Annotated in this window: 58 protein-coding genes and 5 pseudogenes (1 of these 63 only partly in view); 30 read left to right on the top strand and 33 right to left on the bottom strand. The window is 64.9% G+C overall.

Features of this window, described 5'->3' with window-relative positions:
• The first annotated feature begins 84 nt into the window (after window positions 1-84).
• Both AWB78_RS07320 and AWB78_RS07315 read left to right on the top strand, forming a co-directional pair.
• Window positions 85-570 (top strand): 2,4'-dihydroxyacetophenone dioxygenase family protein, encoded by a 486-nt coding sequence (locus AWB78_RS07320; RefSeq protein ID WP_062603993.1) that lies wholly within the window; start codon window positions 85-87, stop codon window positions 568-570.
• Window positions 571-658: 88 nt separating this feature from the next.
• Window positions 659-1,510, top strand: coding sequence for a 3-hydroxybutyryl-CoA dehydrogenase (locus tag AWB78_RS07315; protein WP_062603708.1), 852 nt, complete (start codon window positions 659-661; stop codon window positions 1,508-1,510).
• On the opposite strand, the gene AWB78_RS07310 is transcribed toward AWB78_RS07315, so the two are convergent.
• Together AWB78_RS07310 and AWB78_RS07305 are read right to left on the bottom strand one after the other, a co-directional pair.
• Window positions 1,507-2,466, bottom strand: a complete 960-nt coding sequence (locus AWB78_RS07310; protein WP_062603991.1) for a glutathione S-transferase family protein — start codon at window positions 2,464-2,466, stop codon at window positions 1,507-1,509. The two genes, AWB78_RS07315 and AWB78_RS07310, sit on opposite strands and share 4 nt — an antisense overlap.
• A gap of 56 nt (window positions 2,467-2,522) precedes the next feature.
• Window positions 2,523-3,494 carry an alpha/beta fold hydrolase gene (locus AWB78_RS07305; RefSeq protein WP_062603706.1) on the bottom strand — a complete coding sequence of 324 codons (972 nt, stop codon included), beginning with the start codon at window positions 3,492-3,494 and terminating at the stop codon, window positions 2,523-2,525.
• 107 nt (window positions 3,495-3,601) lie between these two features.
• On the opposite strand from AWB78_RS07305, the gene AWB78_RS07300 reads away from it, so the two are divergent.
• The 7 genes and pseudogenes from AWB78_RS07300 (at window position 3,602) to AWB78_RS07270 (ending at window position 9,274) form a co-directional block, all read left to right on the top strand.
• On the top strand, window positions 3,602-4,516 hold the full coding sequence (locus AWB78_RS07300; protein WP_062603989.1) for a LysR family transcriptional regulator: 915 nt from the start codon (window positions 3,602-3,604) through the stop codon (window positions 4,514-4,516).
• 108 nt (window positions 4,517-4,624) lie between these two features.
• Window positions 4,625-4,957: a YXWGXW repeat-containing protein gene (locus AWB78_RS07295; protein ID WP_062603705.1), complete on the top strand. Its 333-nt coding sequence runs from the start codon at window positions 4,625-4,627 to the stop codon at window positions 4,955-4,957.
• A 214-nt stretch (window positions 4,958-5,171) separates the two neighbouring features.
• A pseudogene (locus AWB78_RS07290) lies at window positions 5,172-5,738 on the top strand (RNA polymerase sigma factor); the annotation flags it as partial.
• Complete coding sequence (locus AWB78_RS07285; protein WP_062603699.1) at window positions 5,735-6,169, top strand: hypothetical protein; 435 nt, start codon at window positions 5,735-5,737, stop codon at window positions 6,167-6,169. The pseudogene AWB78_RS07290 and the gene AWB78_RS07285, both read left to right, overlap by 4 nt.
• Window positions 6,166-6,639 carry a periplasmic heavy metal sensor gene (locus AWB78_RS07280; protein ID WP_062603696.1) on the top strand — a complete coding sequence of 158 codons (474 nt, stop codon included), beginning with the start codon at window positions 6,166-6,168 and terminating at the stop codon, window positions 6,637-6,639. The genes AWB78_RS07285 and AWB78_RS07280 overlap by 4 nt, the downstream gene beginning before the upstream one ends.
• A gap of 64 nt (window positions 6,640-6,703) precedes the next feature.
• The gene (locus AWB78_RS07275; protein ID WP_062603692.1) at window positions 6,704-8,122 is read left to right on the top strand and encodes a DUF1800 domain-containing protein; all 1,419 of its coding nucleotides are present in this window, start codon (window positions 6,704-6,706) and stop codon (window positions 8,120-8,122) included.
• Between the two features lie 3 nt (window positions 8,123-8,125).
• Window positions 8,126-9,274, top strand: coding sequence for a DUF1501 domain-containing protein (locus AWB78_RS07270; protein WP_062603690.1), 1,149 nt, complete (start codon window positions 8,126-8,128; stop codon window positions 9,272-9,274).
• A 4-nt stretch (window positions 9,275-9,278) separates the two neighbouring features.
• On the opposite strand, the gene AWB78_RS07265 is transcribed toward AWB78_RS07270, so the two are convergent.
• From AWB78_RS07265 to AWB78_RS48230, 3 genes and pseudogenes are all read right to left on the bottom strand, one after another.
• A complete protein-coding gene (locus AWB78_RS07265; protein ID WP_332460079.1) occupies window positions 9,279-9,578 on the bottom strand; it encodes an ankyrin repeat domain-containing protein in 300 nt (99 codons plus the stop codon).
• A gap of 34 nt (window positions 9,579-9,612) precedes the next feature.
• The gene (locus AWB78_RS07260; RefSeq protein WP_062603688.1) at window positions 9,613-10,221 is read right to left on the bottom strand and encodes a c-type cytochrome; all 609 of its coding nucleotides are present in this window, start codon (window positions 10,219-10,221) and stop codon (window positions 9,613-9,615) included.
• A gap of 4 nt (window positions 10,222-10,225) precedes the next feature.
• Window positions 10,226-10,411, bottom strand: a pseudogene (locus tag AWB78_RS48230) (quinonprotein alcohol dehydrogenase); the annotation flags it as partial.
• A 381-nt stretch (window positions 10,412-10,792) separates the two neighbouring features.
• Between AWB78_RS48230 and ydiK the strand changes: the two are divergent.
• Window positions 10,793-11,965, top strand: a complete 1,173-nt coding sequence (gene ydiK, locus AWB78_RS07255) for an AI-2E family transporter YdiK (protein ID WP_074173406.1) — start codon at window positions 10,793-10,795, stop codon at window positions 11,963-11,965.
• 190 nt (window positions 11,966-12,155) lie between these two features.
• The gene (locus AWB78_RS07250; protein ID WP_062603684.1) at window positions 12,156-12,695 is read left to right on the top strand and encodes a DUF6572 domain-containing protein; all 540 of its coding nucleotides are present in this window, start codon (window positions 12,156-12,158) and stop codon (window positions 12,693-12,695) included.
• An 86-nt stretch (window positions 12,696-12,781) separates the two neighbouring features.
• Here AWB78_RS07250 and AWB78_RS07245 read toward each other — a convergent pair whose 3' ends face one another.
• The 5 genes from AWB78_RS07245 to AWB78_RS07225 form a co-directional block, all read right to left on the bottom strand.
• A complete protein-coding gene (locus AWB78_RS07245; protein WP_062603986.1) occupies window positions 12,782-13,492 on the bottom strand; it encodes a hypothetical protein in 711 nt (236 codons plus the stop codon).
• Between the two features lie 109 nt (window positions 13,493-13,601).
• On the bottom strand, window positions 13,602-14,720 hold the full coding sequence (locus AWB78_RS07240; protein ID WP_062603984.1) for an enoyl-CoA hydratase/isomerase family protein: 1,119 nt from the start codon (window positions 14,718-14,720) through the stop codon (window positions 13,602-13,604).
• A complete protein-coding gene (locus AWB78_RS07235; protein WP_062603681.1) occupies window positions 14,717-15,487 on the bottom strand; it encodes an enoyl-CoA hydratase in 771 nt (256 codons plus the stop codon). Before AWB78_RS07235 ends, AWB78_RS07240 begins: the two co-directional genes overlap by 4 nt.
• 15 nt (window positions 15,488-15,502) lie before the next feature.
• Window positions 15,503-17,209: an AMP-binding protein gene (locus tag AWB78_RS07230; protein WP_062603680.1), complete on the bottom strand. Its 1,707-nt coding sequence runs from the start codon at window positions 17,207-17,209 to the stop codon at window positions 15,503-15,505.
• A 29-nt stretch (window positions 17,210-17,238) separates the two neighbouring features.
• A complete protein-coding gene (locus tag AWB78_RS07225) occupies window positions 17,239-18,372 on the bottom strand; it encodes an acyl-CoA dehydrogenase family protein (protein WP_062603981.1) in 1,134 nt (377 codons plus the stop codon).
• Window positions 18,373-18,546: 174 nt separating this feature from the next.
• Here AWB78_RS07225 and AWB78_RS07220 point away from each other — a divergent pair, with 174 nt between their 5' ends.
• Together AWB78_RS07220 and AWB78_RS47575 are read left to right on the top strand one after the other, a co-directional pair.
• Window positions 18,547-19,569 (top strand): AraC family transcriptional regulator, encoded by a 1,023-nt coding sequence (locus tag AWB78_RS07220; protein ID WP_062603678.1) that lies wholly within the window; start codon window positions 18,547-18,549, stop codon window positions 19,567-19,569.
• A 63-nt stretch (window positions 19,570-19,632) separates the two neighbouring features.
• On the top strand, window positions 19,633-19,800 hold the full coding sequence (locus AWB78_RS47575) for a hypothetical protein (protein ID WP_198399233.1): 168 nt from the start codon (window positions 19,633-19,635) through the stop codon (window positions 19,798-19,800).
• 7 nt (window positions 19,801-19,807) lie between these two features.
• On the opposite strand, the gene AWB78_RS07215 is transcribed toward AWB78_RS47575, so the two are convergent.
• On the bottom strand, window positions 19,808-20,479 hold the full coding sequence (locus AWB78_RS07215) for a hypothetical protein (RefSeq protein ID WP_062603979.1): 672 nt from the start codon (window positions 20,477-20,479) through the stop codon (window positions 19,808-19,810).
• Between the two features lie 249 nt (window positions 20,480-20,728).
• A complete protein-coding gene (locus AWB78_RS07210; RefSeq protein WP_062603676.1) occupies window positions 20,729-22,024 on the bottom strand; it encodes an MFS family transporter in 1,296 nt (431 codons plus the stop codon).
• 384 nt (window positions 22,025-22,408) lie between these two features.
• Between AWB78_RS07210 and AWB78_RS07205 the strand changes: the two genes are divergently transcribed.
• The gene (locus tag AWB78_RS07205) at window positions 22,409-23,431 is read left to right on the top strand and encodes a DUF2891 domain-containing protein (protein ID WP_062603674.1); all 1,023 of its coding nucleotides are present in this window, start codon (window positions 22,409-22,411) and stop codon (window positions 23,429-23,431) included.
• Window positions 23,432-23,437: 6 nt separating this feature from the next.
• Here AWB78_RS07205 and AWB78_RS07200 read toward each other — a convergent pair whose 3' ends face one another.
• Window positions 23,438-23,758 (bottom strand): YnfA family protein, encoded by a 321-nt coding sequence (locus AWB78_RS07200; RefSeq protein WP_062603977.1) that lies wholly within the window; start codon window positions 23,756-23,758, stop codon window positions 23,438-23,440.
• Window positions 23,759-23,920: 162 nt separating this feature from the next.
• Between AWB78_RS07200 and AWB78_RS07195 the strand changes: the two genes are divergently transcribed.
• Window positions 23,921-25,213 (top strand): MATE family efflux transporter, encoded by a 1,293-nt coding sequence (locus AWB78_RS07195; protein WP_232477637.1) that lies wholly within the window; start codon window positions 23,921-23,923, stop codon window positions 25,211-25,213.
• A 1-nt stretch (window position 25,214) separates the two neighbouring features.
• Here the strand turns inward: AWB78_RS07195 and AWB78_RS07190 are convergent, their stop codons facing one another.
• Window positions 25,215-26,222: an alpha/beta fold hydrolase gene (locus AWB78_RS07190; RefSeq protein ID WP_232477630.1), complete on the bottom strand. Its 1,008-nt coding sequence runs from the start codon at window positions 26,220-26,222 to the stop codon at window positions 25,215-25,217.
• Window positions 26,223-26,459: 237 nt separating this feature from the next.
• On the opposite strand from AWB78_RS07190, the gene AWB78_RS07185 reads away from it, so the two are divergent.
• From AWB78_RS07185 to AWB78_RS07175, 3 genes are read left to right on the top strand one after another with little or no spacing between them, the layout of a single operon-like run.
• Window positions 26,460-27,218: a DNA/RNA non-specific endonuclease gene (locus AWB78_RS07185; RefSeq protein WP_062603669.1), complete on the top strand. Its 759-nt coding sequence runs from the start codon at window positions 26,460-26,462 to the stop codon at window positions 27,216-27,218.
• Window positions 27,211-27,471, top strand: coding sequence for a hypothetical protein (locus AWB78_RS07180; RefSeq protein ID WP_062603667.1), 261 nt, complete (start codon window positions 27,211-27,213; stop codon window positions 27,469-27,471). Before AWB78_RS07185 ends, AWB78_RS07180 begins: the two co-directional genes overlap by 8 nt.
• 53 nt (window positions 27,472-27,524) lie before the next feature.
• Entirely contained in the window at window positions 27,525-28,040 is a 516-nt protein-coding gene (locus AWB78_RS07175) for a methylated-DNA--[protein]-cysteine S-methyltransferase (RefSeq protein ID WP_062603664.1), read from the top strand.
• A gap of 91 nt (window positions 28,041-28,131) precedes the next feature.
• Here the strand turns inward: AWB78_RS07175 and AWB78_RS07170 are convergent, their stop codons facing one another.
• The 3 genes from AWB78_RS07170 to AWB78_RS46360 all read right to left on the bottom strand — a co-directional run bounded on the left by AWB78_RS07170 (window position 28,132) and on the right by AWB78_RS46360 (window position 29,986).
• Complete coding sequence (locus AWB78_RS07170; protein ID WP_063958952.1) at window positions 28,132-28,836, bottom strand: OmpA family protein; 705 nt, start codon at window positions 28,834-28,836, stop codon at window positions 28,132-28,134.
• A gap of 212 nt (window positions 28,837-29,048) precedes the next feature.
• Window positions 29,049-29,690: a DUF2968 domain-containing protein gene (locus tag AWB78_RS07165; RefSeq protein WP_062603660.1), complete on the bottom strand. Its 642-nt coding sequence runs from the start codon at window positions 29,688-29,690 to the stop codon at window positions 29,049-29,051.
• 116 nt (window positions 29,691-29,806) lie between these two features.
• On the bottom strand, window positions 29,807-29,986 hold the full coding sequence (locus AWB78_RS46360; RefSeq protein ID WP_157697433.1) for a hypothetical protein: 180 nt from the start codon (window positions 29,984-29,986) through the stop codon (window positions 29,807-29,809).
• Between the two features lie 497 nt (window positions 29,987-30,483).
• Here AWB78_RS46360 and AWB78_RS07155 point away from each other — a divergent pair, with 497 nt between their 5' ends.
• The 3 genes from AWB78_RS07155 to AWB78_RS07145 all read left to right on the top strand — a co-directional run bounded on the left by AWB78_RS07155 (window position 30,484) and on the right by AWB78_RS07145 (window position 32,698).
• Complete coding sequence (locus AWB78_RS07155; protein ID WP_062603655.1) at window positions 30,484-31,995, top strand: ATPase domain-containing protein; 1,512 nt, start codon at window positions 30,484-30,486, stop codon at window positions 31,993-31,995.
• Window positions 31,992-32,348, top strand: a complete 357-nt coding sequence (locus tag AWB78_RS07150) for a response regulator (protein WP_062603653.1) — start codon at window positions 31,992-31,994, stop codon at window positions 32,346-32,348. Before AWB78_RS07155 ends, AWB78_RS07150 begins: the two co-directional genes overlap by 4 nt.
• 95 nt (window positions 32,349-32,443) lie before the next feature.
• Window positions 32,444-32,698, top strand: coding sequence for a CsbD family protein (locus tag AWB78_RS07145; protein ID WP_062603650.1), 255 nt, complete (start codon window positions 32,444-32,446; stop codon window positions 32,696-32,698).
• 70 nt (window positions 32,699-32,768) lie between these two features.
• On the opposite strand, the gene AWB78_RS07140 is transcribed toward AWB78_RS07145, so the two are convergent.
• The 5 genes from AWB78_RS07140 to AWB78_RS46355 form a co-directional block, all read right to left on the bottom strand.
• Window positions 32,769-33,467: a hypothetical protein gene (locus tag AWB78_RS07140; protein WP_062603648.1), complete on the bottom strand. Its 699-nt coding sequence runs from the start codon at window positions 33,465-33,467 to the stop codon at window positions 32,769-32,771.
• Window positions 33,464-34,252: a fumarylacetoacetate hydrolase family protein gene (locus AWB78_RS07135; RefSeq protein ID WP_062603646.1), complete on the bottom strand. Its 789-nt coding sequence runs from the start codon at window positions 34,250-34,252 to the stop codon at window positions 33,464-33,466. Before AWB78_RS07135 ends, AWB78_RS07140 begins: the two co-directional genes overlap by 4 nt.
• A gap of 85 nt (window positions 34,253-34,337) precedes the next feature.
• Window positions 34,338-36,545, bottom strand: coding sequence for an acetate--CoA ligase family protein (locus AWB78_RS07130; RefSeq protein WP_232477629.1), 2,208 nt, complete (start codon window positions 36,543-36,545; stop codon window positions 34,338-34,340).
• A gap of 97 nt (window positions 36,546-36,642) precedes the next feature.
• On the bottom strand, window positions 36,643-37,905 hold the full coding sequence (frc, locus tag AWB78_RS07125; protein ID WP_062603645.1) for a formyl-CoA transferase: 1,263 nt from the start codon (window positions 37,903-37,905) through the stop codon (window positions 36,643-36,645).
• Between the two features lie 44 nt (window positions 37,906-37,949).
• The gene (locus AWB78_RS46355; protein ID WP_157697432.1) at window positions 37,950-38,120 is read right to left on the bottom strand and encodes a hypothetical protein; all 171 of its coding nucleotides are present in this window, start codon (window positions 38,118-38,120) and stop codon (window positions 37,950-37,952) included.
• A gap of 279 nt (window positions 38,121-38,399) precedes the next feature.
• Between AWB78_RS46355 and sucC the strand changes: the two genes are divergently transcribed.
• The 4 genes from sucC to AWB78_RS07105 all read left to right on the top strand — a co-directional run bounded on the left by sucC (window position 38,400) and on the right by AWB78_RS07105 (window position 41,315).
• Entirely contained in the window at window positions 38,400-39,599 is a 1,200-nt protein-coding gene (gene sucC, locus AWB78_RS07120) for an ADP-forming succinate--CoA ligase subunit beta (protein ID WP_062603643.1), read from the top strand.
• Window positions 39,600-39,612: 13 nt separating this feature from the next.
• Window positions 39,613-40,488 carry a succinate--CoA ligase subunit alpha gene (gene sucD / locus AWB78_RS07115; protein ID WP_062603641.1) on the top strand — a complete coding sequence of 292 codons (876 nt, stop codon included), beginning with the start codon at window positions 39,613-39,615 and terminating at the stop codon, window positions 40,486-40,488.
• 109 nt (window positions 40,489-40,597) lie between these two features.
• On the top strand, window positions 40,598-40,945 hold the full coding sequence (locus tag AWB78_RS07110; protein WP_062603640.1) for a hypothetical protein: 348 nt from the start codon (window positions 40,598-40,600) through the stop codon (window positions 40,943-40,945).
• 4 nt (window positions 40,946-40,949) lie between these two features.
• Window positions 40,950-41,315, top strand: coding sequence for a hypothetical protein (locus AWB78_RS07105; RefSeq protein ID WP_062603638.1), 366 nt, complete (start codon window positions 40,950-40,952; stop codon window positions 41,313-41,315).
• 59 nt (window positions 41,316-41,374) lie between these two features.
• Here the strand turns inward: AWB78_RS07105 and AWB78_RS07100 are convergent, their stop codons facing one another.
• From AWB78_RS07100 to AWB78_RS48225, 6 genes are all read right to left on the bottom strand, one after another.
• Window positions 41,375-42,118, bottom strand: a complete 744-nt coding sequence (locus AWB78_RS07100) for a GntR family transcriptional regulator (RefSeq protein ID WP_062603636.1) — start codon at window positions 42,116-42,118, stop codon at window positions 41,375-41,377.
• Window positions 42,108-42,329 (bottom strand): hypothetical protein, encoded by a 222-nt coding sequence (locus tag AWB78_RS46350; RefSeq protein ID WP_062603634.1) that lies wholly within the window; start codon window positions 42,327-42,329, stop codon window positions 42,108-42,110. The genes AWB78_RS07100 and AWB78_RS46350 overlap by 11 nt, the downstream gene beginning before the upstream one ends.
• A 114-nt stretch (window positions 42,330-42,443) precedes the next feature.
• Window positions 42,444-43,457: a 2-dehydropantoate 2-reductase gene (locus AWB78_RS07090; RefSeq protein WP_062603633.1), complete on the bottom strand. Its 1,014-nt coding sequence runs from the start codon at window positions 43,455-43,457 to the stop codon at window positions 42,444-42,446.
• A 163-nt stretch (window positions 43,458-43,620) separates the two neighbouring features.
• Window positions 43,621-44,577: a LysR family transcriptional regulator gene (locus AWB78_RS07085; RefSeq protein ID WP_062603630.1), complete on the bottom strand. Its 957-nt coding sequence runs from the start codon at window positions 44,575-44,577 to the stop codon at window positions 43,621-43,623.
• 11 nt (window positions 44,578-44,588) lie between these two features.
• Window positions 44,589-45,938, bottom strand: coding sequence for an oxalate/formate MFS antiporter (gene oxlT, locus AWB78_RS07080; RefSeq protein WP_062603629.1), 1,350 nt, complete (start codon window positions 45,936-45,938; stop codon window positions 44,589-44,591).
• A 446-nt stretch (window positions 45,939-46,384) separates the two neighbouring features.
• Entirely contained in the window at window positions 46,385-46,552 is a 168-nt protein-coding gene (locus tag AWB78_RS48225) for a hypothetical protein (RefSeq protein ID WP_232477641.1), read from the bottom strand.
• On the opposite strand from AWB78_RS48225, the gene AWB78_RS07075 reads away from it, so the two are divergent.
• Complete coding sequence (locus AWB78_RS07075) at window positions 46,472-47,362, top strand: LysR family transcriptional regulator (protein WP_232477636.1); 891 nt, start codon at window positions 46,472-46,474, stop codon at window positions 47,360-47,362. The two genes, AWB78_RS48225 and AWB78_RS07075, sit on opposite strands and share 81 nt — an antisense overlap.
• Before the next feature lie 97 nt (window positions 47,363-47,459).
• On the top strand, window positions 47,460-47,798 hold the full coding sequence (locus AWB78_RS07070) for a hypothetical protein (protein ID WP_062603627.1): 339 nt from the start codon (window positions 47,460-47,462) through the stop codon (window positions 47,796-47,798).
• A 93-nt stretch (window positions 47,799-47,891) separates the two neighbouring features.
• On the opposite strand, the gene AWB78_RS07065 is transcribed toward AWB78_RS07070, so the two are convergent.
• On the bottom strand, window positions 47,892-49,343 hold the full coding sequence (locus AWB78_RS07065) for an aldehyde dehydrogenase family protein (protein ID WP_062603625.1): 1,452 nt from the start codon (window positions 49,341-49,343) through the stop codon (window positions 47,892-47,894).
• 194 nt (window positions 49,344-49,537) lie between these two features.
• Window positions 49,538-50,050, bottom strand: coding sequence for an OmpA family protein (locus tag AWB78_RS07060; RefSeq protein WP_062603623.1), 513 nt, complete (start codon window positions 50,048-50,050; stop codon window positions 49,538-49,540).
• 695 nt (window positions 50,051-50,745) lie between these two features.
• Between AWB78_RS07060 and AWB78_RS07055 the strand changes: the two genes are divergently transcribed.
• Window positions 50,746-51,690 (top strand): M23 family metallopeptidase, encoded by a 945-nt coding sequence (locus AWB78_RS07055; protein ID WP_062603621.1) that lies wholly within the window; start codon window positions 50,746-50,748, stop codon window positions 51,688-51,690.
• On the opposite strand, the gene AWB78_RS46345 is transcribed toward AWB78_RS07055, so the two are convergent.
• Entirely contained in the window at window positions 51,664-52,275 is a 612-nt protein-coding gene (locus AWB78_RS46345) for a hypothetical protein (protein WP_157697431.1), read from the bottom strand. The genes AWB78_RS07055 and AWB78_RS46345 overlap by 27 nt on opposite strands.
• Entirely contained in the window at window positions 52,262-52,474 is a 213-nt protein-coding gene (locus tag AWB78_RS07040) for a hypothetical protein (RefSeq protein WP_062603615.1), read from the bottom strand. Before AWB78_RS07040 ends, AWB78_RS46345 begins: the two co-directional genes overlap by 14 nt.
• Before the next feature lie 36 nt (window positions 52,475-52,510).
• Between AWB78_RS07040 and AWB78_RS45185 the strand changes: the two are divergent.
• Window positions 52,511-53,487: pseudogene (locus AWB78_RS45185) on the top strand (transposase); the annotation flags it as partial.
• Here the strand turns inward: AWB78_RS45185 and AWB78_RS43310 are convergent.
• Window positions 53,484-53,843 (bottom strand): annotated as a pseudogene (locus tag AWB78_RS43310) (type VI secretion system protein); the annotation flags it as partial. The pseudogenes AWB78_RS45185 and AWB78_RS43310 overlap by 4 nt on opposite strands.
• Window positions 53,844-53,887: 44 nt before the next feature.
• Here AWB78_RS43310 and AWB78_RS07020 point away from each other — a divergent pair.
• Window positions 53,888-54,098, top strand: a pseudogene (locus tag AWB78_RS07020) (tyrosine-type recombinase/integrase) (its annotated part continues 230 nt past the right edge of the window); the annotation flags it as partial.

Below are 54,098 nucleotides of genomic sequence, written 5' to 3'. Positions count from 1 at the left end.
GGGTCGTCCATTCGGCCGATGTTCGGCACGCGCCGCGCTGCCTACAATGGACTGCGGAAATACCAGGACAAGGGAGCCGACATCATGCTGTTCGAACAGATCCACACCACCTGCCTCAACGACGCGGACCTGCCGTGGGTGCCGTTCACGCCGTACAGCGAGCGCGTGCTCGTCAAGTACTTCAAGCTCGATCCGATTCGCGGCGAGGTCATCGCGCTGATGAAAGCACCGGCCAAAGGACAGATGCCGCGGCATCGTCATACGGGCACGGTGATCGTCTATACGGTTCAGGGGCGCTGGAAGTATCGCGAGCACGAGTGGATCGCGGAACCGGGGAGCATCGTGTACGAGACGGCCGGATCGAGCCACACGCCCGAGGCGCTGCCATCGGATTCGGACGGCGCGGACATCGTCACGCTCAACATCATCCAGGGCGAACTGCTCTTCGTGAACGACAGCGGGCAGGTGCTCGCCGCCGAGAACTGGAAGAGCGGCCTGGACCGATACGTTGCGTTTTGTCATGCAAACGGCATCGTGCCAAAAGATCTGACGGCCTTCTCCGCTGGTTAGAATCGATGCCTGAACGCGCCTCGCGCGCTTTCGACCATTTCCGGTTTGCCGGCCGCTCGCGCCGGCGCAGATCAAGGAGGAGCAGAGCATGAATATTCAGACCGTCGGCATCGTCGGCGCGGGAACCATGGGCAACGGCATCGCGCAGGTCGCGGCCGTCGCGGGCTTCAAGGTCGTGCTGATCGACGTCACCGACGCCGCGCTCGCGAAGGGCATCAAAACGCTGACCGGCAGCCTCGAGCGCCTCGTGTCGAAGGACAAGCTCGCGGCGTCCGCGCGCGACGCGGCGCTCACGCGCATCGAGACCTCGACCGATTACGCACGCCTCACCGCAGCCGACATCGTGATCGAAGCCGCGACGGAAAATGCCGAGCTCAAGAACCGCATCCTGAAGCAGATCGAGGAAGCCGCGCGTCCCGATGCCATCATCGCGTCGAATACGTCGTCGATCTCGATCACCGCGCTCGCCGCGCAGCTCGCGACGCCTGCGCGCTTCATCGGCATGCACTTCTTCAATCCGGTGCCGCTGCTGCAGCTCGTCGAAGTGATTCGCGGCGTGCAGACGAGCGATGAAACCGCCACCGCCGTGCGCGCGCTCACCGAGAAGCTCGACAAATCCCCCATCGGCGTGCGCAATTCGCCGGGCTTCGTCGTCAACCGCATTCTCGTGCCGATGATCAACGAAGCGTTCTACGTGCTCTATGAAGGCGTGGCGAGCGCCGAGGAAATCGACGCGGGCATGAGGCTCGGCGCGAATCATCCGATCGGCCCGCTCGCGCTCGCGGACCTGATCGGCCTCGACGTGTGCCTCTCGGTGATGGACGTGTTCCTCAAGGACTTCGGCGATTCGAAGTACCGCGCGTGCCCGCTGATGCGCGAGCTCGTCTCGGCGGGACGTCTCGGGCGCAAGACGAAGCACGGCGTCTACAAGTACGACTAAGCCGCGTCGAAGCCGAGCACCGGTCCGGCGGGCACGATGCCCGTCGGATTGATCGTGCGATGGCTTTGGTAGTAGTGCCCCTTGATGTGCTGAAAATTCACCGTCGCGGCGATGCCCGGCATGCGGTAGATCTCGCGCGCGAACCGCGAGAGATTCGGATAATCCGCGATGCGCCGCAGGTTGCACTTGAAGTGGCCCACATACACGGCGTCGAAGCGCACGAGTGTCGTGAAGAGGCGGATGTCGGCTTCGGTGAAGCGCTCGCCCGTCAGGTATCGGCGCATGCTCAGGCGCTCTTCGAGAAAGTCGAGCGTCTCGAAGAGCGGCATCACCGCTTCCTCGTACGCAGCTTGCGTTGTCGCGAAGCCGGCCTTGTACACGCCGTTGTTGAGCGTGTCGTAAATGCGCGCGTTGAGCGCGTCGATCTCTTCGCGCAGCTCGCGCGGATAGTAATCGCCGGGCTTCGCGCCGATGCCGTCGAACGCCGCATTCAGCATTCGAATGATTTCCGACGACTCGTTGTTGACGATCGTCCCGCGCTGTTTATCCCAAAGGATCGGCACGGTCACGCGGCCGGTGTAATGCGGATCGGCGGCGGTGTAGACCTGATGCAGGAAGTGCGCGCCGTTGATCCTGTCGGGCACGACGCCCGGCGCCGGATCGAAGGTCCAGCCGTTCTCCAGCATCAGCCAGTTCACGACGGATACGTCGATCATCGCTTCCAGCCCCTTCAGCGCGTGCATGATGAGCGTGCGGTGCGCCCACGGGCAAGCGAGGCTCACATACAGGTGATACCGCCCTGCCTCGGCCTTGAAGCCGCCCTCTCCGCTCGGACCCGGCGCGCCGTCCGCCGTCACCCAGTTGCGATAGGCGGCGTCCTTGCGCACGAAGCGCCCGCCGGTGGACGCGGTGTCGTACCACTGGTCCTGCCATTTTCCGTCGACGAGAAGTCCCATTTCCATTTCCTCCCTGATTGCCACGGCGCAATACGCGCGCCATGGCATCGCCATGATCAGTTCGTTGAAGGTGCGTCGATGAAACGCACCAGTTGCGCCATCGTCGCATCCGGCGCTTCTTCCATCAGCCAGTGTCCGGCGCCCGGCATCACGACGCCCTGCACGTTGGTCGCGACGAGCTTCGCCTGGTCGATCAGGAACGTGCCCGACGCGCGCTCGCCGGTCAGGACGAGCATCGGCATCGTGAGCGGCGTTTTCGCGAAGGCGGCGAAATCGTCCGCGTCTTGCGGAAACGCGTGGAAGTACTCGAAGCCCGCGCGCATGCGGCCGCTGCGCGCGTATTGCGCCGAATAATAGCGGCGATCGGCTTCGCTCACCGAATGCGCGGCATCGGCGGCGAAATCGTTCCAGAAGTGCTCGAAATACACGCGCTCGCGGCCGCGCACCAGTTGTTCCGGCGTGTCGCCGTAAAAGTTGAAATGCCATTTGTCGCGCAGCAGCCAGACTTTTTGCCAGTCGCCGACGCCGGGCAGAAAGGCGTCCATCAGCACGATGCTTTCGACTTCGTCGGGATACTGCGCGGCGTACGCGTACGCCACCATCAGCCCGATGTCGTGCCCGACGAGCTTCACCTTGCGATAACCCAACGCGCGAACCATCGCGTGAATGTCTTGCGCGAGCGTTTTCTTGTCGTAGCCGGAGGCCGGCATCGCCGAGCCGCCCGCGCCCGGCAGATCGGGCGCCAGCACGATGCGCTCGCCCGCGAGACGCGTCATCAGCGGCTGCCACATGTGGCTCGTTTCCGTGTAGCCGTGCAGCAGAACGACGGGCGTCGCGTCGCCGCGTCCCGCTTGCAGATAGTGCAGCTCGACGCCGTTCGCGTCGATCGTGCGTGACTGGATCGCGCTCGCGGCAGCAGCCGCCTGCGGTGCGCGCGGCGCGTCGGCGCCATGCGCGGCCGGTTGCAGCGCGGCGGCTGCGAGAAGCGCGCCGGCCGCGCGGCGGATCGTGTGCAGGAAGGTTTTCATCGTTCAGCTCCATCGAAGATTCGGTTTGTCCGATGGCTTCGATGTTGACCCCGCGCCCCGCTTTTGCCGTACGATCCGGACGATGCACTCGTTCGATGGAGTCGAACATGTTGTCAGAGGAAGAACTCTCGCTGCTCGACGCGATCCGCGAAACCGGCAGTCTGTCGCGCGCGGCGGCGCGGCTCGGCAAGGCGCCGTCGACCGTGTCGCATGCCGCGCGGCAACTGGAAACGCGCTTCGACGCGCTGCTCTTCGACCGGCGCCGCTACCGCCTGCAACTCACGCCCGCCGGTCATCTGCTCGCCGATGAAGCATCGCGCCTGATGCTCGACGTGTCGCGGCTCGCGCAGCGCGTGAAGCAGATCGCGAGCGGCTGGGAAGACCGCTTGTGGATCGTCTGCGACGAGATCCTCGAATTCGAGACGCTGCTGCCCGTCGTGCAGGCATTCGATGCGCTCGAATCCGGCGTCGCGCTGCGGATTACGCACGAAGTGCTGGGCGGCACTTGGGAAGCGCTGCGCGACGGCCGCGCGGACCTGATCGTCGGCGCGACCAACGAGCCGCCCGCGATTCCCGGCCTGCGCTGGTTCGAGCTCGGCGTCATGCAATGGACCTTCGCGCTGTCGCCGCGCCATCCGCTCGCGAGGATCGACGGGCCGCTGCGGCGCGAGCAGATCGCGGCGCATCGCGCGGTCGTCGTCGCGGATTCGTCGCGCTCGGCGGGGCGCGCGTACGGCGTGCTCGGCGGGCAGGCCGCGTTCGCGGTGCCGACCATGCGCGCGAAAATCCTCGCGCAGCGGCAAGGGCTCGGCACGGGCTGGGTGCCGCGGCATCGCGTGGAAACGCTGCTCGCGCGCGGCGAGCTCGTCGAAAAGGAAACCGCCGATCCGCGCGAGCCGAACGTGCTGTATGTCGCGTGGCGCGGCGATCACGAAGGCCGCGCGCTGAAATGGTGGATCGAGCAGTTGCGGCAACCGCGTCTCGCGAAGCGTCTCGTCGATGGCATCGATGTGTTCGCCTGACGTATCGGCGTAAAACATCGTTACAACTTCCGCGCGCATCAGGCGACGGGATTGCCGCCCTCGCTCCGTTCAAGTTTTCGTCGCAACCCTGAATCGACGAGAACCATCATGAGAAAAACACGCACGCCGCTGCGCGCGGCGCTTTCCGCAGCCGTTCTTGCGCCTGTGATCGCCCTTTCCTTTGCCGCCCTGCACAGCGGCCCGGCCGACGCGCAGACGGTCATCATCGCGCCTTCCGCGCCGCCGCCGCTGCGCGCCGAGCCGCCTCCGCCGCCGCGCGCGGGCTACGCGTGGGACCCCGGCCACTGGCGCTGGGCGCATGGCGGCTACGTCTGGGCGCCGGGCCACTGGCGGCCGGTGCGCGCGGGCTATCGCTGGGTTCCGGGGCACTGGGTCGCGCACGGGCCGAACTGGCGCTGGGTCGAAGGCCACTGGGCGTGAGGTCGAGCGTCCCGACACAACCGAAACGAGGTGGCCCATCATGCTGAAGACACTGCTCGCCGCCGCGCTCGTCGCGCTGACGCTCGCGGGTTGCGTCGTCTATCCGGCGCATCCTGCCTACTATCGCGGGCCGGTCGTCGTTTACTGAGGATGCGGACGGCAGCGGCATTCCGCCCGTCCGCGAGCAAGCAGTCCGACATGCGCCACGAGACCCGAAATCACATTGAACGAAGAAGAAGATCCGGACACCGCGCTCATTGCCCGCGTCGGCAATCGGGAACCGGGAGCCATCCGCGAGATCGTCGCGAGAAAGCTGCCGCGCGTCGTCGCGCTCGCGGCGCGCATGCTGGGCGATCGTGACGAGGCCGACGACGTGGCGCAGGAAGCGTTTCTGCGCATCTGGAAGATCGCGCCGAAGTGGCGTGCCGGAAGCGCCCGTTTCGATACGTGGCTGCATCGCGTGACGCTCAATCTGTGTTACGACCGCCTGCGCCGTCATCGGGAGACGACCGTGTCCGACGCGCTTCCCGAGCAGGCCGATCCCGCTCCGCAGCCCGGCGAACGCCTCGACACGGCGCACGCGAACGAGCGCATCGCGCAGGCGCTCGCGAAGCTGCCCGCGCGCCAGCGGGAGGCGCTCGTGCTGCAGTACTACCAGGAATTGCCGAACGCGGACGCGGCGGCCTTGATGGGCGTGAGCGTCGAAGCGCTCGAAAGCCTGCTCGCCCGCGCGCGCCGCAATCTCAGAGCCGCACTCGACGCGCCGGAGGAACATCGATGACACCCGAACGATTCCGCCACATCACCGAGGCATACGGCGCGTCGCCGGAACGCTGGCCCGCGCACGAACGCGACGCGGCGCTGGCGTTCGTCGCCGCCGGCGATCCGCAAGCACTCGCCGCGCTCGCCGAAGCCCGCGCGCTCGACGCCATGCTCGACGCGCACGCGGTCGCCGTGCCCAGCCCCGAGCTTGCGCGCCGCATCGTCGAGTCCGCGCCGGCGCGGCCCGCGCGCACGTTATGGCGGCGTCCGCGCATCTGGTTCTCGGGCGCGGGCTTCATCGGCGCGGGTGCGGCGGGCGTCGCGGCGGGCGCGCTGCTGGTCTCGCTGCTCGCGCCCGCGTCGAACGACGGCGCGCACGGCGGCTGGTTCGAGCAATCCTATTCGGGCACGGCCTTCGGCGGCGCCCCTTCCGACTGGAGCGATCAATGAATCCATGCACGCTGAAGACGCTCGCGGCGGTGTCGCTCGTGCTGAACGTGTTTCTGATCGGGTCGATCGCGGGCGGCGCATATCGGCTGTTCGCGCATCAGCGCACGGAAGCCGCGCAGCCACGCGGCATCCGCTTCGCCGCTTCCGATCTCTCCGCCGAGCGCCAGCAACAGCTACGCGACGCGTTGCGCAAGACGCGCCGCGAAAGCCTGCCGCTGATCCGCGATGCGCGCGACGGACGCATCGATATCGCGCACATCCTTGCCGCGCGCGACTTCGATCGCCGTGCGCTCGACGCCGCGCTGACCCGCACGCGCGACGCGGATATCGCGCTGCGCTCACGCATCGAGGGCACGGTCGCGGATTTCGCATCGACGCTCACGCCCGACGAACGGCTGAAGCTCGTCGGCGCGATGGAACGCTACGGCCCGCTGCGCGCCGTGCCGCCCGGCGAGCGGCCGCAGCAGTGACCTCGCGCGACGGATTTCCCGCGCACGTCCGTTTAACCCGCATCGAAAGCGTCTGGAGCAAGTCATGGCAATCGCGCCGCAACGCTCGCCCGCCGCCATCGCGGTGAATCGCTTCGGCCTCGGCGCGCGCCCCGGCGAGCCGCTGCCCGCCGATCCGCGCGGCTGGCTCGCGGAACAGGCCGATCCGCGCACGAGCACCTATCAGCCGATGCCGCCCGCGCTCGGCAGCCAGCCATCGGGCACCGCGCTCGCCGCGCGATTCGCCGAACGCCAGCGCGCGCTGCGCGACGCGAGCACCGCCGACAAACCCGACGTGCGCAAGCACTACGCCGAGCAGATCCGCGACGTCTACCGCGATGCCGTCGATGCACGCGTGACGAGTGCGCTCACGACGAACACGCCTTTCATCGAACGCCTCGTGCATTTCTGGGCGAATCACTTCGCGGTGTCGATCGAAAAGCCGCCCGTCGCGATGCTCGCCGGATCGTTCGAAAACGAGGCGATCCGCCCGCATGTGCTCGGCCGCTTCGAAGACATGCTGGTCGCGGCGGAACGGGATCCGGCGATGCAGATCTTTCTCGATCAGCCGCGCTCCGTCGGACCGGACAGCCCCGCCGCCGCGCGCGCGGCGATGCGCGATCCCGACAACAGGCGCGGCCTCAACGAAAACCTCGCGCGCGAGATCATGGAGTTGCACACGCTCGGCGTGCGCAGCGGCTACACGCAAGCCGACGTGACCGAATTCGCGCGCGCGCTCACCGGCTGGAGCCTCGGCGCGATGAACGCGAACGCGGGCAAGAACCCCGACGATCCCGCGCCGCCCGGCCAGTACGTGTTCCGTGCGCGCCTGCACGAGCCGGGCGCGCGCACGGTGATGGGCAGGCAATACGCGCAGACGGGCGATGAGCAGCCGCTCGCCGTGCTCCACGATCTGGCCAGCTCACGCGCGACGGCGCATCACATCGCGGAGAAACTCGCGCGCCACTTCGTCGCGGACACGCCGCCGCCCGCGCTCGTCGAGCGGCTTGCGAGCGCGTTCAGCGATAGCGGCGGCGATCTGCCCTCGGTGTATCGCGCGCTGATCGAAGCGCCCGAAGCGTGGCCGGGCGCGCCCGCCAAATTCAAGACGCCGTGGGACTGGACCATCTCGTCCTTGCGCGGATTGGGCCGCACCGGCTTGCAAGGCGCGCGCGCAGCGCCGCTCCTCACGCAACTGGGGCAGCAGGTCTGGCGCCCCGGCTCGCCCGCCGGTTACGACGATGTCGCCGCGAGCTGGGCCGCGCCCGATGCGCTCGTGCGCCGCGTCGAGCTTGCACAACGTTTTGCCGCGCGCACGGGCGATACGCTCGATGCCCGCGCGCTCGGCCCGCAACTGCTGGCGGGCGCGCTGTCCGAGCCGACCGCCAGCGCCGTCGCGCGGGCGGAAAGCGCGCAGACCGCGCTCGCGCTGCTGCTCGTTTCGCCCGATTTTCTGAGGAGATGAACCATGCCGACGCGTCGCCAATTCCTGTGGTGCGCGGGCGCGAGCGCCGGCGCGATGCTCGTCGCGCCGCATCTCGTTTTCGCCTCCGCCGAAACCGAGCGCCGCTTCGTCTTCGTGATCCAGCGCGGGGCGGCGGACGGGCTGAACATCGTCGTGCCATATGGCGATCCTGCGTACGCAACATTGCGCGGCCCGCTCGCGATCGATGCATCGACGGCGACGAAGCTCGACGGCCTCTTCGCGCTGCATCCGTCGATGAAACAGGTCGCGCACATGTATGCCGACAGGGAGGCGCTGTTCGTGCATGCGGTCGCGTCGCCCTATCGCGAGCGCTCGCACTTCGACGGCCAGAACGTGCTCGAAACCGGCGGCGCCGCGCCGTATCGGCTGAAGGACGGCTGGATGAACCGCCTCGTGTCGATGCTGCCCGCGCCGCGCGCCGATGCCGTCGCGTTCGCGCCGACCGTGCCGCTCGCGCTGCGCGGCCGCGCGGAAGTCACGTCGTATGCGCCGTCGTCCTTGCCGCAGGCGCCCGACGATCTCCTCACGCGCGTCTCGCAGCTCTATGCGGGCGACGCGCAGCTTCATCCGCTCTGGGATGCCGCGATGCAGGCGCGCGGCCTCGCCGCCGATGCGGGCGCGCGTCAGGACCCGGCGAGCCTCGGCAGGCTCGCCGCGAGCTTTCTCGGCACGCCCGATGGCCCGCGGATCGCGATGATCGAAACCGGCGGCTGGGACACGCACAGCGCGCAGAATCCGCGCCTCGCCGCGCAACTGAAGGCGCTCGACACGATGCTCGCGTCGCTGCGCGACGGGCTCGGCGAGCACTGGGCGAACACGACGGTGCTGGTAGCGACCGAGTTCGGCCGCACGGCGGCGGCGAACGGCACGGGCGGCACGGACCACGGCACGGCGTCGGCGGCGATGATCGTCGGCGGCGCGGTGGCGGGCGCTCGCGTGCTCGCGGACTGGCCGGGACTCGCGACTGCGTCGCTGTATCAGGCGCGCGATCTGAAGCCGACGATCGGGCTCGATGCCGTCATCGCGAGCGCGGCGGGCGAGTGCTTCGGCATCGATCCCGAGCGCGTCGGCGCGACGCTTTTTCCCGATTCAGGCGGCCAACGGTTTGGACAACGAATCCTGAAATCCTGAAGCATCAGCCGTTCGACGGCAACGCCGCGAAGTCGTCGTTGCCGTCGAACGCGGCGGCCGTCAGCGGCGTGATGCCCTGCACGTCTGCCTGGCTCACGTTCGCGCCGTGATCGATCAGCATGCGCGCCATCGGCGTCAGGCCCTTCCTGCACGCGCTAATGAGCGGCGTGTCGCCGATGCGGTTGCGGGAATGGATCGCCGCGCCTTCATCGAGCAAACGTGTGACGGCGGCCCGATCGCCCTCGCGCACGGCCGAAAACAGGCGCTCGTTGAGCGCGTAGGCGATCGCGCAGGAACACATCATCGACAGAGCGAACGATGGCCGCCTACATGGAGCGTCATTGCAGATTCGCGATGTAGTTCGCCAGATTCTCGATGTCCGCGTCCGTGAGATTCTTCGACACGCTCGTCATGTTGCCCGCGTCGTTGGTGCGCTTCTTGTCGCGGAAGTCCTGCAGTTGCTTGACGATGTACGGATACTGCTGCCCGGCCACGCGCGGAATCTCGTTCTGGCCCGAGAAGCCGACGAGGTGGCACGTCGCGCAGAGAATCGCCTCGGACTTCTTCCTGCCCGCCTCGACCTTCACCGCGTCCGCCTTGAAATCGGTCGGAACGGGCTTTTGCGCGGCGAAGTAATCGGCGAGATCGCGCATGTCACGGGGCGTGAGGTTCGCGGCCATCGGCGACATGCGCGGATCGCTGCGGCGGCCCGCCTTGAAATCGCGCAATTGCAGATCGAGATAGCGGGACGTCTGCCCCGCGAGCGACGGATACTCGCCCGTCATCGAGTTGCCCGCGAGGCCATGACACGTCGTGCATACGGCCGCCTTCGCGGCACCGGCCTTCACGTCGGCGCGCGAAAGCGACGGCAGCGACAGCAGCACGCACACGACGATCCACAGTGCGTACACGAGCCAGACACGCAGCCGCTTCGAACGGGTCACCATCTCGAGGCAGCGCGAACACGCGCACGCTGTTGCCGCGCTTGAAGTCGGGTTGCGTATTGGCGCCCGCCGCAATCGCGATGTGCGGCTCTCCGTTCACCATGTACGACACCGCCGGCGCATCGACATCCGCGCCGCACTGGAACGCCCGGCGCTTGCGGCCGGTGGCGACATCGAACGCGCGGAAGAGGCCGATCATCAGCGACGAGCGAGGTACCGGAAAAACCGGCCATGTCAGTTTCCCAAATCGTTCTTGTCTGATCCTCGTGGCGCACGGCGGAGCATTGCATGCCCTCTTCTGCGTCCGCAAAAAGAATAGGCAATTTAAGAAATCATTTCCAGATTCATGGCAATGCATCGGTGGACGCGCCTTCTATCGGACGAAGGGTATTTTCAGGGCAGGCGCCGCGCGATTTTTAGTAGTATGGAACGGAGTGCCGTTATGATTGCGCCCCGTCATCCCGGGAGCGGCTTGCCGGACCGCCGGCTTTCGCTCGTCGCTTGTTCATCGCTCGTTGCGTGCCATGCCCGTCGGCAGACACCGCGCAACCCTTCACTTTCATCCGGACGCATCATGCCAACCTCATCGAACGGGCAGCCGAATCCGAATCCACGCCAGCCGGTGGATATCGCCCGCATCCTGCTCGTCATCACGATTCTCACCGCGCTGACGGTCGGCAGTCTCTACGTTCTGCGTCCGTTCCTGCCGGGCCTCATCTGGGCGACGACGATCGTCGTCGCGACCTGGCCGCTCATGCGCGCCGTGCAGCGCCGCTGCGGCAACCGCCGCTGGATCGCGACGAGCGTGATGCTGTTCATGCTGCTGATCGTGATCGTGCTGCCGCTCTACGAAGCGATCTCGACGCTCGCGCTGCACGGCGGCGAGATCATGGCCGCCATCAAGAGCCTGCCGAGCTATGCGTTGGCGCCGCCGCCGCACTGGGTGCACGATGTCCCGGTCGCGGGCCAGCGCATCGCCAAGGAATGGCAGACGCTTTCGGACGCGGGCCCCGGCGGCCTGCTCGCGAGGGTCGAGCCCTACGTGACGATCGCGGCGCGCTGGATGCTCGCGCATGCGGCCGTCGTCGGTGTGTTCGTGATGCACATGCTCATCACGGTCATCATTGCCGGCATCCTGTATATGAACGGCGAGGCGGCCGGGCACTTCATCGTGCGCTTCGCGACGCGCATCGCCGCGCAGCGCGGCGCGGAAGCCATCAAGCTCGCCGGCCTCGCGATCCGCGCGGTGGCGCTCGGCATCGTCGTGACGGCGGTCACGCAATCGGCGCTCGGGGGCATCGGACTCGCGCTCGCCGGCGTGCCCGCCGCGGGCATCATCACGGCCGTCATGCTGATGCTGTGCCTCGCGCAGATCGGGCCGCTGCTGCCCTTGCTCGGCGGCGTCGCGTGGCTCTTCTGGCACGGCTCGCATGTCGCCGGATCGCTTCTGCTGGTGTGGTCGATCATGATCGCGATGCTCGATAACTTCCTGCGCCCGATTCTCATCAAACGCGGCGTGAATCTCTCGATGCTCCTGATCCTTTCCGGCGTGCTCGGCGGCATGTTCGCGTTCGGAATAGTCGGATTGTTCATCGGGCCCGTCATTCTCGCGGTGACCTCGACGATCCTGAATGCGTGGATCAACGAGCAACCGCCGCTGCCGCAAGTCGAGGCCATGAGCAACGAAGAAGTCGCGGAAGCCACGTCCACACGGGATCTCGCGGACGCGTCGAGAAGACAGACCTGAATGGTGAATATCTTGGCGTTTTGTTGTATTTGTTCTCGACAATCGGACTTCACTTAAATAGAGAATTCGGAGTCTTACTAAAATGAGATTTCACCCCACTTAATAAGGAGTTTCATCGTTAATTGACGATTTCTATCCGTTACAATGCAATCCTTTGTTATTTGCCCGTTGAGGGCGTAGGGGATTGACCATGTCTCTGCGCGACGTGGACGCCATCGATTACATCGGAGTGAACATTCTCTTCAAACGCGTATATGCCGCGATTTTCGATGATTTCGACTGGCGCGATGAAGGCGTTCATCAGGATTTGCTCACGAAAAAGATCGACCGGTACATCCGTTATATTCGCTCAGGCCAATTACTGCTGGATTATCCTAAAGTTCGAGGCCATGAGATCGTGCTTGAATATGTGTCGATGCATCCGATGACACCCTCCGCGCTCGAGTTCTGGAAATCGCGCGAGCGCGTGATCGAAGGTGCCGGCTACAAGGTGCATATTCGCGGCGTGGATGTGCGTCATTCGCTCGGCATCGCCGTCGATAAACCGGAGCATGTCGCGGCGGAGCCGGTCGAGCCGCCCGCGCTCGAAGTGTTCGACGCGGACCCGTACGCGCGGCTCGCGGACGTCACCGATATCTCGTATCTCCCGCCGTTGAGACGCGAGTCGCGCCGCCCGCAGGCGTTGCCGGTGCTCAGGCGTCTTGCGATGCGGCAAGTGGCCGGTCACTGAAGCGATCGTCGGCGCCAACGAAAAAAGCGGCGAAGCCCGTCCGGGCCTCGCCGCTTTTCTTTTGTGCGCGTGATCGGCGCATCACATCATTTCGCGCCGCTCAACGCCGATGTCGCGATCGACGGCACCGAGATGCCGTTGGTCTTCGCGTACTGCACCGCTTGCGTGAGCGTCTGCACGAGCGACTGCAATTGTCCCGGCGCCGATTGCGCGATATAGGACGCCGCCTGCGCCGTCGCCGGATTCGAGCCGGCCTGCAGCAGCGAAGACATGTTCATCGAATTCGATACCGCGCCGAGATCGTTTTGCAGGCCGGCGTACTGCTTCACGCCCTGCCCGAGCGATGCGAGGCCGTCGCTGAACGTCTGCTTGCTCGCGGCGGTCGGCGCCGTCGTCGCGCCGCCCGTGAATGCCTTCATCAACGACTGCGACACGCTCTGCTGCGTGCCGCCGAGTTGCGACAGCACACTCGTGCTCGGCACGCCGCTGCCGCCCGATGCGCCCGACAGCAGGCCCGCCGCCGACTGCGCCTGGCTCGCGACGCTCGACATGCCCATCGCCGAGGCGAGGCTCGATTGTCCCGAGAGCACCTGCTGGTTCGCGCCGAGATAGTTCTGCACGAGCGAGCTGAGCGCCGAAGGCTGTGTCGCGCCGTTCGCGCCGGCGGCCGGCTCCGATTTGCCGCTGCCGAAGCCGAATTGCTGAAGGTTGAGTTGTGCGTACGATGCCGCCGGTGCGATCAGCGCGAATGCGATGCCGGCCGACAGAAACGCGATCCGTGACTTACGGTTCGGCATGGTCGGTTCCTCCTCTTGAATTGTCCGATGATCGGTTAAGCCCCGTTCGACCATCGGCCATTTCGACGGTTCGCCGCAGAAACATTTGCTTGCGAATTCCATCAGGAGATTATGCGCACAGGTCCGCGAGCGGATGCATCTCTTTACGCCACGGAGATGAGAGAAAGTGCTGCACGCGCTCGGCGCGCACCTGCGCGAGCGTCGTCGGGGCGAAGCGCGGCCGTTCGTCCTTGTCGATGATGAGCGCGCGCACGCCTTCGACGAAATCGCCGTCGTCGATCGCGCGGTACACGACGCCGAGCTCCATGCGAAAGCAATCCGCAAGCGACATCTGCCGGCCGCGCATGAGCGCGTGATACGTCACTTCGAGCATCGTCGGCGAATGGCTTTCGAGCGTGGCGAGCGTCGCGCGTGCCCAGTCCGATTCGTCGTCTGCGAGCGATGCGACGATGCGCTCCACGCCGCCTGTCGGACACACGGAGAAATGACGCCTGATCTGCGCGCGGATATCGTCGAGCGGCGCATGGCGCTCGATGTTCGCGCCCGGCACGAACACACGCTTCAGTTGCGTCATTGCATCCTGCGCATCGTCCCAGCGCATTCTTTCGAGGCGCTCGACGAAACCGCGCAGCCACGTCGACGGCACGCATTCGTCTGCAAGCCCGACGCGCTTCGCATCGGCGCCCGAAAGACGCGCGCCCGTCAGGCCGATGTAAAGCGCGAGATCGCGCGGCAGCACGCGCAGGAAGTACGTCGCGCCGACATCGGGCAACAGGCCGATGCGCGTCTCGGGCATCGCCATGCGCGTGCGCTCGGTCGCGATGCGCAGCGCGGCGCCTTGCGCGAGTCCCATGCCGCCGCCCATCACGATGCCGTCCATCAGCGCGATGACGGGTTTCGCAAAACGATGAATCGTGTAGTCGAGCCGATATTCGTCGATGAAGAATTGCAGCCACGGCGTCTCGTGATGCGGATCGTTGCGCGCGGCGTGATAGAGCTTGCGGATGTCGCCGCCCGCGCAGAACGCCTTGTCGCCCGCGCCGCGCAGCACGACCGCGGCGATCGAATCGTCGCCGGCGCATCGCGCGAAGATATCGGCGAGCAGCGCGATCATGTCGTGCGACAGCGCGTTCAATGCGTGCGGCCGGTCGAGCGTGACGAGCGCCACGCGATTGACGACATCGAAGGCGACTTCCGGTGTCTCGCGCAGCAGTCCTTGCGTACTCATGACGCGCTCCATCGCGGCTTGCGCTTGTCCAGAAACGCGGCGACGCCTTCGCGCTGGTTCGCGCCGTCGAACAGATCGACGAAGCGTTCGCGCTCGAGCGCCAGAGCCGCGCGCCGCGGCATGCCTTCGCGCGCGGCGTGGATCAGCGGCTTCGAGTACGCAACGGCATCCGGGCTCATCGACGCGACGCGCTCCGCGATCTTCGACGCGGCTTCATACGCGCCGCCGCTCGCGACCACTTCCTCGACCAGCCCGATACGCAACGCGGTCTGCGCATTCACGCGCTCGCCGGTCAGAATGATGCGCTTCGCCCAGCCCTCGCCGACGAGCCACGGGAGCGTCTGCGTACCGCATCCGCACGGCAGCAGTCCAACCGACGCTTCCGGCAGCGCCATCTGCGCATGTTCCTCGGCGATCCGCATGTCGCAGGCGAGCGCACATTCGAGGCCGCCGCCCATCGCGTAGCCGTTGATCGCGGCGATCGTGACCGCGCGCGCATTCTGCAGCGCCTCGAACGCGGCGCCGAAACGTTGCGCGGCCACACGCGCGTGCGCCTTGTCGCCATCCGCGAACTGGTTGAGGTCGGCGCCCGCGCTGAAGAACTTCGGGCCCGTGCCGGTCACGACGATCGCGCGCACCTGCGCATCGCGGTTCAGGCCATCGACGGTTTCCTTCAGTGCGGCCAGCCCTTCGGCGGTGAAGGCATTCGCGGGCGGCCGGTTCAGGCGGATCGTGACGGTGGCGCCGTCGCGCGTGACTTCGATCATCGTGGGGATTCCTTTCTAGTCAGCCTTGCTGGTCTGGCGCAGTTCGGGGAAATCCTCTTCCCAGAACTCGAACTCGCCGCGCGCGCCGTCTTCCGTGCGCGCCGCTTCCTGACGGCGCAGATCGACGCGGCGAATCTTGCCGGAGATCGTCTTCGGCAATTCCGCGAATTCGAGGCGGCGAATGCGCTTGTACGGCGCGAGCCGCTCGCGCGAGAACGCGAACACGCTCTTCGCAAGCTCCGGTCCGATGGAGTAGCCGTGACGCAGCGTGACGAACGCCTTCGGCACCGAAAGACGCAAGGGATCGGGACTCGGCACGACGGCCGCTTCCGCGATCGCCTCGTGCTCGATCAGCACGCTCTCGAGCTCGAACGGGCTCAGCCGGTAATCCGACGACTTGAACACGTCGTCCGCGCGGCCGACATAGACGAAGTAGCCGTCCGCGCCGCGCGCCGCGACATCCGACGTGCGATAGAAACCGCCGTGCATCGCGTTCTCGGTGGCCTTCGGGTTGTCGGCGTACCCGGTCATGAGGCCGAGCGGCGGCGGATCGAGCGCGAGCGCAATCTCCCCTTCTTCCGCCGGATTGCCGTCGGGGTCGAGCAAGGCAACGCGATAACCCGGCAGCGGACGGCCCATCGAGCCCGGCACGAGCCGCTGGCCCGGCGTGTTGGCGATCTGCGCGGTGGTTTCGGTCTGGCCGTAGCCGTCGCGGATCGGCACGCCCCACGCGGCCTGCACGCGCTCGACCACTTCCGGATTGAGCGGCTCGCCCGCGCCGACGATCTCGCGCAGCTTCACGTCGTACGATGCGAGCGGCTCCTGCACGAGCATGCGCCACACGGTCGGCGGCGCGCAGAGCGTGGTGACTTCGTGCTTCACGAGCACATCGAGCGCGCGCGCCGCGTCGAAGCGGCTGAAGTTGTAGATGAACACGCACGCCTGCGCATTCCACGGCGCGAAGAAGCAGCTCCACGCGTGCTTCGCCCAGCCGGGCGAGCTGATGTTCCAGTGCACGTCGCCGGGTTGCAGGCCGATCCAGTACATCGTCGACAGATGGCCGACCGGATAGCTCTGATGCGTATGCGCGACGAGCTTCGGTTTCGAGGTCGTGCCCGAGGTGAAATACAGCAGATACGGGTCGTTCGCGTTCGTTTCGGCATCCGGAGCAAATTCGGGAGCTGCATCATACGCGGCTTCATAAGCGAGCCAGTCACTCGTGGCGCCGCCCACGGCGATACGCAATCCCGGCACGTCGATGCCATCGAACTTCTGCGTCTCCGCCGCATCGACGATCACGTGCTGCACGCGCCCGAGCGCGATGCGGTCGCGCAGGTCGGCGCTCGCGAGCTGCGTCGTCGCGGGCAGGACGATCGCGCCGAGCTTCATCGCGGCGAGCATCGTTTCCCATAGCTCGACGCGGTTCGGCAGCATCAGCAGGATGCGCTCGCCGCGTCTCACGTTCAGGCCGCGCAAGTGATTCGCGACGCGCGCCGAGCGCTCGCTCATCTGCGCGAACGTAAGACGCGTCTCGCCGCCGCTCTCGTTCACGATATGCAGCGCGGGCGCATCGTTGCCGCGCGCCATCGGGTCGAAGTAATCGAGCGCCCAGTTGAAGCGGTCGAGCGACGGCCACTCGAACTCGCGATACGCGGTGTCGTAATCGGTGCGATGCGCAAACAGAAAGTCTCGCGCTGCGATGAAGCCTCTGGCGTCGTTCATTGCGTCTCCGTGTATTTTTTATGCACCGGTCAAACGTTGCGCGCGATCACCATCCGCTGCACTTCGCTCGTGCCTTCGTAGATCTGCGTGATGCGCGCATCGCGATAATGACGCTCCACCGGATAATCCTGCAGATAGCCGTAACCGCCGTGAATCTGGATCGCATCGGAACACACGCGCTCGGCCATCTCCGACGCATAGAGCTTAGCCTGCGACGCCTCCGACAGACACGGAATGCCCTCCGTGCGCATGCGCGCCGCGTGATGGATCAGGAGGCGCGCCGCGTTGATGTGCGTCTGCATGTCGGCGAGCATGTTCGCGACCGACTGATGCTCCTGAATCGGCTTGCCGAACTGCACGCGCTCCTTCGCATAGGCGCGCGCCGCATCGAAAGCCGCGCGCGCGATGCCGAGCGCCTGAGCCGCAATGCCGATGCGCCCGCCCTCCAGATTCGACAGCGCGATCTTCAGACCCTCGCCACGTTTGCCGAGCAGATTCGCGGCGGGAATCACGCAATCGTCGAAGGTGATCGGACACGTATCGGATGCGCGGATGCCGAGCTTGTGCTCCGGCGCGCCGACGTCGAAGCCGGGCGTATCCGTCGGCACGATGAACGCGGAGAGGCCGCGCTTGCCGAGATCCGGATCGGTGACGGCGAAGACGATCGCCACGCCCGCGCGCCTGCCGTTCGTCACGAACTGCTTGCTGCCGGAGATGACCCACTTGCCGTCCTTTTCGACGGCGCGCACGCGCAGGTTGTTCGCCTCGGAACCGGCCTGCGGCTCCGTCAGACAGAACGCGCCGATGATCTCGCCGCTCGCGAGCTTCGGCAGCCATTCGGCCTTTTGCGCATCGGTGCCGTAGGCGAGGATCGGACCGCAGCCGACGGAGTTGTGCACGCTCATCATCGTCGCGCACGACGCGCAGCCCGCGGCGATCTCTTCCATCGCGAGCGCGTAGGCGGTGTAATCGCTGAAGGTGCCGCCGAGCTCGGCGGGCACGATCATGCCGAGCAGGCCGAGCTCGCCCAGTTGCCGCACGACGGCGTCGGGAATCGCGGCGTCCTTGTCCCACTGGCCCGCGTTCGGCGCGAGGACTTCGGTGGCGAACTGGCGAGCCGCGTCGCGGATCATGCGCTGCTCTTCGGTGAGGAATGCGTCGATCATGTTTTCGATTCGGTGAATGGGGCTGAGGCGGCGGGCCGCGCGGCATCGATCGTTTAAACTTTCTGACCGCGCAAGCCCGGCGGATGGGCCGTCTGAGCACGAGTCTAGGCAATCGCCGGACGTTAGCCGATGCCCAAAACGATCACGCTAACTGAGCGCTTTGGCCACCTAGTGACAACCCCAAGTCCCAAGAAGAAGATCGAGCGCGACTCGATTTCCGTGAGTCTCGTCGAAGCGGCGTTGCGTTGCGCCGAGGCGCGCGGCGTCGCGCGCGAGACTTTGCTGGCCGCCGCGGGCATCGCGCCGGCGACGCTCGATTCGCCGCGCGCCCGCGTATCGCCCGTGCAATACGGCAAGCTCTGGAACGCCACCGCCGATGCCCTCGACGACGAGTTCTTCGGCCAGGACCGGCATCCGATGCGGCGCGGCAGCTTCGTGCTGCTGTGTCACGCGGCGCTTTCGTCGCGCGACGGCGCGCAGGCGCTCTTGCGCATCGCGGGCTTCATGCGGCTCGTGCTCGACGAGCTGCGCTTCGAGCCGGACATCGACGACCAACGCGTGCGCGTCTGGCTCGACGATTCGGGCGCGCCGAAAACCATGTTCGCTTACGCGACGGGTTTCATCCTCGTGTACGGGCTGCTGTGCTGGCTGGTCGGGCGGCGCATTCCGGTGCTCGCCGCGCATCTGCGCTGCGCCGAGCCCGACGCGAGCGATGAATACCGCCTCATGTTCTGCGACGACATGCGCTTCGGCGAGCCGCGCTCGTTCGTCGATCTGTCGGCGGACTGCGCGGCGCTGCCGGTCGTGCAGACGCCCGCGACGCTCAAGCGCTTCCTGCGCGACGCGCCGGCGAATTTCATCGTGAAGTATCGCAATCCGGATTCGCTCGCGGCGCGCGTGCGGGCCCGCCTCAGGCAGACCGCGCCGACCGACTGGCCCGAGGCGGAAAGCATCGCGGCCGCGCTCAACATGGCGGAAGCGACGCTCAGACGCCGCCTGAAGCAGGAAGGGCTGACCTATCAGACGATCAAGGATGCGCTGAGACGCGATCTCGCCATCGCGCGCCTCGCGCACACGCGGGAGACGATTCCGCAGATCGCGGACGCGTTGGGCTTCGCGGAACCGAGCGCATTTAGGCGCGCGTTCCGGAAGTGGACGGGCGTGCGCCCGGCGGACTATCGGCGGGAAGGCTGACTGCGACGGAGCATCGACGCTGCTATATTGAATCCATCACGACTTCGCATCACGGAGCGGACCATGACCAAAGCCAGCCGAGATGACCGTTCGAAGGACAAGCAGAATCAGAAGGCGGAGAACGAAGAAGATCTGCTCGACGAAGCGCTCGAGGAAACCTTTCCCGCGAGCGATCCGATCGCCGTGCATCCCGAGCCGGAAACCCGGGAAGACGGCAAGAAGAAGAAATGACCGGGCGTTACTCGCCGCCCTCCGGCTCATCCGGGGCCGACAGAAGCGCAACCAGCTTCTCGACATGCTGATGTAAAAGCTTTACGTGCTTGTCGATCTGCTCGATACGCCCTGCCAGGTCGGCCTTAGCCGCCTCGCTCATGCGGTCCGAGGCGATCAGCTCGTCGACCTTCGGCTGCATCCCGTCGACCTGCAGCAGCCCGAGCTGCCGCTCCAGGCGGCGCAAGTCCTGTGAAAGCAGTTCGCGATTCTTGCGAAAGAGCAGATCGCGGCGGTTCGCTTCGGCCTGTTGCTGGGCGAGATCGGCGACACGGCGCGTCGCCTCGGTCTGGGAAAGCAGCGGCTCCGGGCCGCGCAGCACCGAGCGCTTCGGCGCGGGATGCGCCGTGCCACGGAACACGGCCATCGGCGTTTCCTCGTCGATCGCGCGCTGGACCTCGGGCGGGACCTCGGCCAGCGTGCGGCGCTCGTCCAGCCAGTGCGACGGCAGACCCGTCACGAGTTCGATGCCGCGCACGAATTCCTCATTGAAGTCGCGCTGACCGGCGACGATCAGCTTCATGAACGTCGGCGAGAAATTCATCATGCGCGCGAGGCGTCCAGCGCCACCTGGCGAGCCGACCAGAACGTTCAGGTTGGCCCGCCAGACAACGAACAGCGTTTCGTCGAAATCTTCCATGAACAGGCTCCAGGCAGACCGACGCTCCCGAATGTGCGCATCGGCGTTGCGCGTGGCGCTGCCGCGCGCATGCATATCCGGTTCCCGATTACCGCCGCGCACCGCGACCGGTGCGCCGTCTACACACTCATACCGCATAAAACACCATAGTATCCTTCATCGGCAAGCCTGGCGGACAACGGTGTCCGCGCGGACAGCGAACGCGCGCGGGACGGCTGAGTCACCGCCTCGCGCGCGCCGTTGGCAGGCTTACGGCTCGTTGCGCAAATACCCTTCCTTGCTCGGGTCGAGCATGCGCCAGGAAACGATCAGCGAGATCGCGCACATCACGGTGACGTACCAGAAGAACGTGGATTCGCTGCCCAGCGACTTCAGCTTCAGCGCGACGAACTCCGCCGAGCCGCCGAACACCGCGTTGGCGACCGCGTAAGACAGGCCGACGCCGAGCGCGCGCACTTCCGGCGGGAACATTTCCGCCTTGATGAGGCCGCTGATCGACGTATAGAAGCTCACGATCGCGAGCGCGGCCACGACCAGCACGAAGGCCATGACCGGGCTCGTCACGCCGGAGAGCGCGTGCAGGAGCGGCACCGTGCAGATCGTCGCGAGCCCGCCGAACCAGAGCATCGATGCGCGGCGGCCGATACGGTCCGACAGCGCGCCGAACACCGGTTGCAGCAGCATGTAGACGAAGAGCGCGGCGGTCATCACATTGCTGGCGGTCTTCGCGTTCATGCCGGCCGTGTTGACCAGATACTTCTGCATGTAGGTCGTGAACGTGTAGAAAATCAGCGATCCGCCGGCCGTGAAGCCGACCACCGTCATGAACGCGCCCTTGTGCTGCATCAGGCCGGCGAGCGTGCCCGCTTCCTTGCGATGGCGCGTTTCGGCGGTCGAGGTTTCATCGAGCGAGCGTCGCAGATACAGCGAAACCAGCGCCGCGCACGCACCGATGAAGAACGGAACGCGCCAGCCCCACGCCTTCAGCTCTTCCGTCGACAGAAACAGCTGGAGAATCACGAGCACGAGGAGCGCGGCGAGCTGTCCGCCGATCAGCGTCACGTACTGGAACGACGCGAAGAAGCCGCGCCGGCCGCGCAGCGCCACTTCACTCATGTAGGTCGCGCTCGTGCCGTACTCGCCGCCCACCGACAAGCCCTGGAACAGGCGCGCGATCAGGAGCAGGAACGGCGCCCATGCGCCGATCGACGCGTAGGTCGGCAGGAAGGTGATGACGAGCGAGCCGCCGCACATCATCAGCACGGAGATCATCATCGCGTTGCGGCGGCCGTGCTTGTCGGCGATGCGGCCGAAGAGCCAGCCGCCGATCGGACGCATCAGGAAGCCCGCCGCGAACACGCCCGCGGTGTTAAGCAACTGCACGGTCGGATTGCCGCCAGGGAAAAACGCCGCCGAGAAGTACAGCGCGAGGAACGAGTAGATATAGAAGTCGAACCACTCGACGAGGTTGCCCGACGAAGCACCGACGATCGCGAAAACGCGGCGCCGGGTGTCCTCTGGGGTGTAAGCGTGCAGGTCGGTCATAGTGTTTCTGGGCTCTTGGTCACGGTCTGGATGGTGTTCGCCGGGTCTCTCGCCCCCGGTCCGAGCGCTCTTGGCGGCGTTCGGGCGCCAGTTTATACGAGGGTTCGGACGAAAGTGCGCGATCGTGGCGCGCGGAAGACGGCCCATCGGAGCGGGGAAAATCGCGTGGCGGCGCCGCTGCGCCAGGCGCGCCGATCCGTTCCGGCGCCCGCAGAAGCTTGTCGTTAAAGCATTCGCCGCCCTTTCCGCAGGCTGATGCCGCGCTTTCGAAATCGACCTGGCGATACGGCACGCACATGAAGTAGGTAATTACCCTGATCACAGATTTTGACGACTATTTATCGATAAAGTCTCGGGATCACGACCGGCATCGACGAGGCCCGCATGAATCCGCATCAACCGATCACCCTGGACGCCGCGCTCGCGTCGAAGTTCGCGCAAGTCGCGCTCGGCCATCTGACGCGCGAATACCCGAACAAGCTCGATCACGTGATGGCGAGCGCGGCCGATGTCCAGAGCCCGCGCGCGCTGCATCCGATCTTCTACGGCAGCTTCGACTGGCATTCCTGCGTGCACGGCTACTGGCTGATCGCGCGGCTGTACGAGCGCTTTCCCGGTTTGCCGGAAGCGCCGCGGATTCGCGCGGTCATCGACGCGCATTTCACAGAAGCGAACGTCGCCGCCGAGGTCGCGTATCTGCAGCGTCCTGCCGCGCGCGGCTTCGAGCGACCCTATGGCTGGGCGTGGCTGCTCGCGCTCGCGGGCCAGTTGCGTTCGATGCAGTCCGATGACGGCGCGCGCTGGGCCCGCACGCTCCAGCCGCTCGCGGATGCGTTCGTCGCGCGCTTCGAGGAATTCCTGCCGAAGTCGACGTATCCGCTTCGGGTCGGCACGCACTTCAACATGGCCTTCGCGCTGACGCTCGCGCTCGGCTATGCGCGCATCGCGCAAAACGCGGACTTCGAGCGCCTGCTGAAAGAGACGGCCCTGCGCTGGTTCGAGCAGGACGAAGGTTGTCAGGCGTGGGAGCCGGCCGGCGACGAATTCCTCTCGCCGTCGCTGATGGAAGCGGTGCTGATGCGCCATGTGCTGCCGGGCGAGCGCTTCGTCGGCTGGTTCGATCGCTTTCTGCCGCGCATCGCGGCGCGCGAGCCCGCGACGCTCTTCACGCCCGCGACCGTCACCGACCGCAGCGACGGCAAGCTCGCGCATCTCGACGGCCTGAACCTGAGCCGCGCGTGGTGCCAGCGCAGCATCGCGCGGGCGCTGCCGGCCGGCGATGCGCGTATCGCCGTGCTGGAAGCGGCTGCGAACGAACATCTGGCGTCGGGCATCGCGCACGTCGCGGGCGATTACATGGGCGAGCACTGGCTCGCGACGTTCGCGCTGCTCGCGCTCGAAGCGTGACGCGTCTCAGACGCGCGGCTGAAACGCGATGACGCCCATCCCGACAAGCGCGATCGCCGCGCCCGCGAGATCCCACGCCGTCGGCCGGATGCGGTCGACGGCCCATAGCCACGCGATCGCCACGCCGATATACACGCCGCCGTACGCCGCATAGATGCGCCCCGCCGCCGTGTCGTGCAGCGTGAGCAGCCACGCGAACAGCGCGAGCGACAGCGCGCCGGGCAGGATGAGCCACGGCGAGCCGCCCTCCCTGAGCCATCGATAAGGGAAGTAGCAGCCGGCGATCTCGGCGATGGCCGTGACGACATAGAGCGCGAATGTTTTCATGACGCGCATTATCGAGGTTCGCGCGAAGTTGCGCGGCCCGCGCGCGCTCCGGACAATGACGCCCTTGCCACGAAACGCCAACCGGATACCTTGCAGACCTCTTCACAAGACGATTCGCCCGACGACACCGCGCTGCCCGCGCACTGGCACAAGCGCGTGCTGATGCTCGCGTTTCCGATCGTCCTCGCGAACCTCACGCAGCCGATTCTCGGCGCGGTCGATACGGCCGTCGCCGGGCATCTCGACGGGCCGCAGTATCTCGGCGGCGTCGCGCTCGGCGGGCTCGTGTTCAGCTTCGTGTTCTGGGGCTTCGGCTTCTTGCGCATGGGCACGACGGGACTCGTCGCGCAGGCGTTCGGCGCCGATGACCGCGACGCGTTGCGCGCGAGCGTGCTGCGCGCGATGCTGCTCGCGCTCGCGATCGGCGCGGCCGTGCTGGCGCTGCAGGTGCCGATCGTCCGCTATGCGCTCGCCGCGCTCGGCGGCAGCGCCGCCGTGCAGGAGACCGCGAGCGCGTATTGCCACGCGCGCATCTGGGCCGCGCCGTTCGCGCTCGGCAACTATGTCGTGCTGGGCTATCTGCTCGGCTGTCAGCGCGTGCGGCTCGCGCTCGTCACGCAGATCTTCATCAATCTGGTGAATATCGTCGCGGTGCTGCTCTTCGTCTATCGCTTCGGCTGGGGCGTGGCGGGCATCGGCGCGGCGACGGCGTTCGCCGATTTCTGCGGCTTCGGGCTCGGCGCCGCGATACTCTGGCATCAGCGTCCGCGCGGCCTGCCTTCGCTCGCGCCGCGTTCGCTCTTCGATGCGCGTGCGCTCAGACGGCTCGTCGCGATCAACCGCGATATCTTCATCCGCACGATCTGCCTGCTCGGTTCGTACGGCTGGTTCGCGCATCTCGGCGCGCGCCAGGGCGACGCGATCCTCGCCGCCAACGCCGTTCTGCTGAACTTCCAGACCTTCATGTCCTTCGGACTCGACGGCTTCGCGCACGCCGCCGAAGCGCTCGTGGGCGCAGCGGCCGGCGCGCGGGATCGTCATGCGTTCCGCCAGGCCGTGAGAGTCACGATGCTCTGGTCCGCGATCGGCGCGGCCGGGTTTTCGATCGTCTATTGGGTGAGCGGCGAATGGATCATCGGCAGGCTGACGGATCAGGCCGTCGTGCACGCGGCGGCGGTGCGTTATCTGCCGTGGGCCGCGGTTCTGCCGCTCGCGTCCGTCGCGGGCTTTCAGCTCGACGGCGTGTTCATCGGCGCGACCCGCACGCATGAACTGATGAAGGCGATGGCCGTGTCGCTCGCGGTGTTCCTGCTCGCCGCGTGGGCGCTCGCCGGATCGCTCGGCAATCACGGACTGTGGCTCGCGCTCACCGTCTTCATGGTGGCGCGCGGCATCACGCTGGCGGTTCAGGTGCCCGCGATCGAACGCGCGGCGTGCGCGCCCGGCGCCCAGTGAATCACTGCGATCGCGGCTTCAGCGCGGCGAGGCCATCGAGGAGCGCCTTGTGGAACGCCGCAGGATCCTGCATCTGCGGCGCGTGTCCCAGCTCCGGAAACTCGACGAGCTTCGCGCCCTCGATCCGCTCCGCTGCCAGCTTCGCGAGATCGGGATAGCGCCCGAGCCTCGGACGAATCTCCGGCGGCGCGAAATCCTTGCCGATCGCGGTGGTGTCCTTGTCACCGATGAGCAGCAGCGTCGGCGTCCGCAGCTCATCGAATTCATAGACGACGGGCTGCGTGTAAATCATGTCGTAGATGAGCGCCGAGTTCCACGCGACGACGTCCTTGCCCGGCCCGCGATACATGCCCGCGAGCATCTGCACCCACGGCTCGTAATCGGCGCGCCATTGGCCGGCGTAGTACGTGTTCGTTTCATAGCGGCGAATGCCGTCGGCGCTGGTCTTCAACTCCCGTGCGTACCAGTCGTCGATCGAAATCGACGGCACGCCCTTCGCCTTCCAGTCCTCGAGTCCGATCGGGTTCACGAGCACCAGTTGCTCCGTCTCGCGCGGATACATCAGCGCATAGCGCACGGCGAGCATGCCGCCTGTGGAATGCCCGATGAGCGTCGCGTGCGAAATGCCGAGCGCCGTGAGCAACGCATGCGTGTTGCGCGCGAGCTGCTGGAAGCTGTACTGATAGCGCGCGGGCTTGGTCGATCTGCAAAAGCCGATCTGATCCGGCGCGATCACGCGATAGCCCGCATCCGTCAAGGTCTCGATGGTCTGCTTCCACGTCGCCGAGCAGAAGTTCTTGCCGTGCAGAAGCACCGCCGTGCGGCCGTTCGGATGCGGCGGATGCACGTCCATATAAGCCATGCTCACGACCTGCCGCTGCGAAGAGACGGCAAAGCGCGCGACCGGATACGGATAGTCGAAGCCCTGAAGTTCCGGGCCATAGGCCGGACCGTCGTTGCTCGCCGGCTGCGAGGCTTCATCGGCGTATGCGTGAAGGGCGCAGGACATCGCGAGACTCAACATCACGGATCGAACGACGGACGGCTTGCTGCGCACTGGATTCATTTTCGATTTTGAGATGACGTCGGCCCGACGCATTCTAGCGCGCCTGGATTTCACGCGCGTCGGGGCGTCCGCGTGTCCCGCGCGTCGCCGTCAACGCTTATACTTGCGGCCCCGAACGCCGCGCGCAGATGCAACGCGGCGTTCCAGTCTCATGCATCGTATTCAGCCCGGACTTCACGCATGCAATTTCGCATCAAGGCATTCGCCGCCGCGCTCCTCAGCGTGGTGTGTGCCGCCGCATCGGCGAGCGACTGCCCGCAGTTCAGCCCGAACGGCCGCGAACCGGTCGTCGTCAATTCGAAGATGCGCGCGGCGACGCAGCCAATCTGCTACTCCGACTTCGCGCTGCTTCATTCCGGCATCACGCACGGACCGCTCTGGTCGGCGGAACATCTGACCGCGAACAGTGTCGATCAGGCGAAGAACAACACGCGCACGAATCGCTTCTTCGTCGACAAGCGGCTGCCGCCCGGCGAGAGCGCGCAGCTCGCCGACTACAAGAAGAGCGGTTACGACCGCGGCCACATGAGCCCCGCGGGCGATCGCGCGAGCAAGCAGGGCATGGCCGACTCGTTCTCGCTGGCGAACATCGTGCCGCAGGACCCGTCGAACAACCGGCGCATCTGGTCGCGCATCGAGGAAGCCGTGCGCAGGCTGACGGAAGAATCGGGCGAAGCCTACGTCGTCACCGGTCCGCTCTTCTCGGGACGCCAGTTGCAGACCATCGGCGAGTCGCGCGTGTTCGTGCCCACGCAGTTGTATAAGGTGGTCTATTTGCCGCAGCGGCAGATCGCATTCGCGGTGGTCGTCGAAAACACGCCGACGAACACGTATACGATGAAAACCGTGCGCGAACTGGAAGCGATGAGCGGGCTCGCATTTCCCGGCATTCCGGACGGACTGAAAGACAAACGAATTGGAGGATTGCGAGGTGTTTAAGCCATTTGCCAACGATACCGACGTGCTGAACATCGCGGGCGACGCGATCAACATCGTCAACGGCAAGACCCGCGTGTCGATCAGCGGCGATCTCACCATCGCGCGCGACAAGGCCGGTCTCGCGAATGCGCTCGCGCTTCAAAAGGCGCTCGGCGCGATCGTCGAAGCCTTGCAGGGCGATGCGGCGCTGCCCGCGAAGCTGCCCGATGAACCGGCCGCGCCCTCCGGCACCGCCGACAACCCGTTCATCTGACGCGCTGCGCGATCGTTCAGGTGGATAGCGGCCGCTGATGTAAGAGGATCGAAGTGATCGAATGCCATGTCGCCCCGAGTCCGCTCGGGCCCATTCTGTATCGTGCCGAGGACGACTGTCTGACGGGGCTCTTCTTCGTCGGGCAGAAGCATTTCCCGGCCGGGCTGCCGGAGCCGGCGCTGTCCGATACGGCGCCCCGCGCCCGCGTGATCGCCGAGGCGCGCGACCAGATCGGCGAATACTTCGCCGGCGCGCGCAGGGAATTTTCGATCGCCCTGCGTCTCGGCGGCACCGCTTTTCAACAGCAGGTCTGGGAGGCGCTGCGGCGCATTCCTTTCGGCGACGCGTGGACCTACGGCGATCTCGCACGCCGGCTCGGTCTGCCCGCAAGCGCTTCGCGGGCCGTCGGCGGCGCGAACGGGCGCAATCCCGTGGCGATCATCGTGCCGTGTCATCGCGTGATCGGCGTCGATGGAGAATTGACCGGCTACGCCGGCGGCGTGGAGCGCAAGCGTCATTTGCTCACGCTGGAAGGCGGACCGGGACGCGAGCAGCTTGCGCTCTTCTGAACGGCGTGTTCCGGGGAAAAGACAGAAAAAAGCCCGCGAACCGGATGGTTCGCGGGCTTTTTAGCGATGGCGTGCTGCGATGAGCGATGAATTACGGCGTGAGCGTCACTTCCACGCGGCGATTTTCGGCCCGGCCCTCGTTCGTCGCGTTCGACGCAACCGGACGTGACTTGCCGTAGCCCTTCGTCGCGAAGCTGTCGGAATTCAGACCGTGGCCCTTGAGATAGTCGAGGACCGATTGGGCGCGACGCTCCGACAAGTCGACGTTGTAAGCCTCGGGACCAGTCGAGTCCGTAAAGCCCTGAACCGTGACCGAGGCGAACTTCGTGCCCTTCGATTCCGCGACGAGCTTATTCAGAATGCTCTTTGCCTTCGGCGTCAAAGCGGCGCTGTCGAAAGCGAAATTGGTCTTCTCGTCGAGCGAGACCTTGCGCGGCGCGGTCGCCGGAACGACGGCGGCAGCCGGCTGCGGCTCGGGAGCCGGCGCCACGGGAGCGGCCGGCGGCACCGGCGCCACGGACGTCGCGCAGTTGAACACGACTTCGCGCGGATCGTTGGGCCTGTTCGTTCCATCGACATGTTGCAGCACGTTCACGTTCTGATTGCCGCACGTCTTCTGCACCGCCGCCATGCAGGCGCTGCCATTCTCGAACAGACCGTAACATTCGGCGCGATAAGCCTTCTGCCCCGTCGACGTTTGTATTTCGCTGATATTGAAGGTCGGTCCCGTCGTGGATGAGCAGCCGACAAGTGCTGCCACGGCGATAAGACTAATGGCAAGGGTTTTCGTAAACATTTTGACGCTCATGCAGATTCATTTCAGAGTGCGAATCGCTGAAGTACGCCCGCTTCGGACTATGGCTTATGTCAAAAGGCGCTGGCAGACTCGGCGAGCCGTTTTGGACGCGCTCATCATTTCGATAAGCGATCCGAAAGCCGCAGGATCTTAGCAACGAGACAAGCGCCCTCCTAAGCGGACAACTCCTAAAACCGCAGGCCCGCAACGTTTCATCTGGCCGGTGCCGGCAGGTCGCCATCGGCCTGTTTTTGCAACTCCTGAACGCGGATTTGCAGCGCGCGAAGCTGTGCCTGTGCGGCGGCCTGCTCGGTGCGCAGCTCGCGGACCGCGTTCTGCTGTTCCTGCTGGTAGCTCGACACCTGGCCTTGCTGCGACCGCGCGATATCGAGATCCGCCTGAAGACGGTTGGCGCGATCCTGCTGTGCGGCGATCTGTCTGTCGGCATAGGCTTTCTCGGCCTCCAGCTTGACACGCCTTATTTCCGCATCGGCGAGCGTAGCGGACGTTTTCGCGAAATCGGAATAGACCGCTTCGGCCCGCGCTTCGTTTTGCGTTTTAAATACGCGCCAGATATTACGTTGCTGAAACAGTGCGGCGTAATAATTCATCTGGTCGGGATAATACGCGAGACTTGCGCCGTAACTGCCATTCACCGTCTTGCGCAATTCCTCGATTTTACCGGCGGCGGTCAGATTCTCCAGTTCCGCGACATCGCTATTCTTGCCGGCGGGTGCGTCCGCTATTTTCGGCGCCGACTCCAGGAATATATCGCCGGCCGCACGCGCCTGCGTGAGCGGGCCGAACAAACCAGCCGCTATCAGCACGATTTCCGCAATTACCAAGGGCTTCATTGCGTTTTTCCGTAACGATAAAGCACGTCGCTCGGAAAGCATTATGGCGCCGAGAAGCCGCCGATTCCAGACAATTAAAAATGCGTTATTGAAAACGTGATGAATATACGCGGGTTTCAAATGATCGGGCGACGTCTGGAACGCTCTTGCAACAGTTGCGACTCGCCCGCGCTGCGAATGGGTTCGATCGGCTGGAAGATGCGCGAATCAGACGGCTCATCGGATTTGCGGTAGAAAATGTCGCGGTCCGACTGGAAAATAAAAGGCGCGCTCGACAAAATGCGCGCGTCGGGCAAGGTTTCGGCGGCGTGCGCAGGCGCGGCGCCCGCGGCGAATGAAACGATAAAGCTGGCGGCGAGCGCGAAAGCGCCCGAAATCATATGCGAACGGTACATGGCAGGAAAGGCGAATGAAGGCGCACGAGCGCCGGGATGGAACGACCGGAAGAGACACACGGCGTCCGTGTACGACATGGTTCGTTATTTCAGCAGCCTTCCTGCCGCCTGCCCATGAGAAGGTTCTCAAAGACTTCTTGGTTTCATCGAAGATCCGATACGGCGATCGGGCGCGAAAAATGCGTGCAAGGAACGTTCGCTCGCCTGCGCAAGCGCGGCTGGCGCTTGCATAGAGCGCCGCAGCGACCTCGCAAAGCGCCCCGCGGGCGCGCAGAAACACGCGTGGGAAGGCCTGGCGACGGGAACGACCGCACTGCGGGCAGTCACAATTTTCCAAGAGTCAGCCATAATGCGCCTTCGCAAAAAAGCCGGATCGCCCAAGTAAAAACGAAAATGCCATGAATCAAGACGATAACCTCTCGACCGATCACGCCAGACAGCCCGCCGCCAACGATGGCAACGTGACGACCGGCGTCGCGGGCCTGGACGACATCCTGGGCGGCGGCCTCGTCGAAGGCGGCCTTTATCTGATCGAAGGGATGGCGGGCGCAGGCAAGACGATTCTCTCGTCGCAGATCGGCTTTCATCGCGTGGCGCAGGGCGACATGGTGCTGTACATCACGCTGATCGCCGAATCGCACACCAAGCTGCTGTCCCATCTGAAGGGGCTCTCGTTCTATAACGCCGACGCGATCTCGGACCGGATGCTCTTCGTCTCCGGCTACCACGAGCTGATGCGCGACGGCCTGTCCGGCTTTCTCGCGCTGATCGCGTCGACGATCAAGTCGAGCCGGCCGCGCTTCATGGTCATCGACGGCTTTCGCAGCGCACGCGAATTCAGTTCGACGGAGCTCGAGCTCTCGCAGTTCATCCACGAGCTCTCCGCGTTCGTGAGCGCCGCACGCTGCACGACGCTGATCCTCGCGCCGCTGTCCGGCAACGAGCCGCATCCGGAGCACACGCTCGTCGACGGGCTCATCGAGCTCAACCGCTACAACACCGGCATGCGGCGCGCCCGCGAGATCGAAGTCCACAAGCTGCGCGCCCGCGATCATCTGCTCGGCAAGCATTTTTTCAGGATCACCGAGGAAGGTCTCGTGACCTTTCCGCGCATCGAGGCGTCGCCGGCCAACGAACGGGCCGCGCCGGATTTCGAGAGCAAGCTCGGCTTTGCCTTCTCCGACTTCGACCAGATGCTCGGCGGCGGCGTCGTGCGCGGTTCGACGACCACGTTCGCCGGGCCGTCGGGCATCGGCAAGACGCTCCTGTCGCTCAAGTTCCTGCAGGCGGGCGTCGAGCGGGGCGAGCGCTGCGTCTACTTCGGCTTCTACGAGTCGCCGGAACGGCTGATCGCGAAGGCGCGTTCGGTCGGCATCGATCTCGCGCCCGCCGTGCGCGACGGACGCCTCTCGATCCACTGGCATCCGGCGGTCGAGCTCGCGATCGACGAGCTCGCCGTCGAACTGATGAACGCGATCAGGCGGTCGAACGCGTCGCGGCTCGTGATCGACGGCATCGACGGATTTCATCAGTCCGCGAATCGCACCGAGCGCTTCGGGCTCTTTCTCAACGCGCTCACGCACCGCCTGCGCGAAGCGGGCGTGACGACCGTCCTCACCGAGGAACTGCCGCTCTACGGCGACTGCGCGCCGCCCGTGACGATGCGCGCCTCGGCGATGACCGAAAACATCGTGCTGATGCGTTACGTGGAGGCGAACTCGTCGCTCTACCGGATGGTGTCGGTCGTCAAGCAGCGCGAAGGCTCGCATGACTCGTCGATCCGCCGGCTCGTCATCGACGCGCGCGGACTGCATATGAGCGAGGGCTTCATCGGCCCGACGGGTCTGTTGTCCGGAAACCCGTCGATCGCGCCGGCGCTTTCTGTGTCGGACCCCGGCGCGCCCGCATGAAAAAGATCCTCGTCGTCGACGATGAATTCGACATTCTGACCACGTGGCGTCTCGTGCTCGAAATGGAGGGCTACGAGGTCGTGACCGCATCCAACGGACGCACCGCGCTCGACACCGCGCGCACGAACCCGCCCGCGCTCGTCATCACCGACTGGATGATGCCGCACATGGACGGTGTTCAGCTGATCCAGCAACTGGCCGCGAGCGACGGCCTCGGCCAGGTGCCCGTGATCCTCATGAGCGCGGCGGCGAAGGCGCCGCCGCTCGAGCATCCGCACGCGCAGTTTCGCCGCAAGCCGCTTTCGATCGACGATCTGATCGATGCCGTGAAAGGTTTGATCGGTCCGGCGTGAGCAACTGGGCACGCGACGTGCTGTACAGGTGCGTTCCGGCGTGACCGGATTCACGCGGGATTCATGAGAAACCGCTCAACCGAAAGGGAGGCACCATGGTGCAGGATCAAGTGGAAGGCACGGCGCAAAAGGTCGTCGGCAAGGTGCAGGACGCGGTCGGCGCGCTCACGGGCGATGGCGCCACGCAAGCCGAAGGCAAGATGCGGCAGGCATACGGCAACCTGCAACAGAGCTATGGGCAGACCGTCGACAACGTGCGACTCGCCGTCGCGAGTCAGCCGATTCAGGGCGTGCTGATCGCGGCAGCCGTCGGCTTCCTGCTCGGCGCGTTGTGGAATCGCGATCGTTGATGCGCGGTTCGCCGCGCGGATGACGCATCGAAGACAAAGCCGGCGCGACGATCGCGCCGGCTTTGCTGTTTCAAGGGACCTCGCGCACGAAGCCGGCGAACGATGCGGACCGCGCGCAACCGATGGCAAGCGCGACCGTGGCGACGACGAGCGCGGCATTCGTGCCGTGCATGCCGCCGATCGCGGCCGCCACCGCGAGACCGCACGACGCTGTTCCGCTCATGAGGCTCGCGAGCGGCGCGCTGGCGCTGCCGCCCATCGCGAGCGACAGATGCGCGCCGATGAGCGCGACCATTGCCACGACCGACACCACGGCGAGCGCGCCCGACTGAGCGCCGAGCACATACGCGAGCGCCGCGCACGCGCCGGCGCACGCGAGATGCAATGCCTGCAGATTCGCCGTCTCCCGATGCCTCCGGGCGCACACCAGATAACCCAGCGCCGCCACCGCGCCGCCCGCGAGCACGGCGAATACACCGCTGAGGCCGGGCGCATCGGGCAAGAGCCACGCGACGAACGCGATCGTGACGAGCGACGCCTGCGTCGAAGCGTTCGCCGCGGGCCGGCCGAGCCGGTATCCGGCGAATCCCGCGACGATGGCGAGCAGCAGCGCGGCGACGCCCGGCCCCCGGCTCACACCGTAAGCCACGATCACGACCGCGCCGATTTCCCACAGCCGGCGCCAGCGCGCCGCGCCCGAACGCAGCGATGCCCCCGCAGACAGCGACGCGAGCACGCAGAGCGCGCCCGACAGCCAGCCGCCGGTCATGCTTCGAGCACGTTCGACAGCGTGCCGATGCCCGCGATCGTCACATCGACGCGCGCGCCGTCCTTGATCGAACCGACGCCGATCGACGTGCCGCACGCGATGACATCGCCGGGTACGAGCGTCATGTCCTGCGACAGCAGGCTCACTTGCTCGGCGGGCGAGAAGATCATGTCGTCGAGCGGATAGTTCTGGCGCTCGGCGCCTTCGAGCGTGGTGACGACATTCGCCGCGCGCCAGTCGAAGCCGTTGCCCGGCGTGACGATCGCGGGACCGAGACACGTGAACGTGTCGAAGCCCTTCGAGCGGCACCATTGCGCGAAGTTGGGATCTTCCTGCAAAAGCTCGATCGCGGTCACGTCGTTGACGCACGTGTAGCCGAAGATCGCCGCCTCGGCTTCCTCCACCGACGCCCCGCTCACCGTCTTGCCGATCACGATGCCGAGCTCGCCCTCATACGCGATCTTGCCGTGATAGCTCTTCGGCCGGCGAATCGACTCGTTCGGGCCGATCACCGACATCGGCGGCTTGATGAGAAAGAGCGGATGCTGCGGCGGCGCTTTATCGAGCTTCTGCGACAGCGCGTAGTAGTTGTTCCACAGCGCGATGACCTTGCTCGGCTCGCAGGGCGCGAGCAGCGTCAGGTCGTCCACGGCGTAGGAAATGTCGGTCGGGCGCGGGCGATCGAACATCGCGCCGTCGTGCTGCACGACGCGGCCCGAGTACTGATCGAGCGTGCCGAAGCCGATGCTGCCGTCGGCATCGCGAAAACGAATCCAGTGTGTCAAGTCTGCCTCCCTTATAAGGAGCGCGGGCTGCATTTGCTTTGAAATGGCCCGCGCTCTCGTCCCCTCCTCCGTACTCCTCGTTACATCAGATCAAACCTGCTCCACGCGCCCACTTGTACTTCGCGCCGAGCACCGCGACGGGCAGTTCCGTCGAGTACGCGTAGGCGGGCACGCCATGCTCGTAAAGATACTCCGCCGCTTCCTCGACCTGAACATCGCCCGCGAGCGATGCCACGATCGGCTTCTCGATGCCCAGCGCCTTCATCTCCTCCTTCACTTCGATCACGAGCTTCGCGAAGACCATCGGCGGTGTGATGATCGTGTGCCAGTAGCCGAGGATGATCGAATGGATGCGATCGTCTTCGAGACCGAGGCGGATCGTATTCTTGTAGGTGCTCGGCGGCTCGCCGCCGGTGATGTCGACCGGATTGCCCGCCGCGCCGAACGGCGGGATGAACTTGCGGAACGCGGCGTCGAGATCGTCGGGCATCGTCATGAGCGACAGATTGTTGTCGACGCATGCATCCGACAGCAGCACGCCCGAGCCGCCCGCGCCCGTGATGATTACCGTGTTCTCGCCCTTCGGCGTCGGCAGCTTCGGAATGCCGCGCGCGAATTCGAGCAGGTCACGCAGCGAGCGCGCGCGGATCACGCCGCACTGCTGGAACACGTCTTCGTAGATCTTGTCGTTGCCCGCGAGCGCGCCGGTGTGCGAGCTGGCCGCGCGCGCGCCGAGGCTCGTGCGCCCCGCCTTCAGCACCACGACCGGCTTTTTCTTCGACACGCGCTTCGCGGCTTCGGCGAACGAACGTCCGTCCTTCAGGTCCTCGCAGTGCTGCGCGATGATTTCCGTGTTGTCGTCCTGCTCGAAGAACGTGAGCAGATCGTCTTCGTCGATATCGCTCTTGTTGCCGAGGCCGACGATCGCGGACACGCCCATCTTCGCCGAGCGCGAAAACCCGATGATCGCCATGCCGATGCCGCCCGATTGCGACGACAGCGCCGCCTTGCCCTTCACGTCGTACGGCGTGCAGAACGTCGCGCAGAGGTTCTTCGGCGTGTAGTAGAAGCCGTAGATGTTCGGTCCCATCATGCGGATGTCGTACTTGCGCGCGATCTGCACGATCTCTTCCTGGCCTTCGTGATTGCCGGTCTCCGCGAAACCCGACGGAATCAGCACCGCGCCCGGAATCTGCTTCTCGCCCACTTCGACGAGCGCTTGCGCGACGAACTTCGCCGGAATCGCGAACACGGCGACATCGATCACGCCGGGCACGTCCTTCACGCTCTTGTACGCCTTGCGGCCCATGATCTCGTCGGCCTTCGGGTGGATCGGATAGATCGTGCCCTGATAGCCGCCGTTGATGAGGTTCTTCATCACGGAGTTGCCGATCTTGCCGTCCTCGTTCGACGCGCCGATCACCGCGACCGCATCCGGCTTCATGATGCGGTTCATCTGCGCGACGATCTGCTCCTGCGTCGGGCGATAACGCGGCGCGGCCGGCTCGAAGTCCATCACGATGCGCACGTCCGCCGCCACCGCGCCGTTCGGGCTCGCGAAGACCGGGTTCAGGTCCATCTCGGAGATTTGCGGGAAGTCGTCGACGAGACGCGACACGCGCTCGATCAACGTGATGAGCGCCTCGCGATTCACGGCTTCAGCGCCGCGCACGCCGCGCAGCACTTCGGCGGCCTGAATGCCGTCGAGCATCGACGCGGCTTCGTCGCGCGTGACGGGCGCGAGACGGAACGTCACGTCCTTCAGCACTTCGACGAGCACGCCGCCGAGACCGAACGCGATCAGCTTGCCGAACGACGGGTCCGTCACCGCGCCGATGATCACTTCCTGGCCCGCGCCGACCATCTGCTGAACCTGCACGCCGACGAGCGTCGCGTTCGGGTCGTACTTCTTCGCGTTCGAGATGATCGTGTCGAAGCCCGCGCGGACATCGGCTTCGTTCTTCACGCCGACGAGCACGCCGCCCGCCTCGGTCTTGTGCAGGATTTCGGGCGAAACGATCTTCAGCACCACCGGAAAGCCGATGAACGACGCGAGCTTCGCGGCATCGTCCGCCGATTTGGCGACGCCTTCCTGCGGCACGGCGATGCCGTATGCATCGCAAATGAGCTTGCCTTCCGGCGCCGTGAGCGACGTGCGTCCTTCGGCCTTCACGCGATCGAAGACCTCGGCGACGCGGCGCTTCGCGTCGGGCGCATGTAGCGGAACGACCGCCGCTGCCTGGTTGGAAGAATTGACTGATTCGCTGCGATCCTGGACAACCGTGCTGTTCATTTGGTGTCTCTCCGTTATCAGGTGTCCGTCTTTTTGGACGTGACGATCCTCGCCGCCTCCTGTCGAGGCGGCGGGCGTGTTCGCGGTTCAGAAAGGCTCAGATCGCGCCGAGGCTCTTCAGCGTGGCGACCTGGTCAGGCGTGTAGCCGAGTTCGGCCATGACTTCGTCGGTGTGCTCGCCAAGCAGCGGCGAACGCACGACTTCGGTGGGACTGTCGGACAGCTTGATCGGATTACCGACCGTGAGGTACTTGCCGCGCACCGGATGATCCACTTCGACGATCGTCCCGGTCTTGCGCAGCGACGGCTCTTCTGCGATCTCCTTCATCGACAGGATCGGGCCGCACGGAATGTCGTGCTTGTTGAGGATTTCCATCGCCTGGAACTTGGTCTTCGACATCGTCCAGCGCTCGATTTCATCGAAGATCTGCTTCAGATGCGGCAGGCGCGCGTTCGGCGTCTTGTAGTCCGGATGATCGATCCATTCCTCCCTTCCGATCACCTTGCAGATCTCGCCCCACACCGGCGCCTGCGTGATGAAGTAGATGTACGCGTTCGGATCGGTTTCCCAGCCCTTGCACTTCAGGATCCAGCCCGGCTGGCCGCCGCCCGATGCGTTGCCGGCGCGCGGCACCGCCTCGCCGAACGTGCCGTTCGGATACTGCGGATATTCCTTCATCACGCCGGTGCGCTCGAGCCGCTGCTGGTCGCGCAGCTTCACGCGGCAGAGGTTGAGCACGCCGTCCTGCATCGCGGCGAGCACCTTCTGGCCGCGGCCGCTCGTGTTGCGCTGATACAGCGCCGTGACGATGCCGAGCGCGAGATGCAGGCCCGTGCCCGAATCGCCGATCTGCGCGCCGGTCACGACGGGCGGGCCGTCGTCGAAGCCGGTCGTCGAGGCCGCGCCGCCCGCGCATTGCGCGACGTTCTCGTAGACCTTGCAGTCTTCGTACGGTCCCGGCCCGAAGCCCTTCACCGACGCGACGATCATCCGCGGATTCAGCTCCTGGATGCGCTCCCACGTGAAGCCCATGCGATCGAGCGCGCCCGGCGCGAAGTTCTCGACGAGCACATCGCAATTCTTCACGAGCGTCTCGAGCACCTTCTTCCCTTCGGGATTCTTCGTGTCGATGGTGATCGAGCGCTTGTTGTGGTTGAGCATCGTGAAATAGAGGCTGTCGGCGTCGGGGATATCACGCAGTTGTTCCCGCGTGATGTCGCCCGCACCGGCGCGCTCCACCTTGATGACGTCCGCGCCGAACCACGCGAGCAGCTGCGTGCAGGTCGGTCCCGATTGAACGTGCGTGAAATCCAGGATTCGCACGCCGTCCAGCGCCTTGCCAGAATTGTTCACCGTCATTGCTCGTCTCCGAAATCTTGCTTCCGCGTTTATAAGTTCGACGTTTATTTGTACATCGTCTGCGCCATCGTGTCCGGTGCGCAGACAGTCGGATCAACCCAGATGTTGATGACCGCGCTCTTGCCCGTCTTCGCGATCGACTCACCTGCACGCTGCAGCGCGCCCGCGATTCGTCGGGGTTCGTGTCCGTCGTTGTGATATACAATATTCCACACACAGTATTAGTCAACTGTATCCCGCTCGGCGAAAACCCTGTGATGCGCTGCACGATGGGCCAGAATGCCCGCCCTACTTCGGACTCCACCAACCACACGCTGCACCGCATCAATCGCTGTATGCCTCCCTCCTCGATTAAATAGGCGCATAACACGTACGACCGGCAGCGTTCAAAAGTTTTTGTGCGCCGTGAAATGTGATATATCGTATTTCAGCGCGCCGCGGATGACGCTTTTTCTGGGTCGCGCCCATTCCCAAGAGAGGACACAGGAGACGCAATGAACATCCACGAATATCAAGCGAAGGCGCTGCTGCGAAAGTACGGCGTCGCGGTTCCGCATGGCCGCGTCGCCTTCTCGGCGCAGGAGGCCGCAGACGCGGCGAGCGCGCTGGGCGGCCCGGTCTGGGTCGTCAAGTCGCAGATTCACGCGGGCGGCCGCGGCGCCGGGCGCTTTTCCAATGATCCCGACGGCAAGGGCGGCGTGCGCGTCGTGAAGTCGGTGGAAGACGTGCGCGAGAACGCGCAAAAGATGCTGAAGTCGGTGCTCGTGACCAAGCAGACCGGACCGGCGGGCAAGGAGGTGAAGCGCCTCTATATCGAGGAAGGCTGCGACATCGCGCGCGAGCTGTATCTCGGCATGCTCGTCGATCGCGCGACGTCGCGCATCACGATCATGGCGTCGACCGAGGGCGGCATGGAGATCGAGGAAGTCGCGCATCGGACGCCGGAGAAGATTCTCAAGGTCGCGATCGATCCCGCGACCGGCCTCCAGCCCTTCCACACGCGCCAGATCGCGTTCGGTCTCGGTCTCGCCGGCAAACAGGTGGGCGCGGCGTCGAAGTTCATCACGGCGCTGTATCAGGCGTTCGTCGATCTGGACGCGTCCATCGTCGAAGTGAATCCGCTCGTCGTGACCGGTTCCGGCGACGTCATGGCGCTCGACGCCAAGCTCAATTTCGACGACAACGCGCTCTATCGCCATCCGGATATCGAGGAATTGCGCGATGAGGACGAGGAAGATCCCGCCGAAATCGAAGCGGCGAAGCACGGGCTCAATTACGTGAAGCTCGACGGCAACATCGGCTGCATGGTGAACGGCGCGGGCCTCGCGATGGCCACGATGGACATCATCAAGCTCTATGGCAGCGAGCCGGCGAACTTTCTCGACGTCGGCGGCGGCGCAACGCAGGAGCGCGTCGCGACCGCGTTCAAGCTGATCCTGCGCGATCCGAAGGTGCAGGGGATTCTCGTCAACATCTTCGGCGGCATCATGCGCTGCGACGTGATCGCGCAAGGCGTCGTCGCGGCCGCGCGTGAAGTCGATCTGCGCGTGCCGCTCGTCGTGCGCCTGGCCGGCACCAACGTCGATGCGGGCCGCGAAATCCTGCGCACGTCCGGGCTTGCCATCATCCCCGCCGAAAACCTCGCCGATGCCGCCGACAAGATCGTCAGCGCCGTCGCCGCCGCACATCACTAAAAAGGAAGCCGACATGAGCGTTTTGATCGACAGGAACACGAAGGTCATCTGCCAGGGCTTCACCGGCGCGCAGGGCACGTTTCACTCGGAGCAGGCGATCGCGTACGGCACGCGCATGGTCGGCGGCGTGACGCCGGGCAAAGGCGGCACGACGCATCTCGACTTGCCCGTCTTCGACACCGTCGCCGAGGCGGTCGCGAAAACCGGCGCGGACGCATCCGTCATCTACGTGCCGCCGCCCTTCGCCGCCGACGCGATTCTCGAAGCCATCGACGCCGAAGTGCCGTTCATCGTCTGCATCACGGAAGGCATTCCGGTGCTCGACATGCTGCGCGTCAAGCGCGCGCTCGCCGGCTCGGGCAGCCGGCTCGTCGGGCCGAACTGTCCGGGCGTCATCACGCCGGGGCAATGCAAGATCGGCATCATGCCGGGGCATATTCACCAGCCGGGAAAGATCGGCGTCGTGTCGCGCTCGGGCACGCTCACGTATGAAGCCGTCGCGCAGACGACCGCGGCCGGGCTCGGCCAGACGACGTGCATCGGCATCGGCGGCGACCCGGTGAACGGGACGAACTTCATCGACTGCCTGACGCTTTTCCTGGAGGACGATGCGACCGAAGGCATCATCATGATCGGCGAGATCGGCGGATCGGCGGAAGAAGAAGCGGCGCAGTTCCTGAAGGATGCGCAGACGAAGAAGCCGGTCGTCGGTTTCATCGCCGGCACGACCGCGCCGCCGGGACGCCGCATGGGCCACGCGGGCGCGATCATCTCGGGCGGCTCGGGCACCGCGAGCGCGAAGATCGACGCGATGAAGTCGGCGGGCATTCATGTGGCGGATTCACCCGCCGCGCTCGGCGAAACGATGGTGCGCGCGATGCGTCGCTGAGGCGGTCTGGCACGAGGCGGCGTCGTCCGCCTCGATAATCACACTTCTCAACAATCTTTCTGCAGGCGAATCATAAGATAAAGGTTCTCAAGCCTTATCGAATGCGCCCATGATCCGTTTCTTCTGCTTCGCCATCGCGGCGTTGATGGTAGCCGTCTGCATCGAACAAACGCTGGCTCAGTCGCTTTCTCCGCTTGTCAGCGATAACTCCGCCTCTTCCCGTTTCGAAAGCCGCGCGGCCGCCAACATCAAGAATCCGCCTCCACCGTCGAGGAACCCGGTCCGCTGCCAATATCAGCGCGCGCAAGGCCCGCAGGGCTTGCATGGCACGCAGCCACAGCAAAACGGTTCGATCACGCTCCTGCCCGATGGCAGCACGCAGATCACGCAGCAAACCGACGACAAGGGATCGCGGATGCCGACGCAATCTCAGCAACTCGACTGTGCGCGGAACTGACGCCATGCTCGAGCGAATCTTCTGTCTCGCGCTGGCGTGCGCATTCGGTTCAGCCAGCGCACAAACCGTGTCGCTCTCGCCGGCTTATTCGGATGCGGCGTCCGCCCCGCGCTTCCAAAGCCACCTCAACAAGAATCTGAATCACGTTCCGGACGCCTCTATCACCGAGAGGCAGTTGAAAAGCGATCGATGCGCCGCGTTGGGCGCGTCGATCGACTGGGGCAAGGACAACCCGACTGCGCAGCGCAACCGCGGCAACGAGAACTACCAGAACTTCGTGAACAATCCGTGGGGCGGCGCCGATGCTCAAGCCTCACCCGACCGCCAGCGCGAACTCGAACGCCAATCCGCGATACTTGGCTGCAAATAAAGAAGGGCCGCGCGGCAATCACCGCGCGGCCCTTCTTTCTCTTCCTGCTCAGATAAAACTCAATCCAGAAAGTCGCAATTCGCCTCGACGAACGCCGCCAGATCGAGCGAATGCTGCTTCACGAGCCGCTCGACCAGCTCCGTATCGCGCTGCTCCAGCGCCTCGATGATGCGCATGTGATCGACGATCGAGCGCGACGCCCGGTCGCTCTGCGAGATCGTCATCTTACGAATGGCGCGCACGTGCACGAAGATGTTCTTGATCGTCTCGAAGATGATCTCCGACTTCGACAAGCGCACGATCGCGGAATGGAACGCGATATTCGCGTCCGAATATTCGTCGATATGCTCGGCGGGCGTCGAATCGCGGAAGTTGTCGAACATGTGGCGCAACTGGGCGATTTCCTCGTCCGATGCGCGCTGCGTCGCGAGCCGCGCCGCCATGCTCTCCAGCGCCGCCCACATATGAATCATCTCGACGATCTCGCGCTTGGTCTTGCGCAAGATATAGACGCCGCGCCGCGGCACCGTGCGCAGAAAGCCTTCCTGCTCGAGAAGCGTCATGGCCTCGCGGATCGGCGTGCGGGAGACGCCGAGCGCTTCGGTCAGCTCTTTCTCGTCGAGACGGATTTCTTCCCGCGAGCGGTAGATGTCCGCTTCGGCGATCGCCTGCCGCAGTTTCGCGTACGCCTGATCGCGCAGCGAAACCGTGGCATTGATCGGTTCCAGCGAAAGCGTCAGTCCGGGCTGACGAACTTCGGGGCGAACTTCCGGCCGGTCTACGGATTGAGTATCAGATGGCATTGATGGCTTGATTTCCCAAGTGCGGACGGCTAGCGACGACACGCTTGCCCGAACCGCCGTTCTGGTCATCCGCCGCGAGACCGGCGAAGCGACCGTGATCCTGTGCGCGCTGCAGCATGCTCTGCGGCACCGACGACGCAATCATAAACGTAACACCCACACCCACGGCAACCAGCGCGAATCCGACAACAACCAACAGGGCGATGCTCATCTCAGGCTCCAGTTAAATCACTCAAGAGCCCTCAGTATATGCTGCATCGCAACAGCGCGCAACATATTTTGCATCTTGTATATCAGAAACAACGCTGGTCCCTTCGTCTGCAGTTTAGGCCGCTTTTTGCGATTGCGGGAGCGGCAGTGCCTTCGCCGTGCCCTGATTTACGCCCTCGCGCAGCTTGATCAATGCGAGAACCGCATCGAGCATCGGCGTGCCGACGTGCACCAGGCGACCGATTTCCTGCACGACGGTCATCAGCGGATCGATTTCCATCGGCCGTCCGGCTTCGCAGTCCATCAGCATCGAGGTCTTGTGAGCACCGACCGCGCCCGCGCCGTTGATGCGCCGCTCCACGTCGACGCGGAAATTCACGCCGATCTTGTCGCCGATGGCCTTCGCCTCGAGCATCATCGCCTTCGAGAGCGCGCGCGTGCCGGGATCGCTCGTGAGGATGTCCAGCGTCGCGCCGGTCAGCGCGCTGATCGGGTTGAAGCACAGATTGCCCCAGAGCTTCAGCCAGATTTCATCGCGGATGTTGTCGCGCATCGGCGCTTCCATGTCCGCCTTCGCCATGAGGTCGTGCAGCGCCTGCAGACGCGGCGTGATCTCGCCGCTCGGCTCGCCGATCGGGAATTTCTTGCCGTAGTGATGCTCGATGACGCCCGGCTCCGCGATCTCCGCCGCCGGCAGCAGCACGCAGCCGATCGCCCGCTCCGGCCCGAACACGTCCCATTGCCGTCCGCCCGGATCGACGCTCTGCAGTTTCGTGCCTTCGAGCTCGCCGCCGTGCTTGTAGAAGTACCAGTAAGGCAGGCCATTGACGGCCGTGACGATCGCCGTCTCGGGGCCGAGCAGCGGCGGAATCAGGTCGACGACGCCCGGAATCGAATGCGCTTTCAACGCGATGATCACGTAATCCTGCGGGCCGAGCTCGGCGGGATTGTTCGTGCAGCGGACCTTGACGGTGTGCTCTTCGCCGTCGATGCGCAGCTTGACGCCGTTCGCCTGCATGGCCGCAAGATGCGGACCGCGCGCGACGAAACTGACGTCCGCACCGGCTCGCGCCAGTTGTGCGCCCATATAGCCGCCGATCGCGCCGGCGCCGTACACGCAGATTTTCATGGTTCGTCTCCTGAGGGTTGTAGCTTTAAAGCTTTCTGATATACAAGATACTACATTCCGTATTGAGCAAGAACAAGGCGAATCGTGCGCTTCGGGACGAGCGAAAACCCGCATGCGCGACGCCGCGCTGCGGGTTTTTGCGAGCGGATGGGGAAAGCGTCGCTCAGGCCTCGACGGCCTGGCTCGTGACGAGAGTATGCGACGAGGCCGCGATGACGTGTGACCAGACGCTGGCCGCGCTGGCGCGCAACGCGCGGCTCTTGCGCCGCACGAGCATGATCGTGCGCAGGGCGTCCGGCACGAGCGGGATGAAACGCGTCCGCGCGTTGTCGCATGTGGCGCGCGCGTGCATCGGCAGGATGCCGACGCCGAGCCCCGCTTCGGCCATGCGCGCGACCGCCGCCGGCTGCGTGAGTCTTTGACGCACGGCGCCGGTCACGCCGTGGAGCGCGAGCGCGGCTTCGATGGCGCCGAGGCTCCCGGTGTCGTCATCGAGAAGGAGGAGCGGTGTGCCGCGCAACTGCTGCCAGTCGATGCGCGCCGCCGCGTTCAATCGATGCGACGCGCCGACGACCGCCGCGAGTCCGTCGGCGAAAAGCGGCTCGGCGGCGAGTTCGTCGAGATTGGCCGGCGCCGCGACGACGCCCAGTTCGGCCTCGCCCGAGCGCACGAGCTGCAGCACCGCGTTCTGCGGCCGGTCCATCACGACGACGGTGATATCCGGAAGGCGTTCGTGGCAGGACGCGAGCAGCGCCGGCAGCACGCTCGCCGTGAGCCCGCAACTGCTCGCGAGATTCACGACGCCGGGCTCGCCGCCCTCCTGCGCACGCGGCCGGAGCGTCGCCTCCAGTTCCTCGACGAGCGGCGCGATGCGCGCGAGCAGCTTGCGGCCGGTTTCGGTGAGCGCGACCTGACGCGTGGTGCGATCGAAGAGCCGCAGCGCGATTTCGTCTTCGAGCTCGCGGATGCTGCGGCTGACCGCCGATTGCGTGATGCCGAATTCGTCGCCCGCGCGCGTGAAGCTGCGATGCCGCGCGAGGGTGACGAACAGCCTCAACTGATGCAGCGATACGCTGAGTGACGGCGCGGCATGCGCGTTCCTGTTCGGTTGATCGCGCATGCCGTGCTTCCTTACTGCACCGTGTTGCGCGATGCGTCCCAACCCGCCTGGAACGACGCGTTCGCCGACGACGACTCGGCGGACGTCTCGGCCACCGTGTTCTCGATCCAGCGCTTGCGCATCGGTGCGAGGACGAACTTCGCGCACAGGCCCGCCGCGATCGACGTGATCGCGGTCGCGATGAACACCGCGTTCCACGAACCGATCGACGCGAGCACCGAGGCGAGCGGCACCAGCATCGACGCCGTGCCCTTCGCCGTGTACAGCGTGCCGGCGTTGGCGGCGGCGTACTTGCTGCCGAAGGTGTCGGCGCAGGTCGCCGGGAAGATCGAGAAGATCTCGCCCCAGCAGAGGAACGTCATCGCCGCGAACAGCATGAAGAGATACGGGTTGTGGCCGAACTCCATCAGCCCGAGCAAGGCCACGCCTTCACCGAGAAAGATGATGAACATCGTGTTCTCGCGGCCGATCTTGTCGGAGATGAAGCCGCACAGCGGACGCGTGAAGCCGTTGCACAGGTTGTCGATGGAGAGCGTCATCGCGAGCAGCGGCAGCGTCACGCCCAGAATGTTCACCGGCATCTTCGCGAAACCGTACTCCTTGGCGATCGGTCCGAACTGCGCGGTCGCGATCACGCCGCCCGCCGCGACGAACACGAACATCAGATACAGCACCCAGAAGAGCGGCGAGCGCACCATCTGTCCGGTCGTGTAGTCGATCTTCGTCGCCACGATGCGCTTGGCCGGCACGATGTCCTTCGGCGGATTCGGACGCACGAGCAGCAGCGCCAGCACGAAGATGCATACGCCCTGCAGAATGCCGAAGAACATGAACGCGTGCTCGTAGCCGGAGCTCTGGATCATGTTGGAGATCGGAATGACCGTGACCGCCGCGCCCGCGCCGAAGCCCGCCGCCGTCAGACCGGCCGCGAGACCGCGCTTGTCCGGGAACCACTTCAGCGCCGTGCCGACGCACGTGCCGTACACGCAGCCCGCGCCGATACCCGCGATCACCGCCGCGATGTAGAGATGCATGAGGCTGGTCGCGTGGGCATCGATGACCCAGCCGATCGCCGCGCAGATCGAACCGCCGATCACGACCGGCCTCGGCCCGAATTTATCGACGAGCCAGCCCTCGACGGGCACGAGCCATGTTTCAGTGACGATGAAGATGGTAAAGGCCGTTTGAATCGCCGCCTGCCCCCAATGGTGTTTCGCATCCATTGGAACGACGAATAGCGTCCATGCGTACTGCAGGTTGGCGACGAGTCCCATGCATAGGATGCCCACCGCCAGCTGAATCCATCTGTTGTGATGACGCCCGTGCGAATGCCCGGACACAACCGTGTCTGCGCTTGCCATGTCTGTCTCCGTTATGTGTTCTTAGCGCTCGTACGGCGCTTGAGGTACTGCGAGAAACCGGCGCGGTGCGTCGGCGGCGAGCGGTCGGTCAGGGAAAATGCTCGGTCCAGGCGGCATGGGCGTGCGGCCGCTTGTCGTGCTTGGCGCGCTGGTCGCGCGGGTGGAAGCGGGCGATCGATTCGCACATCCGGCATACATCCGCGTCAGGCGATCGACGAATCATGTCAAGCGATTCCCAATAGAGTCCGGAAGGTTGATCGGCCTTTGCAGGCTTCGTGTGCTGCGGGGTGATGCTCGAAATGCCACGCGGAAAGCCGGCTCATGCTCGGGGTCCAGCATGGTCGTTCGTGCTATCCGCCGTCGTCCGCCTTACAACAAACGCGGACGTGAAAGCATCGTGGAGGAGAAAAACGATTAAGGAAAGTTAGAAAAAATTATTGTATAAATTAGCTATCGTTAATGGATGAAGGATCGCCGTGCTGCGCAACGCCACCCTGCGTCAATTGAAGATCTTCGAAACCGTGGCCCGGCGACTGAGTTTTTCCCGCGCCGCCGAGGAGCTTTACCTCACGCAACCCGCGGTCTCGACGCAGGTGAAACAGCTGGAGGAACATGCCGGCTTGCCTCTATTCGAGCAATTGGGCAAAAGAATCTACCTCACTCCGGCCGGAAATGAAATGCTCCATTACAGCCGTGCGATCCTCGAGCAGTTCCGCGAAGCGGACGACGCCATGGCACGCCTCAAGGGCATCTCGGGCGGAACGCTCAATGTCGCGGTGATCAGCGCGGGCGACTATTTCTTTCCCCGTCTCCTTGCAGCATTCACGCAGCGTAATACCGATGTAAGGCTCAACCTCGCCGTGCATAACCGCGAGGAATTGCTACATCAGCTTTCCGATAACCTGACCGACCTCGCCGTGATGGTGCGGCCGCCGCGCGACATGGACACCGTCAATGTCTCCTTCGCGCCTCATCCGTACGTGATCGTCGCGCCGCCGGACCATCCGCTCGTCGGGCGCAAGAACGTTCCGCTCGAAGCGTTGGCCGACGAGCCGTTCATCGTCCGCGAGCGCGGCTCCGATACCTGGAATTCGATGGAGGAGGGTTTTGCCGGACGCCTGTCGAATCTCAACGTCGCGATGGAAATCACCAGCACGGAAACGATCAAGCAGGCGGTCATCGCCGGCATGGGTCTGAGCTTTCTGTCCGCGCACACGATCAGCATGGAGTTGCAGGTCGGCAAGCTCGCCGTGCTCGACATCGAGGGTTTTCCCGTGATGCTCAACTGGTTCGTCGTGCATCGGAACAACAAGCGGCTCCCGCCGGTGGCGCTCGCGTTCAAGCAGTTCCTGATCGAGGAAGGCGCGGCGCAGATCGAGGCGATTACACAGATCGTCGCGAAAACCGGCAAGCCGAATACATAACGCTTTCTGAATAAATAAGCGAAAAAAGTTTAACTGTCGTATATGGATCAGCTTTCCTATCCTGCAGTCATGCCCCACGGCCATACAGGAGACGATCATGATCCACGCAACGCACGGCGATGACCGCGAAGTTCAGGCACAAGTCTGCGCATTCAATACCGCTTTCGAAGAACTCGATCTGATGTTCCGTTGGGACGCGCAAACCTGGCGCTCGCTTGCGTCGGCGGATAGCGACTACGGGAAAATCGCGCAGTACATCGAATCGCACTGCCCGCATCTGTTGAAGGCGTACAGCGCGGAGTTTCTTTGCCAGGCAATCGTCGAACGGAAGAACTCGACGATCGAAGCGTGCCGGCAAAACACGGTTCAGTACGAAGACAGCACGCAGCGGGCGCGGCTTTGGCGGGCGCGCAACCAGGAAACGGCACGCGTCTGAAGCGTCTCTATCATTGATGCGGGCGGTCCGGGAAATCCGGGCCGCCCTTTTGCGTTCATCAAAGTCGCCGCGGCTGCCCGCGGCCCCTCGATGTCAGGGCGTCAGTGCGACCCACACCGCCTTCGGCTCGGTGAAGTTTTCGATGGCGACATCGCCATGTTCGCGGCCGAAGCCTGAATCGCCTCCGCCGCCCCACGGAAGACGCACATCCGTGAAGCCGTAGGTATTCACCCAGACCGTGCCCGCCTTCAGTTCCGCGGCCATGCGATGCACGCGGCCGATATCCGCGCTCCACACGCCCGCCGCAAGGCTGTATGCGGTGCCGTTGGCGATGCGCAGGGCGTCGGCTTCATCGTCGAAGGGAATCACGCTCGCGACCGGCCCGAAAATCTCTTCCTGCGAGATGCGCATCTCGTGCTCGACCTTCGCGAATACCGTCGGTTCGACGAAATAACCGCGCTCGCCCGAACGCCTGCCGCCCGTGACGAGCGATGCGCCCTCGCCCTTGCCGATATCCACGTAATCCAGCACGCTCTTCATCTGCTTGGCGGAGATGAGCGGGCCCATGTTGGTCTCGCGCTTCGACGGATCGCCGAGCTTGATCGTCTGCGCGCGCTCGGCGAGACGTTCGACCACTTCGTCGTAGACCGCGCGCTGGGCGAGAATGCGCGAGCCCGCCGAGCAGACCTGTCCCGCGTTGAAGAAGATGCCGGAGGCGGCCGCACGCACTGCGCTATCGACGTTCGCGTCCGCGAAAATCACGTTGGCCGACTTGCCGCCGAGCTCCAGCGTGACGCGCTTGAAGTTGCCCGCCGCGCCCTGCAGGATGCCGCGCCCGACCGACGGCGAACCGGTAAACGTCACCTTGTCGACGCCCGGATGCGCGACGAGCGAATCCCCGACGACCGAGCCCTTGCCCGTCACGATATTGAGCACGCCGGGCGGCACGCCCGCCTCGAGCGCGAGCCGTCCGATCATCAGTGCGGAGAGCGGCGTGATTTCGGCGGGTTTCACGATCAGCGTGCAGCCGCACGCGAGCGCGGGCGCGATCTTCCACACGCCGATCATCAACGGGAAGTTCCACGGCACGATCGCCGCGACGACGCCGACCGGCTCGCGCACCGTATAAGTGAGCGCGTCGGGGCGCGCGGGCACGACCTGGCCGTTGATCTTGTCGCACCAGCCGGCGTAGTACGTGAGCGTATCGATGGCAGCGGGCACGTCCTGGCGCTGCACGCCGGCGATCGGCTTGCCCGCGTCGAGGCTTTCGAGCGCCGCGAGTTCTTCCTGATTTTCGCGCAGCAGCTCGCCGAGCTTCATCAGGATGCGGCCGCGCTCGGCGGCCCGGATCGCGTTCCACGGCTTGAGCGCGGCGCGCGCCGCCAGCACGGCGCGGTCCACGTCGGCAGAGGTGCCCTGCGCCACGCGAGCGATCGGGTTCTCGGTCGCCGGGTCGAGGTTCGTGGAGTAATCGCCGCCGCTCGGTGGAACGAACTCGCCGTTGATCAGCAATTCGTAGCGCTTCAGATCCGTCGTGCTGTCCATGTCTCGCTCCATGTGCTTTTCAGAACCACTTCATGTTGCGGCAGAAAAAGCATCCACGAAAGCAAAACATTCTTATCGTATATATAGGGCGGGATGTATGGTCGGATATAGCGGGTGCGCCCGGCCGATCATGTCGCGGCCTGGCATGGCACGTCCGCGGGCTTCGACGAACGTGCCCGGAGGAACGACGCGCGTCAGCGCTTTGCCTTGCCCATGATGGTATCGAGCGATTCGCCGACCACGACGATCTCGGTGCGGCGGTTCTTCGCCTGTCCCGCCGGCGTATCGTTGCTGGCCGTTGGACGATCGGAAGAAAAGCCCTCGGTAGTGACGCGCGAAGCGGCGATGCCGCGCTGTTCCAGCGCACTCGCGACCGTCCGTGCGCGGGCCTCGGACAGCGCCTGGTTGTGTTCGTGCGTGCCGGTGTTGTCGGTATGGCCTTCCACGATCACGGACTTCGTGCTTCGCTTGAGCAGTACGACCGCCCGTCGGATGGCTACGGCGGAATCGTCGCGCAAAGCCGATTGGTCGACATCGAACAACACGCGATCGGGCAGCCGCACCTGAACGCCTTCTTTGGTCTGCGTCACTTCGATACCGACTTGCTGGTTGAGTGCGACCTCCTGCTCGCGATCGGGCCCGGTGGCGCAGGCGGTCAATAAGGACACCGACAGCGCACACGTGATGAGGGAAAGGAATTGCTTCATGTTTTACCTGCTTTGTTGTTGATGAAGGGCTGCGACCGGGAAAGCGCCCCGCGAGCGGAATGATGCGGTCAGGCAACCCTGACGTGCGCCGTTCGCGAGCTGTCCGGCGCGCTTTGTGAGGCCGAGCTTGCACTCGGCTTCGCGCTCTTCAGCGCGTCGGCGGCGACGTGCAGCGCTTGTGATGCGGCCTCGGCCGTCGCCGATGCGTTTGGGACACCCGATGTCGCTGATGTCATCGAGGCGGAGGTAGCTGCTGTGGCGCATCGTGCTTCGCGGGCTTCGGCTTTGCGTCATCGTGCGCGAGCCGGTTCCGTTGTACCTGAATGCTCAATGGATCTGTGTCTTTGCGTTGCTTCTTCATGCGTCGCAACGCTTGCGCTCCGCGCGCCTTTTGAAGAATAGGTTTGCCAAGTATTTGATTGGTGAAGGGGCTATTCCCATGATGGCGCGGTTGGCGACCGCGTTATCCGATCAAGAAGTCCCCTTGACGCATCGCCGCGTGGGAAGGCGACCGTTCATCCAATCGAGGCATTCGAGGACGCCCCTCCACCAACGACCTTTTTCTGTGACGTTGTAACTACTCTATTTCGGCTTCTGCGCCCGCCCATCTCAAATTTATCTGATTTATCCGATATGCCGGCATCAGCCCGCGCTCTTACCATCTCGAAATTCTCACTGGTTGTTGGGAGGCAAGGATGGCTTCAGCGTTTTCGCGTTCGAGAAACGATGGGTACATCGTCATGCGGCGTGGCGCAATTCGCAACACCATCCTCAGCACTGCGTGCTCGGCGGTCGCGCTCGCATTAGCCGTCGGTGTCGCTTTAGGGCACTACGGTGTCCCGATTGTCCACGCGCCGCGGGTACACCACGAGCCCGCACGGAATGCCATCGTCGCCCCTTACACGACAGACGAAATCTCGCGCCTGCAGGCCGCCAACGCCTCGCTGGATGCGCGGGTTCAGCGGCTCTCCGCACAACTCGATACCCTCAGCGCATTCGACCGGCGCCTACGCGCACCATCGCCGCGCGGCATCACCACCCGCACGGCGGCGTCGGCGCGCGCGTCCTACAGCGACGCCGAGGGCGGCCCCGAACTGCCGCCCCAGCCTTGCCAAGCCGCCGGCGCGCTGGCCAATCCACAAGCTACCCGCGCCGAACTCGACTGCCTCGCCACCACGCTTAGCGCACTCGAAGAGGGTGCGGCACAGCATGAGGCCGCGTGGAGTGCCTTTCCGGGTCGTCGTCCACTCGGACTGGGACGTATCGGTTCACCGTTTGGCAACCGCGCCGACCCATTCACGCACCACCTGAGCTTCCACCCGGGCGTGGACCTGGTTGCGCCAACGGGCACCCCTATCCTCGCGGCCGGCGCCGGCCGCGTCATCTACGCGGGGCCGATGCCCGGCTATGGCAACACCGTCGAAATCGATCACGGCAACGGCTTTATCACACGCTATGCCCACGCCTCGAAGATCGAGGTGCACGTCGGGCAGACGGTGCAGCCGGGCGAGTCGATCGCCAAGGTCGGATCGACGGGTCGCTCGACCGGTCCACACCTGCACTTCGAGGTACGCGTGGATAATCGGCCGGTCAACCCGAGCGACTATCTCGCGCTATTTGCGAACGCGTCCGACGCTTAACGCCCGAGGCGTCGTGTTCGCGCTGTCGGCCAGCATCAGCGAGCGCAGCGTCGTCGACGCGGTGTTTGGAACGACGCCGATCCGCCCGGTGGCAGGCTCAAGATAGCGTCCGGCCAGCAAGACGTGGTAGAGCGGCTTCCGAAACATCGGCACGCCATCGGGGATGACCATCGCGTTCTCGCGCGCAAACGCGGCGGCATCGCTCGCGGGCACCTTCGGCAGGTTCGCCGTCAAGGCCAGTAGTGCTTTCGAAATATCGACACGGCGGTCGTGCGCAGTTGCTGGCAGGTCCGCGCTGCCTCGGCGGCGGTAGGCGGAGTCAATGCCATCGTGGGTCCGGTCCTCGGCACGGACGCCACGTTCGCCATCGCCACTTGCTCGGTCCGCACGACGGGCAACAAGGCCGTAGTAGAAGTACGTTTTTGCAAGATTCGCATCGGCACTCCATGTCGAATCCGGATGGCGGCCCGCAAGTATCTGTCTCTCAACTCGCCAGGCTTCTTGGATCGTTCGGCGTTTCGTTCGATGCATTGAACGCGGCGTGCAGAAGCAACTCAATAGCGAGCACGCTTCATAGCCCGCCACGTCCGCTCGGCAACGGCGTCTCCGCCTGCTTCGCTGCTTCGATCGCGGCTTTGGGTAGCGGCGGCGGTCCATCGGCCAGTCTCACGCCCTTGGCCGCCGTCTCGCGTTTCACGAACACGCGCAAAGGCAACGTGAACCCGCGCAAGTCCAGCAATTCGAGCGGCCCTCGGCCCACGTCCGTGCGCATCATGTAGCTCATACGACTGTGTTTTTGACTAACAACAAACAAGAAGTGATGGAAGTGTTGACGGGGCCGGAGCGCCGGCGGCGGTGGTCAGCGGAAGAGAAGCTGACAATGCTGCGGGAGAGTTTCGAGCCGGGCAAGTCGGTCTCAATGGTTGCACGCCAGCACGGCGTCGATCCGCATCAGCTGTTTCACTGGCGCAAGCTGTATCAGGACGGTAGCCTGTCGGCTGTCAGTTCTGGCGAGGAAGTTGTGCCGGCATCGGGGCTAAACGATGCACTGAAACAAATCAGGGCGCTTCAGCGACTGCTCGGGAAGAAGACGATGGAGAACGAGATTCTTCGTGAAGCGGTGGAGGTAGCGAAGTCGCGAAAATGGATTGCGTGCTCACACTCATTGCCAGAGGACGACCAGTGAAGCAGGTCTGTGAGATTCTCGGTGTAGCGCGCTCGAATGTGGCGGACAAGCTGGCGCGGCCGGCTGACTGGCGGGATGGACGTACGGCCCGAAGCACTGACGACGCTGGTCTGGTGGAAGAGATTCGATTGGCCGTTGTTGATCTGCCGAGCTATGGCTACCGTCGTGTGTGGGGCCTCTTGCGTCGGCAGCGGGAGAATCATGGCGCGGCGCCCTCAGCGCCGATACGATGGCAAGGTCGCGGTGGCGAAAAGCAATCAGCGTTGGTGTTCTGATGGCTTCGAGTTTCGTTGCGACAACGGCGAGCCGCTGCGTGTCACGTTCGCTCTGGTTGCTGCGACCGCGCAGCGATGAGCTGGGCGGCGACGACCGGCGGCCACAGTGGTGACGTAGTGCGCGACGTCATGTTGGCCGCCGTTGAGAACCGGTTCGGTGACGTCCTGAAGGCGCCGTCGGAAATAGAATGGCTGACTGACAATGGCTCGGGTTGCACGGCAGAGAAAACAAGGACGTTTGGCTTGACGAACGGCCCGGCGTGTTCATCGGGCGCGGCCGCCAGTGCATTGCCGCGCGCGGGCAGCATGAAATCCGTGCTTGCCGGGTCGTTACCCGCGTTGCTTGCATTAGCCGCATGGCCTGCGGCGGTGAAGTAGATACCGCGCAGTTGAAGGCGCGCCTCGAATCGCGAGTCGCGAAAGAGGTTTTCGCAGAACGCGCCGATCGCCGCGCACACGGCGTCGAACTGCCTTGGAAACAGGTACGCGATAGCGCGCGCGCCGAGCTCCGGCTGGGCGTCGAATATAGCGCACAGACCATCGCCAAGACGCTTTGCGAGTTCCGACAGCCCGTTGCGGGACGGCCACGTCGGCTCGCCGGGACGCGGATCGTCGAGCGCATAGCCGACACCCCACGGCGTCTCGCGAGCGACAGGGCCGAGGCTCGCGAACCACGCGGAAAATCCTTGCAGGCGATGCGGCCAAGCCGCAACTGACTGCGCGCTGGCGGCAGCGCATGGATGACGCCCGTCACTCGCTCGAAGCCGTATTTGGCCGCGCTCCCGCTAACGGCGCACCGAGTGGCCCGGACGCGCCGCCCGAGTCCACCATCGCGATCGAGCGCGTGCTGGTGGCGGGGGAGGAAAAGAACCGCACCAAGACGGCCGAGGCGCGCCTCGTGCGCCTGAACAGCCGCTCGCTCGCGGCGCTGCAACGGCAACGCGCCT

This window comes from Caballeronia calidae, assembly GCF_900044055.2.
Classification (GTDB): Bacteria; Pseudomonadota; Gammaproteobacteria; order Burkholderiales; family Burkholderiaceae; genus Caballeronia; species Caballeronia calidae.
Note: the sequence above shows the minus strand (reverse complement) of the source record. Positions and strands in the feature narration are given on the sequence as shown.

Excerpts from the sequence above, each read along its gene's own strand:
- AWB78_RS07320 (WP_062603993.1), top strand. The coding sequence starts at position 85 with ATGCTGTTCGAACAGATCCACACCACCTGCCTCAACGACGCGGACCTG.
- AWB78_RS07315 (WP_062603708.1), top strand. The coding sequence starts at position 659 with ATGAATATTCAGACCGTCGGCATCGTCGGCGCGGGAACCATGGGCAAC.
- AWB78_RS07310 (WP_062603991.1), bottom strand. The coding sequence starts at position 2,466 with ATGGGACTTCTCGTCGACGGAAAATGGCAGGACCAGTGGTACGACACC.
- AWB78_RS07305 (WP_062603706.1), bottom strand. The coding sequence starts at position 3,494 with ATGAAAACCTTCCTGCACACGATCCGCCGCGCGGCCGGCGCGCTTCTC.
- AWB78_RS07300 (WP_062603989.1), top strand. The coding sequence starts at position 3,602 with ATGTTGTCAGAGGAAGAACTCTCGCTGCTCGACGCGATCCGCGAAACC.
- AWB78_RS07295 (WP_062603705.1), top strand. The coding sequence starts at position 4,625 with ATGAGAAAAACACGCACGCCGCTGCGCGCGGCGCTTTCCGCAGCCGTT.
- AWB78_RS07285 (WP_062603699.1), top strand. The coding sequence starts at position 5,735 with ATGACACCCGAACGATTCCGCCACATCACCGAGGCATACGGCGCGTCG.
- AWB78_RS07280 (WP_062603696.1), top strand. The coding sequence starts at position 6,166 with ATGAATCCATGCACGCTGAAGACGCTCGCGGCGGTGTCGCTCGTGCTG.
- AWB78_RS07275 (WP_062603692.1), top strand. The coding sequence starts at position 6,704 with ATGGCAATCGCGCCGCAACGCTCGCCCGCCGCCATCGCGGTGAATCGC.
- AWB78_RS07270 (WP_062603690.1), top strand. The coding sequence starts at position 8,126 with ATGCCGACGCGTCGCCAATTCCTGTGGTGCGCGGGCGCGAGCGCCGGC.
- AWB78_RS07265 (WP_332460079.1), bottom strand. The coding sequence starts at position 9,578 with ATGATGTGTTCCTGCGCGATCGCCTACGCGCTCAACGAGCGCCTGTTT.
- AWB78_RS07260 (WP_062603688.1), bottom strand. The coding sequence starts at position 10,221 with ATGGTGACCCGTTCGAAGCGGCTGCGTGTCTGGCTCGTGTACGCACTG.
- ydiK (WP_074173406.1), top strand. The coding sequence starts at position 10,793 with ATGCCAACCTCATCGAACGGGCAGCCGAATCCGAATCCACGCCAGCCG.
- AWB78_RS07250 (WP_062603684.1), top strand. The coding sequence starts at position 12,156 with ATGTCTCTGCGCGACGTGGACGCCATCGATTACATCGGAGTGAACATT.
- AWB78_RS07245 (WP_062603986.1), bottom strand. The coding sequence starts at position 13,492 with ATGCCGAACCGTAAGTCACGGATCGCGTTTCTGTCGGCCGGCATCGCA.
- AWB78_RS07240 (WP_062603984.1), bottom strand. The coding sequence starts at position 14,720 with ATGAGTACGCAAGGACTGCTGCGCGAGACACCGGAAGTCGCCTTCGAT.
- AWB78_RS07235 (WP_062603681.1), bottom strand. The coding sequence starts at position 15,487 with ATGATCGAAGTCACGCGCGACGGCGCCACCGTCACGATCCGCCTGAAC.
- AWB78_RS07230 (WP_062603680.1), bottom strand. The coding sequence starts at position 17,209 with ATGAACGACGCCAGAGGCTTCATCGCAGCGCGAGACTTTCTGTTTGCG.
- AWB78_RS47575 (WP_198399233.1), top strand. The coding sequence starts at position 19,633 with ATGACCAAAGCCAGCCGAGATGACCGTTCGAAGGACAAGCAGAATCAG.
- AWB78_RS07215 (WP_062603979.1), bottom strand. The coding sequence starts at position 20,479 with ATGGAAGATTTCGACGAAACGCTGTTCGTTGTCTGGCGGGCCAACCTG.
- AWB78_RS07210 (WP_062603676.1), bottom strand. The coding sequence starts at position 22,024 with ATGACCGACCTGCACGCTTACACCCCAGAGGACACCCGGCGCCGCGTT.
- AWB78_RS07205 (WP_062603674.1), top strand. The coding sequence starts at position 22,409 with ATGAATCCGCATCAACCGATCACCCTGGACGCCGCGCTCGCGTCGAAG.
- AWB78_RS07200 (WP_062603977.1), bottom strand. The coding sequence starts at position 23,758 with ATGAAAACATTCGCGCTCTATGTCGTCACGGCCATCGCCGAGATCGCC.
- AWB78_RS07195 (WP_232477637.1), top strand. The coding sequence starts at position 23,921 with ATGCTCGCGTTTCCGATCGTCCTCGCGAACCTCACGCAGCCGATTCTC.
- AWB78_RS07190 (WP_232477630.1), bottom strand. The coding sequence starts at position 26,222 with ATGTCCTGCGCCCTTCACGCATACGCCGATGAAGCCTCGCAGCCGGCG.
- AWB78_RS07185 (WP_062603669.1), top strand. The coding sequence starts at position 26,460 with ATGCAATTTCGCATCAAGGCATTCGCCGCCGCGCTCCTCAGCGTGGTG.
- AWB78_RS07170 (WP_063958952.1), bottom strand. The coding sequence starts at position 28,836 with ATGTTTACGAAAACCCTTGCCATTAGTCTTATCGCCGTGGCAGCACTT.
- AWB78_RS07165 (WP_062603660.1), bottom strand. The coding sequence starts at position 29,690 with ATGAAGCCCTTGGTAATTGCGGAAATCGTGCTGATAGCGGCTGGTTTG.
- AWB78_RS07155 (WP_062603655.1), top strand. The coding sequence starts at position 30,484 with ATGAATCAAGACGATAACCTCTCGACCGATCACGCCAGACAGCCCGCC.
- AWB78_RS07150 (WP_062603653.1), top strand. The coding sequence starts at position 31,992 with ATGAAAAAGATCCTCGTCGTCGACGATGAATTCGACATTCTGACCACG.
- AWB78_RS07145 (WP_062603650.1), top strand. The coding sequence starts at position 32,444 with ATGGTGCAGGATCAAGTGGAAGGCACGGCGCAAAAGGTCGTCGGCAAG.
- AWB78_RS07140 (WP_062603648.1), bottom strand. The coding sequence starts at position 33,467 with ATGACCGGCGGCTGGCTGTCGGGCGCGCTCTGCGTGCTCGCGTCGCTG.
- AWB78_RS07130 (WP_232477629.1), bottom strand. The coding sequence starts at position 36,545 with ATGAACAGCACGGTTGTCCAGGATCGCAGCGAATCAGTCAATTCTTCC.
- frc (WP_062603645.1), bottom strand. The coding sequence starts at position 37,905 with ATGACGGTGAACAATTCTGGCAAGGCGCTGGACGGCGTGCGAATCCTG.
- sucC (WP_062603643.1), top strand. The coding sequence starts at position 38,400 with ATGAACATCCACGAATATCAAGCGAAGGCGCTGCTGCGAAAGTACGGC.
- sucD (WP_062603641.1), top strand. The coding sequence starts at position 39,613 with ATGAGCGTTTTGATCGACAGGAACACGAAGGTCATCTGCCAGGGCTTC.
- AWB78_RS07110 (WP_062603640.1), top strand. The coding sequence starts at position 40,598 with ATGATCCGTTTCTTCTGCTTCGCCATCGCGGCGTTGATGGTAGCCGTC.
- AWB78_RS07105 (WP_062603638.1), top strand. The coding sequence starts at position 40,950 with ATGCTCGAGCGAATCTTCTGTCTCGCGCTGGCGTGCGCATTCGGTTCA.
- AWB78_RS07100 (WP_062603636.1), bottom strand. The coding sequence starts at position 42,118 with ATGCCATCTGATACTCAATCCGTAGACCGGCCGGAAGTTCGCCCCGAA.
- AWB78_RS46350 (WP_062603634.1), bottom strand. The coding sequence starts at position 42,329 with ATGAGCATCGCCCTGTTGGTTGTTGTCGGATTCGCGCTGGTTGCCGTG.
- AWB78_RS07090 (WP_062603633.1), bottom strand. The coding sequence starts at position 43,457 with ATGAAAATCTGCGTGTACGGCGCCGGCGCGATCGGCGGCTATATGGGC.
- AWB78_RS07085 (WP_062603630.1), bottom strand. The coding sequence starts at position 44,577 with ATGCGCGATCAACCGAACAGGAACGCGCATGCCGCGCCGTCACTCAGC.
- oxlT (WP_062603629.1), bottom strand. The coding sequence starts at position 45,938 with ATGGCAAGCGCAGACACGGTTGTGTCCGGGCATTCGCACGGGCGTCAT.
- AWB78_RS48225 (WP_232477641.1), bottom strand. The coding sequence starts at position 46,552 with ATGTTCCTCCAGCTGTTTCACCTGCGTCGAGACCGCGGGTTGCGTGAG.
- AWB78_RS07070 (WP_062603627.1), top strand. The coding sequence starts at position 47,460 with ATGATCCACGCAACGCACGGCGATGACCGCGAAGTTCAGGCACAAGTC.
- AWB78_RS07065 (WP_062603625.1), bottom strand. The coding sequence starts at position 49,343 with ATGGACAGCACGACGGATCTGAAGCGCTACGAATTGCTGATCAACGGC.
- AWB78_RS07060 (WP_062603623.1), bottom strand. The coding sequence starts at position 50,050 with ATGAAGCAATTCCTTTCCCTCATCACGTGTGCGCTGTCGGTGTCCTTA.
- AWB78_RS07055 (WP_062603621.1), top strand. The coding sequence starts at position 50,746 with ATGGCTTCAGCGTTTTCGCGTTCGAGAAACGATGGGTACATCGTCATG.
- AWB78_RS07040 (WP_062603615.1), bottom strand. The coding sequence starts at position 52,474 with ATGAGCTACATGATGCGCACGGACGTGGGCCGAGGGCCGCTCGAATTG.